We start from the raw sequence: 55,363 nt of genomic DNA, 5'->3' as shown, positions 1-55,363 counted from the left end.
CGGGTGCCGAGCATGGCGAGACTCGCGAGCAGCAGGCCGACCACGACGGAGGCGGCGGCGGGGACCGGGTCCCAGGCGAAGCGGCCCGCGACCTGGTAGGCGGCCATGCCGGTGTAGTGCATGGCCGCGATGCCGCCGCCGACGACCGCCCCGCCGAGCCAGCCGGCCCAGGCCTCCTCGGACGCCGCCGCGACCGCGAAGCCGCCCCCGACCAGCACCACCGCGAGCAGAAGGGAGAAGGCCGTCAGGCTGACGTCGTAGCCGCTCGGCAGGCCGGGAGAGAAGGCCAGCATGGCGATGAAGTGGGTCGCCCAGATGCCCGAGCCGCCGGCGAGCGCCGCGACGAGCAGCCAGGCCACCCGCAGCCGCGGCGCGGACCGGCGCGCGTGGCACAGCAGACCGGTCGCCGTGAACGCCGCGAGGGCGCAGATGACGATCGCCAGGGCGGCGAGCCGGACGTCGTGCGTGTCCACGAGGCAGCCAACGAACGTCATCATGATGAGAGACCACCCGACGGGAGCAGGGCCGGGGCTCCGGCGCGATCGTCAGGATCCCGAAGGTGACAGAAATTGCAATCTTCGGTTGTTATTGAGAGTTATCAATCTCCTACCGGGATGGCGGGGAACGGCGCGCCCCGCCACGGGGTCGACCGACGCCGATTCCGTGCCGCGCGTTGCGGCGGAGGGAGCCGGCCGGGCGGGGTTGCCGCGCTCGCCGCCGCGATCGCCGGCGATCGGGTTAAGCACCTAGCCGGACAGGGGTTTTCTCCGCGGCCGCGGCCGAGATCGGTTAATTTCTCGTGACTTGCTAGTCAGAGCAGAATTTATCATGTAGATCCCCCAGTAACAGGAGACCCAGATGAGCGAGAACGAACCACCTGACACTGCGTTGATCGATCTGACGGCCGACGTCATCAGCGCTTACGTCTCGAACAACACCATCAGACCGACCGATCTGCCGGATCTGATCGCGTCCGTGCACGCCTCGCTCGCCACCCTGGCCGAGCCGGCCGCCCCCGCGCCCGAGAAGCTGACGCCCCCGGTGCCGATCCGCAAGACGATCACGCCGGACCACATCATCAGCCTCGAGGACGGCAAGCCCTACAAGTCCCTCAAGCGCCACCTCTCGGGGCGCGGCCTCACGGCGGACGAGTACCGCCGGAAGTGGGGCCTGCCGCACGACTATCCCATGGTGGCCACCAACTACGCCGCGGCCCGCTCCGAGCTCGCCAAGAGCTTCGGGTTCGGCAAGGACCGCCGGAAGGCCGCGGAGTAGCATCCGGGCGCGGGCGCCCCGGGCGGCGTCCGCGGAGCACCGGGCCGCCGCCCGAGGCGACAACGGCCCCGCCGTGGCGGCAACCGGCGGGGCGCGAGGGACCATGAGCACGTTTCACGTCATCATCGAGACCGCGGCCGGGCCGCTGACGCTCGGGCGCGACACTGCCGCGGCCGCCGTGGCGACCGGCCGGACCCTCGAGCGGGAAGGCATCGGGACCGTCGCGGTCGCGCCCCCGGGGGGCGAGCCGGTGCCGCTCGCGGCCTTCGCCGCCTCGCTCGTCGCGGACCAGCCCGACTGGGATCCCGCCTGACGGGTCGTCGCTGCCGGACGCGGCGCCGGACAGGGGCGCGTCCCCGGCACGCCGACGGCGCGCCGGCCGAAGGCCGAACCCTCCGGGCGGGCGCTCCGCCGCGGGTCGGCCGCCCGGTAGTCGCGGTCGCGGGCCTCCGCTCCGAGGGAACATTGCAGCGCAGCATGCGTTTGTGCAGTGCGGCATGGCGATCTGATCGTCGTGCCGCAGCCCTCCTAGGGCGTTTCCTCCCTGACTCGGGCCGCTCGCAAGGGCGGCCCCTTTTTCGTTGCACCTGCCAGCCCCGCCCGCCCGGCGCCGCCGGCGGGCCGGGAGCCGGGCGACCGGAGCGGGGCGCCCGAGCGTCCCGGCCGTTGTATCACGGCCGAGCCTGGCTATCATCGGCCGTGCGTCGGCTCCTGGAACCCCATTCCCCCCGTGCCGGCGCGACTGCGGGCCGGATGCCGGCATCCGGGGATCCGCCGCCGGCCTCCGGCCCGCTCGCTTTGTCGCCGAGGCGACCGGAACCCGCCCGCGGGCGACGCCGGGGCCGCCCCCGATCCTGCGGCGTGTCCGGACCCGGCAGGGGCGCGCGGCGTCGGCTCGGGCGCGTGACGGGCCGCCCCCGATGCGGCACGGATCGTGCTCGCACGAGCCGTCCCACAGGAGCCGCCATGAACGTCACGCCGCTCTCCCCGCCCGCCTTCCGGGCGCCCGCCATCCTGCTGTCGGGTCCGGTGGACTACGACATGTACAAGGACTTCCGCCGCCAGCTCGATCACGCCTCGCAGCAGGACCTCGTGGTCGTCGAACTCTCCACGCTCGGGGGCGACCCCGAGGTCGCGCGCATGATGGGCGAGGACATCCGGTTCGTGAGCGAGATGGACGCGGAGCGCCGCTTCGTCTTCCTCGGCAAGGCGGCGATCTACTCGGCCGGCACGACGTTCATGAGCTTCTTCGCGCGCGCCAACCGCTACCTCACGCGAGGCGCGCGGCTGATGATCCACGAGCGCAAGCTCTCGAAGGAGCTGCGGATCGACGGGCCGCTGACGACCTGCATCGCGACCGTGAAGGCCACCCTGCACGAGATCGAGAGCTCGATCGCGATCCAGAACGAGGGTTTCGCCAACCTCATCAACGGCTCGCGCGTGACGATGGAGGAGGTCCTCGAGCGCGCGCCGGCGAACTGGTACATCGAGGCGGAGGAGGCAAAGGCGCTCGGCCTCATCGAAGCCGTGCTCTGACGGCCTGACCGCGCCGGGCCCCGCGCGGCGCGCCCGTGCCGACCCCGCGTCCACCCGGCCGATCCCGGCCGCGCGCCCCCGCCAACGCGGCCCGCTTGCCGCCGCCCGCGAGCCCGCGCGATCGCGGGCTCGCGGGCGGTCCGACCCTCCCGGCCGGTGCGGCCTGCCCGGCGATCGGCAGCCGGCATGGAACCCGTTCCAGGGACCGTCTGTTGCGTTTTGCGGTGCAGCAAGACCGCCGAGGAGCGATCATGATCGGACCGGCGGAAATCGAGGACATGAGGCTGGAATACGCGGCCGCCGAAGCCGCGGCCGGCAGGGCCGGGCCGCCCGGGGCCGGTCAGTGGCCGCCCGCGCGCTGGTCCTGGGGCGTCGGGCCGACACGGGACCCCACGCCCGGCCCCCTCCCCCGGCGCTCCGACGAGGCGGCCCGGCGGTTGCGGCATCGGGTTGCGCCCTCGTATCGGTAGAGAGCCCCTCGCGCCGCGTGGTCGGACAATTATGCCGCAATCCTGATGTATGATAGACTCGGACCGATATGTTTTCCCAAAACAATATTTTCGGCCTTGAAAGCAATCGGATCGTCACGACATAGATGAGACAACCTTCCCGGCTGGCCGCCCGAACCGGCGTGCCGATGGCGGCGCGCGGTCTTCATCGATCCGGCGCAGGAACGAAGGCCCTCACGGCTCTGCGGGCGACGTCCGCGCCGGCCTTGCGCCACACGCGGATACGAATCCGGCGCCACGGAGCGCCCCGCGCTTCGCGGGGCCGCCCTGTCCCTCCAAAACTGGTCGCACGGGCCCCTCGCGCCGCGCGGCGCGGAGCCCGTCATGTACAACCCCTTCTTCCCCCTCTTCAGCGCCATGATGCTCGCCCTCGAATCCCAGAAGGTGGTCGAGCTCCGGCTCGTCCGACTGGCCTGGGGCGGCCGGGACGGTCGGGACGAGGCGGCCGCGATGGTCGCCGAGAAGATCGATGCCGCCGTCGAGGCCACCGCGACGCTGATGGGCGGCGGCTCGCTCGAGACGGTCGTGTCCCGCTACCGGGAGCACGTCGCCGCGAACACGAAGCGCCTGACGGCCGCGTAGGGCGCGCAGCGTCCCCATCCATGCCCCCCGGCGACCCCGCGTCGGATCGCTCCGCGACCGGCGTGCCGCCCCAGCCACGACAGGATCCCACCATGACGCAGCCCGTCACCGCGCGCACCTGGCTCGCCCCGGCCCTCCTCGGATCGGCGGCCGCCCTGGGCGCGTCCGCGCTCCACGCGGTCGCCAGGACCCGGGAGGCGGAGCGGCGCGAGCCGCCCGTCGGCCGCTTCATGACCGTCGACGGCGTGCGCCTGCACTACCTCGAGCGCGGCCGGGGCGAGCCGCTGCTGCTCATCCACGGCAACGGCACCATGATCCAGGACTTCCTGGTCAGCGGCATCGTCGACGAGCTCGCCGAGCGCTACCGGGTCATCCTCATCGACCGGCCGGGCTACGGCTACAGCGAGCGCCCGCGCGGCGTGTGGACGCCGCGGGCCCACGCGACGCTGTTCCAGAAGGCGCTGCAGCAGCTCGGCGTCACGCAGGCGGTGGTGCTCGGCCATTCCTGGGGCAGCCTGGTCGCGGTCGCCCTCGCGCTGCAGGCGCCCGGGCTCGTGCGCAGCCTGGTGCTGGCCTCGGGCTACTACTACCCGACCCTGCGCGCCGACGTGCTGCTGTTCTCGCCGCCCGCGATCCCGGTGCTCGGCGACGTCCTGCGCTACACCGTGTCGCCGCTGGTCGGCAGGCTGATGCTGCCGGGCCTGATCCGGACGATGTTCGCACCGGCCCCCGTGCCCGAGCGCTTCGACCGGCAGTTCCCGAAGGACCTCATGCTGCGGCCCTCCCAGCTGCGGGCCTCGGCCGAGGACGCGGCCCTGATGACGCCCGTCACGGTGGAGCTCCAGGAGCATTACCGCGACCTGGCGCTGCCGGTCGTGATCATCGCGGGCGCGGACGACCAGGTCGCCGATGTCGGCCGTCAATCGGAGCGGCTGCACGGCGAGCTGCCGCAGAGCACACTCGTCGTCGTCCCGGGCATGGGGCACATGATCCACCATCTCGCCCCCGCGGCGGTGGTCGCGGCCGTCGACCAGGCCGCGCGGCGTCCGCACGCCCGCGCCGCCTGAGCGAACCCGGACGGGCCGACGGCCTCGCCCCCGCGCGTCCCCCGGGCGCGGCCGGGGCGGGCTCACGCCCGGTAGCGCAGCGCCTCGACCAGCAGGGCGAAGGCCGGGGCGGGCTGGCGCCGGCTCGTGTAGTAGAGGTGGTAGCCGGGAAACGGCGCGCACCACTCGGCGAGGACGCGCTTCAGGCGCCCCCCGTCGAGGTAGGGCTGCACGCGGTCCTCCGGCAGGTAGGCGAGGCCCAGCCCGTCGAGGGCCGCCTCCAGGATCAGGGCCGTGCTGTTGATCACCACCTGTCCCTCGACCCGCACGTTCAGCGCGCGGTCGCCCTTCTCGAACTCCCAGGCGTAGAGGCCCCCGCGCGTCGGCAGGCGCAGGTTGATGCAGCGGTGGTCCGTCAGTTCCTGGGGCGTGCGGGGCTTGCGGCGGCCCGCGAAGTAGCCGGGCGAGCCGACGACGGCCATGCGCATGTCCGGGCCGACGCGCACCGCCACCATGTCCTTCTCGACCTGCTCGCCGAGCCGCACGCCCGCGTCGTAGCGCTCGCTGACGATGTTCGTCAGGCCGTTGTCGATGACGACCTCCACGGCGACGTCCGGGTAGTCCGGCAGGAGCCGGCGCAGCCCCGGCATCAGGATGGTCTGGGCCGCGTGCTCGCCCGCCGTGATCCGGATGGTGCCGGCGGGCTTGTCCCGCATCGCCCTGAGCGCGGCGAGCTCCGCCTCGATCTCCTCCACCTTCGGCGCCACATTGCGCAGGAGCCGCTCGCCGGCATCCGTCGTCGCGACGCTGCGGGTGGTGCGGGTCAGGAGCCGCAGGCCCAGCCGCGCCTCGAGCCCCCGCATGCTGTGGCTCAGGGCCGATTGCGACACGCCGAGCTGCGCCGCCGCCCGGGTGAAGCTCCGCTCGCGGGCCACCGCCACGAAGGCGAGGAGGTCGTTCAGGTTCTCCCGCGCCACTCATGAGCCTCGTTCATAGCCCCATGCCGCTTTGACCACCTAAACGCGGAGGCGGGCAAGGGTTACCTTGCGGCCATGCACACGCGGCCCGTGCGGGCCGCATTGCCATCGGGAGATCAGGCCATGGAGATCAGGCGCAGCGGCTCGCAGCCCTCGGGCAAGGGCTCGGCCGAGTGGTTCACCGGCTCGGTCCGCGTCGACCCGCTGTTCAGCCCGCCCGAGCCGGCCCGGGTCGCGGGCGCGCACGTGACCTTCGAGCCGGGGGCCCGCACCGCGTGGCACACCCATCCCTTCGGACAGACGCTGATCGTCACGGCGGGCCTCGGATGGGCGCAGCGCGAGGGCGGCCCGGTGCAGGAGATCCGGCCCGGCGACGTGGTCTGGTTCGAGCCCGGCGAGAAGCACTGGCACGGGGCCACCGCCGCCACGGGCATGAGCCACATCGCCATCCAGGAGAAGCGCGACGGCAGCCCCGTCACCTGGATGGAGAAGGTCACCGACGCGCAGTACCGGGCCTGACCTCCCGGGCGCCCGGGCGCGCCTCGGCCGGCGGGCAGGCAGCGCCGCGACGCCACGCGCCCGCGGCGCGGGCGGCCTTCCGGCTCCCGGCCATCGGCTGCCGGGATGTCGACGCGCCCGCATCGCCGGCCGGGAAGCCGCGACCTCGCGCCGGGCGACCTCGCCGGGATCCGGCGCGGCGGCCGGGCACCGGGACGGGGTGCGGGCGCCGCCCCTAGGACCCGACGGCGACCATCGGTCGCTGAGGGGAGCGCGCGCCCGGCGCGATCCGCCTTCGCGGCCGGGTCCCGTGCCGGCCGATGGCCGGGTCGTCGCCCACGGCGATGCGCCCCGGGCCCGCCGTCGCGGGGCGCATCGCCGGCCCGATTCATGAGACGCGCTCATAGCCCTATGCGGGTTTGGACCCCTGATCGCCGGGAGCGCGCGCGGTACCTTGGACCTTATCCAAGGTGCCCGAGTTACCCCGGGAATCCCGCTTTCGACGGGCCGCCCCGCGCGGGCCCGTCCACGCAACCGCTCCGGAGACCGAGATGGGACGACCAGGAGAATTCGAAATGAGCCGCCGCGAGCTGGTCGCCGGCGCGTCGGCCGCCGCGGCCCTGACGACGCTCCCGACGCGGGCCGGCGCCGCGATCGCCGCCGCCGACACGCCCGTGATGGCGAAGGTCGCCCTCACGGTGAACGGGCAGCGGCGCGACCTCGACCTCGACACCCGCACCAGCCTGCTCGACGCGGCGCGCGAGCACCTGCACCTGACCGGCTCCAAGAAGGGCTGCGACCACGGCCAGTGCGGCGCCTGCACGATGATCGTCGACGGGCGACGCATCAACGCCTGCCTGACGCTGGCCGTCATGCACCAGGGCGCCGAGATCACCACCATCGAGGGGCTCGGGCAGCCCGACAACCTGCACCCGATGCAGGCCGCCTTCGTGAAACACGATGGCTACCAGTGCGGCTACTGCACCCCGGGCCAGATCTGCTCGGGCGTCGCGGTGCTCGCCGAGATCAAGGCCGGCATCCCGAGCCACGTCACGGCCGACCTCGCCGCCGCCCCGGCGGTGACGGAGGCCGAGATCCGCGAGCGCATGAGCGGCAACCTCTGCCGCTGCGGCGCCTATTCCAACATCGTCGAGGCGATGACCGAGGTCGCCGGGAGGCAGGCATGAGGTCCTTCACCTACGAGCGCCCGGCCACCCCGGCCGCGGCCGCGGCCGCCGTCGCGGGCAACCCCGGCGCGCGGTTCATCGCCGGCGGCACGAACCTCCTCGACCTGATGAAGCTGCAGATCGAGACGCCCGCCCACCTCGTCGACGTCAACGGGCTCGGCCTCGACCGGATCGAGCCGACCGCGGAGGGCGGGCTGCGCATCGGCGCGCTCGTGCGCAACACCGATCTCGCGGCCGACCCCCGGGTCCGGAAGGACTACGCGGTCCTGAGCCGGGCCCTGCTCGCCGGCGCCTCGGGGCAGCTGCGCAACAAGGCGACCACCGCCGGCAACCTGCTCCAGCGCACCCGCTGCCCGTACTTCTACGACACCGCGCAGCCCTGCAACAAGCGCCAGCCCGGGAGCGGCTGCGCCGCCCTCGACGGCGTCAGCCGGCAGCTCGCGGTCATCGGCGCCAGCGAGGCCTGCATCGCGACGCATCCGGGCGACATGGCGGTCGCCATGCGGGTCCTCGACGCCCGCGTCGAGACGGTCGACGCCAAGGGCAGCGAGCGGGCGATCCCGATCGCCGACTTCCACCGCCTGCCCGGCGACCGGCCGGAGCTCGACACGACGCTGCGACCCGGCGAGCTCATCACCGCGGTGACGCTGCCGCGGCCCCTCGGCGGGACGCACGTCTACCGCAAGGTCCGGGACCGGGCGTCCTACGCCTTCGCGCTCGTCTCGGTGGCGGCCGTGGTGCAGCGGGACGGCACCGGGCGCGCGGCCTTCGGGGGCCTCGCGCACAAGCCCTGGCGGGTCGAGGCCGCGGAGGCGGACCTCGCGAAGGGCGCGAAGCGGGCCGCCGCCGGCATCCTGGCGGGCGCCAAGCCCACCCCCGACAACGCGTTCAAGCTGAAGCTCGCCGAGCGGACCCTCGGCGCGGCGCTCAACCAGGCGAGGGCCTGAGCCATGAAGTTCGACACCCCCGCGGGCACCAACCCCATCGATCAACTCAAGGTCGTGGGCCGCGCCACCGACCGGATCGACGGCAAGTACAAGACCACCGGCACGGCGCCCTACGCCTACGAGCGCCACGACGTCGCGCCGAACCAGGCCTACGGCTACGTGCTCGGCGCCGGCATCGCCAAGGGCCGCGTGCGCGCCATCGACGCCGGCGCGGCGACGCGCGCCCCCGGCGTCCTCGCGGTCGTGACCACCCTCGACACGCCCAAGCTCGGCCTGGGCCGGATGAACTACGCCACCCTGTTCGGGGGCGCGGAGATCCAGCACTACCACCAGGCCATCGCGGTCGTGGTGGCGGAGACCTTCGAGCAGGCCCGGGCCGCGGCCTTCCTGGTCCGCGTCGACTACGCGCCCGAGGCCGGCCGGTTCGACCTCGCCGCCGAGGCGAAGTCGGCCAAGCCCGTCGGGGCGGGCAGCGGCGAGGGCAGCGGCAGCGGCGCCGAGGACCGGACCGGCGACTTCGAGGGCGCCTTCGCGCGGGCGCCCGTCACCCTCGACGAGACCTACACGACCCCCGACGAGAGCCACGCCATGATGGAGCCGCACGCGACCGTCGCGGCCTGGCAGGGCGACAAGCTCACGCTCTGGACCTCCAACCAGATGATCGCCTGGGGCAAGGAGAGCGTCGCCAAGATCTTCGGCATCCCCAAGGAGAACGTCCGGCTCGACTCGCCCTACGTCGGCGGCGGCTTCGGCGGCAAGCTGTTCGTGCGGGCCGACGCGGTGCTGGCGGCGCTCGGCGCCAGGGCGGCCGGGCGCCCCGTCAAGGTGGCGCTGACGCGCCCGCTCGTGGCCAACAACACCACGCACCGGCCCGCCACGCTCCAGCGCGTGCGCATCGGCGCGACGAAGGACGGCGTGATCACCGCGATCGCGCACGAGAGCACCTCCGGCAACCTGCCGGAGGGCAGGCCCGAGACCGCGGTCGACCAGACGAAGCTCCTCTACGCGGGCGCCAACCGGCTCACCGCCATGCGGCTCGCCCATCTCGACCTGCCCGAGGGCAACGCCATGCGGGCGCCCGGCGAGGCGCCCGGCCTGATGGCGCTCGAGATCGCCATGGACGAGATGGCCGAGAAGCTCGGGCTCGACCCGGTCGAGTTCCGGATCCGCAACGACACCCAGGTCGATCCGGGCAAGCCGGAGCGCCCCTTCTCGCACCGGGACCTCGTCGGCTGCCTCAGGCTCGGCGCCGACAGGTTCGGCTGGGCCCGGCGCAACCCGACGCCCGGCCAGGTGCGGGACGGGCACTGGCTCGTCGGCGTCGGCATGGCGGCGGGCTTCCGCAACAACCTGCTGACGAAGTCGGGCGCCCGCGTCCGGCTCGATCGCGCCGGCACGGTCACGGTCGAGACCGACATGACCGACATCGGCACCGGCAGCTACACCATCATCGCCCAGACCGCGGCCGAGATGATGGGCCTGCCCCTCGACAGGGTCGTGGTCCGGCTCGGCGATTCCGACCACCCGGCCTCGGCGGGCTCGGGCGGGCAGTGGGGCGCCAACAACGCGACCGCCGGCGTCTACGCGGCCTGCGTGAAGCTGCGCGAGGCGGTGGCGCAGCGCCTGGGCATCAACTCGGCCGACGCCGTGTTCGCGGACGGGGAGGTCCGCTCCGGGAACCGCGCCGTGCCGCTCGGCGAGGCGGCGGCCCAGGGCGGGCTGAGCGCGGAGGACACCATCGAGTACGGCGACCTCTCGAAGAAGCAGCAGCAATCGACCTTCGCGGGCCACTTCGTGGAGGTCGGGGTCGACGTCGACACGGCCGAGGTCCGGGTGCGGCGGATGCTGGCGGTCTGCGCGGCCGGGCGCATCCTGAACCCGAAATCGGCCCGCAGCCAGGTCATCGGCGGGATGACCATGGGCGTCGGGGCGGCCCTGATGGAGGAGCTCGCGGTCGACAAGCGCCGGGGCTTCTTCGTCAACCACGACCTCGCCGGCTACGAGGTGCCGGTCCACGCCGACATCCCGCACCAGGAGGTCGTCTTCCTCGACGAGGTCGACCCGATGTCCTCGCCGATGAAGGCCAAGGGCGTGGGCGAGCTCGGCCTGTGCGGGGTCGGCGCCGCGCTGGCGAACGCCGTCTACAACGCCACGGGCGTGCGGGTGCGGGACTACCCGCTCACCCTCGACAAGCTCCTCGACCGCATGCCGGACGCGGCCTGAGCGGGCCGGGAGGGCACAAGCATGCGCATCCCCGCCGGCGCCGCCTCGCTGGTCCTCGCCGCGGTCCTGGCCGGCGGGACGGGCCGCCCCTGCACCGCCGGCCCGGCGGACGAGGCGGTGACGGTCCAGCGCAGCGGCGCCGCGCCCTCCCGGGCCGGCCCGCCCGAGACCTTCACGGGAGCGGTGCGGGTCGACCCGCTGCTGAGGGAGACGCCCCCCCGTCCCGGCTCTCCGGCGGGCTCGTCACCTTCGAGCCCGGGGCCCGCACGGCCTGGCACGCCCACCCGCTCGGCCAGACCCTGATCGTCACGGCGGGCGCCGGCCGGGTCCAGCAATGGGGCGGCCCGGTCCAGGAGATCCGGCCCGGCGACGTGGTGCGCATCCCGCCCCGCGTGAAGCACTGGCACGGGGCCACGGCCACCGCGGGCATGAGCCACATCGCCATCGCGGAAGCCCTCGACGGCAAGGTGGTCGACTGGATGGAGCACGTCACCGACGCGCAGTATCGGGGCGACTAGCGCCGTCCCGGCGGTTCGCGGCCGGGGAGGAGGCGCGATGCCGTCCGCGGATCATCCGCCACAGGAGACGCGCGAGGGCAGCACGGGCTGGCTGCGCCGACGGGTCGAGGACGCCCCGCCGGCCTGGCGCCCGCTCAATACGTGGCGGATGCTCCGCTCGCCCTCGTCTTTACGGATTTCATTTCTCGGTTTATCATTTCATTGCTTGAGATCCGTGCGGGAGGGGACGATGTCGCCTGCTGTTGGACGATTTTTCAGAGCATTTTTACTGATTGCAATCGCGGTCGTCTCCACCATCGCGATCCTGTACGCGCTGAGGGCCTGGGATATCGAGGTCGCGACCGGCGGCACCGCCCGGAGCGGCACCCGGACGGCGACGGCCCGGCCGCAGCCGACGGAGGCGCTCTTCGTCGGCAGCGTCAAAGGTCCGCCCGGCGACGCGAGCGAGTGGTGGTCGGCCCGCTCGGACCATCGCCTGATTGCCTACGGCATCTGGACCTGCAAGCGGCTGGAGGGCGGCCTCGACACCCTGTCGCGCCAGGCGTTCAGCAGCCTCCTCCTGGACCTGATGCCGAACGGCAGCCACCTGTTCGCCGGCGACGTCGAGGATGCCGGCGCGGCGCCCGGCCGGCCGGTCCCCCCGCCCCTCGTGCTCGCGGCCTCCGACCAGGATCTCCTCTCCCTCAGCGACTCCATCGCCCGGGCCCGCCTCGACGCGGCCGAGGGGGCGAACAGCAACGTCCCCTGGGTGCAGCGGCTGGGGCTGGCGGCGCTCGTCGTGTCGGCGCTCGCGACGCTGTTCGTGACGCTGCAGGGCAAGATGAAGCCGGTCGAGCTCGGCGAGGACAGGCGGAACGCCCTCGAGGCGGGGCCGGTCGGACCGCGGATGGCCCACGTGCTGTGGGGCACCGGCTCGGGCTTCCGCTGGGTCGCCTTCTTCGCCATCGCGCTCTCGATCACCGGGACGTCCCTGACCGGCCTGAAGCAGGTCTACGACCCGACCCGCACGCTGACGCAGAACACGCGGGCCCTGCTGGACCTGCGCCAGCTCCACCAGGAGATCATCCTGGGGGTGCGGTGCGACGACAAGCAGAACGCCGTGCTGCCGGACAGGCGGGCCGCGGCCTGGGCGCGCTCGATCCGCCGCATCCGCGCGACGATCATCCCCGATTACGGCGCCTACGCGAGCCTCGACGTCGGGGGGTCCTCGCAGCGCCCCGACCCCACCGACGAGGGCGGCGCGAGCCGGGCGGAGCCGGAGATCCAGGCCGCCGCCGGGGCGGACCGGGCCGCGCCGCCGGCCGGCCGCCTCCCCCGCCCCGGGCCCTGAGGCCCGGCCCGCGGCCGTCGACGGGTCCGGCACCGAATCGCGGGACGCCGCCGCCCGGGCCGCGGCGGTTCAGCGTCCGAGGACGGCGGACAGGCGGGACACGGCCTCGTGGGCGAGGGCCGGGCTGATGGCGAAGCAGAGGCGCACGAACCCCTCGCCCTCGGGGCCGAAGGCGGTGCCCGGCGCGACGCCGACCTTCGCCTCGCGCAGGAGGCGGAACGCCAGGTCGAGGCTCCGCTCGCCGCCCGCGACGTGCGCCATGAGGTAGAACGCGCCGTCCGGCGACGCGACCGTGACGCCGGGCAGGCGCGACAGGCCCGTGACCAGGATCTCCCGGCTCTCGGCGCAGCGCTCGACCATCGTGCGGATGAAGCCGTCGCCCTCGTCGAGGGCCACGACCGCGGCGTGCTGGATGAAGGTCGGGATCGAGGTCGTGTTGTACTGGCCGAGCTTGGCGAAGGTGGGGCCGAGCCCGCGCGGATAGACGAGCCACCCGGCGCGCCAGCCCGTCATGGCCCAGTTCTTGGAGAACGTGTTGGAGACGATCAGGCGGTCGTCCTCCGTGCAGATCTGCAGGAAGGACGGCGCGATGTCCCGGCCGTAGGTGAAGTGGGCGTAGACCTCGTCCGAGAGGATCCAGAGCCCGCGGGCGCGCGCCAGGTCCCGCAGCGCCCTCATCTCCGGCAGCGGCATCATCCAGCCGGTCGGGTTCGAGGGCGAGTTCACCACCAGCACGCGGGTGCGCGGGGTCAGGGCCGCCTCGATGTCGGCGAGCGGCAGGGCGAAGCGTCCGTCCGGCAGGACGCGGTAGGCCACCGTGACCGGGACCCCGCCGGTGACGCGCACCGCCTCCGCCAGGTTCGGCCAGGCGGGGGACGGGATGATGATCTCGTCGCCCGGCTCGAGGAGCGCCTGCGCGGCCTGCATGATGGCGTTCATCCCGCCCGCCGTGACGGCGAAGCGGTCGGGCGGGACGTCGACGTCCCAGTGCCGGGCGTGGTAGGCGCTGAGCGCCTCGCGCAGGCGCGGCAGGCCGAGCGACGTGGCGTACCGCGTGTGCCCGGCCCGCATGGCCCGGTGCGCCGCCTCGACGACGAAGGGCGGCGTCGCGAGGTCGCCCTCTCCGATCCACAGCTTCACCACATCGGGGTCGTCGCGCCCGCGGTCGGCCACGAGGCCGATCTGGCTCGTGCCGACGCCGCGGATGCGCGGGGGCAGGCCGGCGGTCGGATCGGCGGCGGGCGCGAGGGTGGCGGCGTCGCTCATCGGGGTTCGTCCCTAACGCTCGGGGGGTTCGGCCGCACGGCCGGCGCCGCGGCGGGCCCGCGCGGAGACGCGGCCCGGGGCATGCCGGGGCGGGGCGTGGTTATCGTCGGGTGCGCGCCTCGGCAGGGCCGCCGGGGCGCGCCGGCGCTCACGCCGGCGAGAGCACGTGGATCACCCGCGCGGCGACGAGGTCCTTCGTGGCCGCCCCGTAGGCCGCCATGTGGGGCGCCGCCGCGTGCGCCCGCAGGGCATCGAGGCTCGCCCATTTCTCGACCACCGCGAAGGCGTCCGGCCCGAGGGGCGCCTGGAGGGGGCCGACGCCCTCGGCATCGATCGTCGCCGCGTACTCGATGCAGCCGTCCTCGGCCCGGACGGCCGGCACGTTCGCGCGGAAGGCCGTCAGGACCTCGTCCCGCCTGCCGGGCTTGGCCGTGATGATCGCGAGGACATGGATCACGATGCGTTCCTCTGGTTGGGCGCCGGCGCCGCGGTTGCGGCCGCACGCGCGGCGGAGCCGCGCCGCCGCCGGGCCGCGCGACGGCACGACCCGGGCCGGCCTCCGCGGGCTGCCGTCGGGGTTGAACCCCGGCCTCCGCACGGACGGCGTGCCGCGTGGTATCACGCCGCGCGCGGACCGCTCAAGCAAGCCGTCCCTCGCCTCCCCGTCCGGGAGGCGCGCTCCCGCATCGCGTCGGCCCCGGTCGAGGGGGATGGACGTCCTGCCCGCTCCCGTCCGCGAACACCGCGGGTGACGAACGCGGCGAGCCGGGGCCGGCACGGCGGCCGGGGCGGTTCATCGTCGCGGCGGAGGGCTTCACCGTCCATCCCGAAAAGACCCGGCCTGGACAGGACCGGCGTCGGCGGCGATGGCTCTTCGGCCACGCGGCACCAGGGAGGACAGCATGACGAAGCGGTTGGAAGGCCTCGCGGCCATCGTGACGGGCGGCGCCGGCGGGATCGGAACGGCCGTCGGCCTCCTGTTCTGCGAGGAGGGCGCGAGCGTGCTCCTGGTCGACCGCGACCGCGACGCGACCGAGGCCGCGGCGCACGCGATCCGCGAGCAGGTGCCCGGCGCGCGCGTGGCACATGCGGGCCTCGACCTCGCGACGGAGGCCGCCGCCGCCGAGGCGGTCGCGCTGAGCAAGGAGGCGTTCGGGCGCCTCGATTGCGTCGTGAACAATGCCGGGATCCGCGCCTACGAGCCCCTCGCGGAGGCGCGGGCGGAGACCTGGCACGCCATCATCGCGGTCAATCTCCTGAGCTACGCCTACCTCGCCCGGGAGGCCCTGCCGGACCTGCGCGCGTCGCCGGCGGCCAGCATCGTCAACGTCTCCTCGACCCACGCCTTCAACCCGCGCGCCGGCATGGGCCAGTACGACGTGACGAAGGCCGGCATCGTCTCGCTCACCCGGACCCTGGCCGCCGAGGAGGCGTCCCGGGGCGTGCGCGTGAACGCGGTCTGCCCGGGACCGACGCTGACGCCCTTCCATATCCGGCGCGGCGAAGCCGACGGCCGGAGCCGCGGGGACCTCGAGACCGAGCGGCGGCGGGACTGCCTCATGGAGCGGTGGGGGACGCCCCGCGAGGCGGCCTACCCCATCCTGTGGCTCGCCTCGCCGGAGGCCTCCTTCGTGACCGGCACGGCGATCATGGTCGACGGCGGCATGCCGGTGATCTGAGACCCGCGCGGCACGCGGCGACGGACCGGCCGGGCCCGAAGGACCGCCCCCAGCCATCCGTTGACGCCGTTTCCTCGCCCGTGCGAGCCTCGGGGCAATCAACGCGGGTCCGCTCCCCTCTTCAGGGCGGCGGCCTCGCGGCGAGCCAGCGCTCGCCAGAACCCCCGGGAGGAAGCCATGCGATCCGTCACGTCACGACGCGCGTTCAACAAGGGATTGTTCCTCGCCGGAGCCGCATTCGCCGCGCCGGCGGTCTACCCGCGCCCCCTCCGGGCCGCGGAATTCTCCTACAAGTACGCCAACAACTCGCCGGCCAGCTGGCCCATGAACACCCGCGCCGTGGAATACGCGGAGAAGATCAAGCAGGAGACCAATGGGCGGCTCGAGATCAAGGTGTTCCCGAACAACCAGCTCGGCGGCGACACCGACATGCTCTCGCAGCTCCGGTCGGGAGGAATCGAGTTCTTCACGCTCTCGGGCGTGATCCTGTCCACCCTCGTCCCGGTCGCGTCGATCTCGGGCGTGGGGTTCGCCTTCAAGGATTACGGCCAGGTCTGGGGCGCCATGGACGGCGAGCTCGGCGACCTCGTCCGCTCCCAGATCGCCAAGGTCGGCCTCGTGGCCATGGACAAGATGCTGGACAACGGATACCGCCACATCACGACGAGCACCGCGCCGGTCCGCACGCCCGCCGACGTCAAGGGACTGAAGATCCGCGTCCAGATCAGCCCCTTGTCGATGTCCGTCTTCAAGTCCTTCGGCGCCGCGCCGACCGGCATCAACTGGAGCGAAGTTTACTCGTCCTTGCAGACGAAGATCGTCGACGGGCAGGAGAACCCGCTCTCCATCATCGAGTCGTCCAAGATCTACGAGGTGCAGAAGTACTGCTCGCTCACGGGCCACGTCTGGGACGGGTTCCACTTCCTCGCCAACAAGCGCCACTGGGAGGCCCTGCCGCAGGACGTGCGGGAGATCGCCCGGACGAACCTGAACGCGATGGCGATGGCGCAGCGCGCCGACATGGTGGTCGCCAACGCGGCCGCCCGCGCCACGCTCGAGCGCAACGGTCTCGTGTTCAACACCGTCGATCAGGACGCGTTTCGCGCCGTGCTTCGCCAGTCGGGCTTCTACTCGGAGTGGCAGGACCGCTACGGGAAGCAGGCCTGGGCGACGCTCGAGCGGAACTCGGGCGGGCTCGGGTGAGCGGCGGCGGGCGGGACGGCGCGCGGGCTCACCGCGTCGCCGGATCCGGCAGCCGATAGAAGTCGACGGCGTTCCCGAAGAAGAACCGGTCCTGCTCGGCCGCGGAGTACGGCGTCAGCATGCGCTTGACCGCGCGCACCAGCGCCCCGTACTCGACGCGCAGGCCGGCCACCGGAAAGTTCGTCGCGAACATGCAGCGGGCGATCCCGAAGATCGCGACCGCATCGAGCACGATGCGCCGGTTGGACTCCTCGTCCCAGAGCCCGTCCCTGAGCCCGAACTCGGACACCTTGAGGTGCACGTTGGGCTCCCTCGCGATCGTCTCCATGGCGCGGCGCCAGCCCGCCAGCCCCTCCTCGGAGCGGTCCCAGGGAAAGCCCGTGTGGTTGAGGACGATCCGGGTCCGCGGAAAGGCGCGGGCGACCTCGGCGGCCTCGTGCAGGTGCCAGTAGGGCACGCGCAGGTCGTACGAGAAGCCGTGCCGCTCCAGGCCGGCGAAGCCCCGCAGCCAGGCCTCGTCCTGCATCGTTCCGGGTGCGCCCGCGACCGGGCTTCCGGGCCGCCGCGCGGTCACGGGCTTCGACCGGATGCCCCGGACCAGCGGGAACCCGGCCTGCGCCGCCAGCACCTCGGCGGAATCGGGCGTGGTGAACCAGGCATGGGCCACGATTGCGTTCGGGAACCCGTACTGCCGGTTCATGGCCGTCACCCAGCGGGTCTCCCCGACCTGGTCGGTCCGGTCCCACTCGGCCTCGCAATGCACGGTCATCAGGACGTTGTGGTCGCGGGCGTCGCGCCGGTAGTCGTCGGGCAGGTAGTCGCGCTTGAGCGCCTCGTAGTCGCCGAGGAAGAAGTGCTCCTCGGGCACGTCCCTCAGCCAGGGATAGTAGTTCCGGGTGAGGTCCCAGATGTGATGATGCGCATCAACCAGCGTGACGGCATCCTCGGCGTCTCTCCAGCGGCCATGGATCGTGCGCACCGGCGGCCTCCTCGACTAGGGTCGGACCGTGCTCGGGGACCGACATCCGCCGAGACCTACCACGCCGCCGCGGGCGCGGGCGACCCGGACCGCCTCCGGGATGCGGGCCGCCCGCGTCAGGGCGCGCGGCGCGCCTCCAGCGTGCCGGCCCAGGCTTGCGCGAGGGCCGACCCGGTCAGGTCGAGGGCGTCGAGCCGGATGATGGCGCCCTTCGGGACGTCGGCGCGCAGGCGCCGGTCGGCCGCGAGGTAGAACGGGGCGTACCCGGCCGTCTCCTCGTCCATCGCCAGGAGGCGCGCGCTCGTGCCCGCGATGACGTGGTGGTGGCCGCCCATGCTCAGGACCTCGCCGGCCCGGAAGTCGCGCTCGGCCCGCGCCACCATGACGGCGTGCGCGCGCTGGTGCGGCGACCCGGTCGGCAGCCCGAGCAGGACGGCGGAGAACAGGCTCATCGGGGTCTCGAGGCCCATCAGGTGGTAGGGCTGGTAGATGCTGGCGTGGCGTCCGTCGCGGCTGACCACGTGCCCCTTGCCGCGCAGGACCTCCCAGATGTGCGGATCGGTGCAGCGCACGATGACGAACACGCCGCCCCCGAAGCTCGCCTCGTCGTCCCGGCGCAGGCAGTTGAAGACGTCGACCACGCCCGTCCGGTCGAGGATGCCGCCGTCCTCGCGCGGGACGAAGGTGTCGGCGAGTTCGCCGATGCGGCAGAGCGGGTAGCTCAGGGCCGGGCAGGAGGGCGCGAGCCCGGTCGCGTTCGCCACCACGTTCATCTCGCAGTAATCCGGGGTCGCGCTCTGCGGCAGCGCCCGCAAGGCCTCGCTGCGCGCCCGCATCCGGCCCGGCACGTCGTCGCCGAGGTTCCACAAAGCCGCGAAGCCCGGCGCCGGCACGACCCGGTCGGTGTAGGTCACGCGGCCGCCAAGCGGGTCGAAGACGTAGTCGTACTCGCTCGACTTTCCGGCCGCGACGATCTCGAAGCCGAGGCAGCGCGCCCAGGTCACGAGGCCGATCAGGTTGCTCGGCTGGTCGCCGTCCGGCGTCGTGTAGACGACGCCCCGCTCGCGGGCGAGGCGGTTGAGGTACGGCCCGGCGACGGATTCCGTCTCCTTCGTCGCCATGGCGACGTGGACGCCCCGCCGGATCGCCTCCCGGGCGGCGACGACGCTCACCTCCGGACGGCCCGTCGCCTCCACGAGGACGTCGAGGGCGAGGGCGGCGAGGAGCGCGTGGTCCCGCACGAGCGCGATCCGGCCGGCGGCCTGCGCGGCGCGCGCCTCCTCGTGCGTGGTGCAGACGGCGAACGCCGCCCCGTCGTATCCCAGGCTGCGCAGGCTCGCCGCGAGGCCGTCGAGGTCGAGGTCGCACAGGCCGGCGAGCGCGATCGCCGGGATGGCGCGGCACTGCACGAGGAGGGAGCGGCCGAAATCGCCCCGCGCGCCGGTCACGGCGATCCGGATCCGGCGCGACGCGAGCCCGCTCAGGAGTGCTTCGAAGTTCATCGCCGTGTCCGATGCGTGTCAGGAGCGGGGGAACGGCGCGCGCGCCGCGGGCGTCCGGGCCCCGGAGCCGCGGTGTCCCCGCGCGGCCCGGCGCGCGATCATGCCGAGCGCGGGCGAGGGCCGCAACCGCGGCCGCGTCGCCCGGAGCGACCTCCGGCGAGCGGGAGACCGGTCCGCCGGGACCCGCCGGGACACGAGGCCCGGGGCCGTTTCGGCCGGGAGCGCCCTGGAGCAGCATCCGATCACGCTGCAATCGGCCGCTGCTCCAGGTTTCTGATTCTGCCGCATTGTCTGCGGCGAACCGGTGTCCACTTCGCGGGAAAATGCTCTAGCTGGCGGCCGCCCGCTCCAGGGCCGCGACGTCGAGCCTGACCATGCCCTGCATGGCGGCGAACACCCGGGCCGCCACGGCCGGATCCGGATCGGCGAGGAGGCGCGGCAGGACGTCCGGAACGATCTGCCAGGGTACGCCCCAGCGGTCGCGCAGCCAGCCGCACATGATCTCCGCCCCGCCGTCCCGGATCAGGGCGTCCCAGAGCCGGTCGACCTCGGCCTGGTCCGTGCACGCGACCGAGAGCGAGGCGGCGACGCCGTACTCGGCCGGCGCGCCGCCGTTCAGGGCCTGGTAGCCCTGCCCGCCGAGGGTGAACGTCACCAGGATCACGTCGCCGGGCTCGCCGCCGGGCCAGGGCCCGGGCGCGCGCAGGATCTCGCCGAGGCTGGAGCCGGGCACGAGCGAGACGTAGAGGCGGGCGGCCGCCTCCGCGTCCCGCGCGAACCAGAGGCAGGTGCTGACCTTCGACATGCGGCGTCTCCTTCGACCTGTGTCCGCGGCCGACCTCCCGCGAGGGACGGACGGCGGCGCGCGGGGCGGCGGCCGAGGCGGGCCCGGCGGCCGGAGTCAGTACTAAACCGCGCTTTACATCAACGAAATCTTAACCTTACTGGACCGTGAACGACAGGGAGAGCGGGATGCGCAGGACGTTGGTGCTCGCCGTGACGGCCGCAGGCGCTCTGGTCGTCCTCGCAGCCGCGCCGGCCGACGCCCGGGGGAGCTCCCGGCGCGGCGGCGTCCACGGCACCGTGGCGCACGGCGGCGAGCGCGGGGGTCACGGCGGCCCCGTCGCGGCCCGCCCGGCCTACGGCGCCCTGCGCGGCGCGGGCCCCGGGGGCTACGGCTACCCGCCCGCCTACGGCTACCCGCCCGGCTACGGCTACCGGGGCCACTACGGCACCCGCGGTGCCATCGTGGGCGGCGCGTTCGGGGCCGGCTACTACCGTGGCGGTGCCTACGGGCCTCAGGTCGGCGACGCGCCGGGCTACGCGCCCGCCGGCTACGGCGACCCCGCGGGCTGCCGCCGCTGCTGGTGAGGCTCCCCCGCGAGCCTGAGGACAGGCCCGGCAGCCCGCCACGCGGCGCTCCGGGCTCAAGGCTACGGGAGGCCGACCCGCGCTCACGCCCGGCTTTCCTCAGTTGAGCATGGTGATGATCTCCATGACGGTCCGCCCGTCGCGCACGAGCGCGACGCCCTTGCGGCCTGCCAGGGCCCGCCACTCGGCCATGGGGCTGCAGAACGCCCACAGCGCGTCGCCCGGCCGCATGGCCGCCCGCATGTCCCGCCACCGCTCGTTCCCGGCGGGGGCGCCGAGCTCCGCCTCGGCCTCCTCGATCGTCAGCCTGCGCCGCCGCGCCTCCCGATCCGGGTCGGGTCGCGGGGCCGGCGCGGTCGCCAGCGCACGGCGGAGCGCCCCGGCGTCCCGTGCCGGCGGCGCGGGAGCGGGGCCGTACCAGTCCAGCACCGGCTCGCGCCGCGGCTGCGGGGCGGCCGGAGCGGCGCCGGCCGCCCACCGAAGGCGGCGAAGCAGCCCGATCATGGCCGAGGCCGGGCTGCGGGACGAGCGTCCCGGGCGACGCGCCCGCGGCGCCCGGCGCGCGCGGTGGACAGGGTGTCGGCGACCATTGGCAAGCCCCCTTGAGGTCGAGGTGCCCGGGCGGGCGCCCGCCTCCCGCCCCGGCTCCCGGACATCAGGATCGAATCGTGGCCTTTGCGGGGCCCGCCCCGGCGATCCCCGGCCCCGTGCGGACCGGGACGCCGGCCGTCCGGCGCGCGCGCGACCGCGAGGGGGTGCCGCGGATGCCCGACCGGGCCGGCGACGGCGCAGGGACGCCCCGGTCGGGCGCTCAACCCGGGGAGCCGTCCGGCGGGATCGTGTCCAGCAGGGTTTGCAGCGCCTCGCTCGTCGTCGTCTGCACCTCGTCGACGAGGACGAACACTGCCTGGGCGTCGACCACGGACCCCGGCGGCGGGTTGCTGTGCGGCTGGCCCCGGGCGTCCGCGTACCCGATGGGCGTGCCGAAATTCGCCTCGAGCACGGCCCGCACGACGGCGCGCCAGGCCAGTCCCCTGACGGTGACGTCGAACCGGAGGCACTCGTCGCCCTCGCTGGAGAACAGGCGCTCGATCACCCACTCCGTTCCCGGCGCCACGATCGCCCGCACGATCATCTCCGGGTAGCCGCGCAAGGGGCGCACGATCGCCGAGGCGCCGGCCCGCTTCAGCCGCTCGCGGTTCAGGTCGTCCACGCACTCGGCGACGATGCGCGCGGTGATGCCGCGCTCGCGCAGGCGATGGATGATGTCGAAGGTGCGGCTGTCGGACAGCCGGTCCCCCTCGTGCTCGGCCAGGATCACCAGCACGCGCGCGTGATCCACCCCCGCGGCCTCCAGGGCCGCCGGGTCGTCGAAGCGGCCCTTGAGCTGCACGATGAGCGGATCGTCCTCGAGGTCGGGCGGAAGCCCGTCCGCGAACGCCTCGGTGAGGATGAGGGAGGGCACCACCGCGTAGTTCGCGTGCGAGCGGTGCAGCTGGTCGAGGAGGCGGCGGAGATAGTCGCCCGGCTCGTCCGCCGGCGCGTTCACGAAGACGATGTGGTCGCGCATGTTCCACCTCCACTCGCCGCGCCGCTTGCGCTCGCGGCGCAGGATCCTGAACTCGAAGAACGCGCTGCCGGCCTGCGTCAGCAGGAAGATGCCGCTCAGGTAGATCAGGATGATCGTGGAGGCGCGGCCCGCCCCCGTCTTGGCCGAGAAGTCGCCGTACCCGGTCGTGGTGATGGTCGTGAACGTGAGCCAGATCGCCTCGCCGAGGGCGAGATGCTCGAAGGCGATCATCGAGACGACGTGCAGCCCGATCAGGACCAGTAGGCCGACGAGGGCGAACCGGATCCGGTTGCGCAGGTCGCGCACCACGCTGCGCCTGAACTTCAGCGGTCGCCGGCGGACTTGCTTGAGGCGTCTCATGCGGGCTGCGGCCCCCTCTCGGCGCCGCGCGCTCGCGACGGCCGCCGGATCAACGCGCGGCCCGGCCCTCTGGCGGCGGCCGCCCGCATCCCGCCCCGCGCCGGCCCCCGCGGCCCGATCCCCGGGGACCCGCGACGAAGGGCGCGTCGGGCGGCTTGACCTCGGTGGCCTCCGCCAACCAAGCTCGCACAGCCTGAGCCCGTGCATAAGCCCCGGACGACCCGCCGGGGACGAGGACCAACTGGAGGCGAACACCCAGATGGCGACAGATCAGGTTCAAGGACCGCCGCCCTCCTCGACGGCGCTCGAGCGCGACGCCCGCCTGGCATCGACCGACCACAGGGTGGCGCCGAGCGAGATCGCCATCGGGGTCGTCATCGGCCGGGCCGCCGAGTACTTCGACTTCTTCGTCTTCGCGATCGCCTCCGTGGTGGTGTTCCCCAAGGTGTTCTTTCCCTTCGCGGAGCCCGTGACGGGGACGCTCTACGCCTTCGCGATGTTCTCGCTGGCCTTCGTCGCCCGGCCGGTCGGCTCGGTCATCTTCTCGGTCGTCGACCGCCGGCACGGCCGCGGCGTCAAGCTGACCATCGCGCTGTTCCTGCTCGGCTTCTCCACCATGGCGATCTCCTTCCTGCCGAGCTACGCGCAGATCGGCGCCTGGTCCCTGTACCTCCTCGGCACCCTGCGCTTCGGGCAGGGCCTCGCCCTCGGCGGGGCCTGGGACGGGCTCGCCTCGCTCCTCGCGCTCAACGCGCCGATCGAGCGGCGCGGCTTCTACGCCGCCATCCCGCAGCTCGGCGCGCCGCTCGGCTTCATGGTGGCCGGCGTCCTGTTCTCGTTCTTCCTGCTCAACCTCTCGGAGGCCGACTTCCTCGACTGGGGCTGGCGCTACCCGTTCTTCTGCGCCTTCGCGATCAACGTCGTGGCGCTGTTCTCGCGCCTGCGCCTCGTCGCGACCGACGAGTTCGCGCGCCTGCTCGAGCGCCGGCGCCTCGAACCCTCGCCCATCCTGCCGCTGATCCGGAGCCACGGCGGCGACCTCCTGGTCGGCGCGCTGGTTCCCCTGGCGAGCTTCGCGCTGTTCCACCTCGTGACCGTGTTCCCGATCAGCTGGATCACCCTGTTCACGCAGCGCTCGGCGGGCGAGTTCCTGATGGTGCAGTGCTCGGGGGCCTTCATCTGCGCCGGGGCGATCGTGGCCTCGGGCCTGATCGCCGACCAGATCGGCCGCCGGATGCTGCTCCTGCTCTCGGCCGGCCTGATCGCGGTCTTCGCCGTCGGCAGCACCATCGCGCCGCTGCTCGTCGAGGAGAACGCCATCGGCCAGACGATCTACGTCAACGCCGGCTTCCTGCTCCTCGGCCTGTCCTACGGGCAGTCCTCCGGCGCGGTGACGTCCCGGCTCGAGCAGCGCTACCGCTACACCGGCGCGGCCCTCACCAACGACCTCGCCTGGCTCCTCGGGGCGGGCTTCGCGCCGCTGATCGTCCTGTTCCTGTCGGCCCGCTACGGGCTCGCCTGCGTCGGCCTGTACCTGCTCTCGGGGGCCATCACCACGCTCCTGGCGCTCAGCTTCTCCCGCTCAGAGATCCGGCAGGTCTGAGCCGTGCGCACGCCCGCCCCTCCGCTGCCTGCGAACGCGTCCCTCCGCCCGCGCGCGGCGAGGAACCCTGGAGTGACCGCCCTGGCCATCCCCTCCGCCCCATCGCCCGCCCCCGGGCGCCCGGCGCGCCGCCTCCTGCGCGCCGCCGCGCTGCTCGCCGTCGCGGGGCTGCTCGCCGGCTGCAACCTGACCGTCCTGACCCCTTCGGGCGACGTGGCGGTGCAGCAGCGCAACCTCATCATCGCCTCCACCGCGCTGATGCTGCTCGTGATCCTGCCGGTGATCGCGCTCACCTTCCTGTTCGCGTGGCGCTACCGCGCCTCGAACGCGCAGGCGACCTACGATCCCGACTGGCACCACTCGACGCAGCTCGAGGTGGTCATCTGGACCGTCCCCCTGCTCATCATCATCGCGCTCGGCGCCATGACGTGGATCAGCACGCACACGCTGGACCCCTACAGGCCGCTCACGCGCCTCGCGCCCAACCAGCCCGTGCCGGCCGACGTGAAGCCCCTGCAGGTCGAGGTCGTGGCGCTCGACTGGAAGTGGCTGTTCCTCTACCCCGAGCTCGGTGTCGCGAGCGTGAACGAGATGGCGGCTCCCGCCAACGTGCCGATCGCCTTCAAGATCACGTCCTCCTCCGTCTGGAACACGTTCTCCGTTCCGGCCCTGGCCGGCATGATCTACGCCATGCCGGGCATGGAGACGAAGCTCCACGCGGTCATGAACAGGGAGGGGGATTTCCGGGGCCTGTCGGGGCATTACAGCGGCTCGGGCTTCTCCCGCATGAACTTCGGCTTCCGGAGCCTGACCCGGGAGGGCTTCGACGCGTGGGTGGCGAAGGCGCGGGCGGCCGGGGCGTCCCTCGACCGCGAGGCGTACCTCAAGCTCGAGAAGCCGAGCGAGGCGGATCCGGTCAGCTACTACGCCACGGTGGAGAACGGCCTCTACGCCGCCATCCTCGGCATGTGCGTGGCGCCCGACCGGATGTGCGTGGGCGAGATGCACCACATCGACAGGACGGGCGGCGCGGGCCGGGACAGCGCGGCCAACCGCGAGCGGCTCGACTACGACAACCGCCGCCTCGAGGGCGGGGTCGAGCCCTCCGGCGCCACCTTCCCGGCCTCCGGGCGGCCGCCCCAGGGCTCCGTCCAGCCCGAGGGCATGATGCCCCGCGACCAGAACCTGAGCCGCGGCGGCGTCAACGAGCGCAAGACCGCGCCCGATCAGGGGCAGGGCAACGCGCTGCCGGGTGCCGACAGGGGGCCGGCCCCGGCCCAGCTGAACAACCAGCCGACACGCCACCAGCACTGATCCGGACGGGCCGCCGCATGTTCTCGAACCTCGATCTTACGCAACTCGTCTTCGGGCGCCTGTCGCTGGAGGCGGTTCCCTACCACGAGCCCATCCTGCTCGTGACCTTCCTGGTGGTGGCGGCCGGCGGCGCGGCGCTGCTCGGCGCCGTCACCTGGTTCGGCAAGTGGGGCTACCTCTGGCGGGAGTGGTTCACGAGCGTCGACCACAAGAAGATCGGCATCATGTACGTGGTGCTCGCCATCGTGATGCTGCTGCGCGGTTTTGCCGACGCCATCATGATGATCACCCAGAAGGCGCTCTCGGTCGGCGCGTCGGAGGGCTACCTGCCCCCGCACCACTACGACCAGATCTTCACCGCCCACGGCACGATCATGATCTTCTTCATGGCGATGCCGTTCGTGACCGGCATCATGAACTACGTGATGCCGTTGCAGATCGGCGCGCGCGACGTGGCCTTCCCGTTCCTGAACAACCTCAGCTTCTGGATGACCGCGGGGGGCGCCGCCCTCACCATGCTGTCCCTGTTCGTGGGGGAGTTCGCGCGCACCGGCTGGCTCGCCTACCCGCCCCTGTCGGGGGCGGCCTACAGCCCGGGGGTCGGCGTCGACTACTACATCTGGGGCCTCCAGGTCGCCGGCGTCGGCACCACGCTCTCGGGCATCAACCTCATCACCACCATCGTCAAGATGCGGGCCCCGGGCATGAGCATGATGAAGATGCCCGTCTTCTGCTGGACCACGCTCTGCAGCAACGCCATCATCGTGACGATCTTTCCGGTTCTGACCGCAACCTTGGCGCTGCTGGCGCTCGACCGCTACGTGGGGACGCACTTCTTCACGAACGATTACGGCGGCAATTCCATGCTGTACATGAACCTGATCTGGATCTGGGGTCACCCCGAGGTCTACGTTCTGGTTCTGCCCGCCTTCGGCATCTACTCGGAAGTCGTCTCGACCTTCTGCGGCAAGCGGCTGTTCGGCTACACGTCGATGGTCTACGCGACGGTGGTGATCGCCTTCGTGTCCTGGCTGGTCTGGCTCCACCACTTCTTCACGATGGGCTCGGGCGCCAACGTCAACGCGTTCTTCGGCATCACCACCATGATTATCTCGATCCCGACCGGCGCGAAGGTGTTCAACTGGCTCTTCACCATGTACCGCGGGCGGATCCGCTTCGAGACGCCGATGATCTGGGTCATGGGGTTCATCCCGACCTTCGTGCTCGGCGGCCTGACCGGGGTGCTGCTCGCGGTGCCGCCCGCCGACTTCGTCCTGCACAACAGCCTGTTCCTGGTCGCCCACTTCCACAACGTGATCATCGGCGGCGTGGTGTTCGGGCTCCTGTCGGGCGTCAGCTACTGGTTCCCCAAGGCCTTCGGCTACAAGCTCGACCCGTTCTGGGGGCAGGTGTCGTTCTGGTGCTGGCTCGTGGGCTTCTGGGTCGTGTTCACGCCGATCTACGCGCTCGGCCTGATGGGGGTGACGCGCCGCACCCAGCACTTCGAGGACCCGGACGTGCAGCCCTACCTGACGGTCGCCGCGCTCGGCGCCTGCATCATCATGGCGGGGATCGCGGCGTTCGTGCTCCAGCTCCTCATCAGCTACGTCCGCCGCGAGCGGCTGCGCGACCTCACCGGCGATCCCTGGGGCGGACGGACGCTCGAATGGTCGACCACCTCCCCGCCCCCGCCCTACAACTTCGCCTTCACGCCGATCATCCACGATCTCGACGCCTGGTGGGACATGAAGCGGCGCGGCCACGAACGCCCGCAGCACGGCTACAGGCCGATCCACATGCCGAGGAACACAGGCGCCGGAATCGTCCTGGCCGGGCTCAGCAGCGTGCTCGGCTTCGCGCTGATCTGGTACATCTGGTGGCTGGCCGCCCTGTCCTTCGTCGCCCTGATCGCGACCGCCATCGTCCACACCTTCGACTACGACCGGGACTACTTCATCCCGGCCGAGGACGTCGCCCGGCTCGAGGGCCGCGGCACGACGCAGGTCGCCGAGGGGATCCGAGCCGATGCATGAAGTGACCGCACCCCCCGGCGCCGCGGCGCCGGTCTTCTACGAGCAGGAGGACCACGCCCACGGCGACGGCGGCACGCTGCTGGGCTTCTGGCTCTACCTGATGAGCGACTGCCTCATCTTCGCGGTCCTGTTCGCCACGTTCGGCGTGCTCGGCCGCAACTACGCGGCGGGCCCGTCGGGCGCCGACCTGTTCGACCTGCGGCTCGTCGCCGTGAACACGAGCCTCCTGCTCCTGTCCTCCATCACCTACGGCTTCGCCATGCTGGAGGTGGAGCGGGACCGGGTCGACGCGACCCTGCGCTGGCTGGCGGTCACGGGCCTGTTCGGGGCGGCCTTCCTGGGGCTCGAGCTCTACGAGTTCACGCACCTGATCCACGAGGGCGCCACCCCGCAGCGCAGCGCGTTCCTGTCGTCCTTCTTCACGCTGGTCGGGACGCACGGCCTGCACGTCACCTTCGGCATCGTCTGGCTCGTCACGCTGATGGTCCAGGTGCGCCGGCGGGGCTTGATCGCGCAGAACCAGCGCCGGCTGATGTGCCTGTCCATGTTCTGGCACTTCCTCGACGTGGTCTGGATCGGCGTGTTCACCTTCGTCTACCTGATGGGGTCCATGCGATGAGCGCGGCGGCCGAGGCCGGGATCGCCCGGAAGTCCCAGGACGGGGCGGGGCCCGGTGCCCCGCACGGGGGGCCTGGCGCCCCGCACGGCGGGCCCGGTCCCCGGGGGGCGCACGGCACGGTCCGGAGCTACGTGACCGGCTTCGTCCTGTCGGTCGTCCTCACCGCCATCCCGTTCTGGCTCGTGATGGGCGGGGTCCTGGACGACACGCTCCTCACCAGCATCGTCATCATGGCGCTGGCGGCGGTGCAGATCGTCGTCCACATGAACTACTTCCTGCACATGAACACGAGGTCGGAGGGCGGCTGGACCTTCCTGGCCCTGGTCTTCACGCTCACCCTCGTGGTCATCACGCTGGTCGGCTCGATATGGGTGATGTACCACCTGGACCAGAACATGATGCCGATGTCGCCGCACGAGGCCTTGCAGAGGCCGTGACGGGCCGGCGGGTCGCGGCGCTGGTCGCGTTCGACCTCGCGGCGATCCTGCTCGTGGCCGGCCTCGTCGCGCTCGCGGCCTGGCAGGTCCATCGCCGCGCCTGGAAGCTCGACCTGATCGCGCGGGTGGAGGCGCGGGTCCGGGCGAGCCCGGCGCCGGCGCCCGGGCCCGCGCGCTGGGCCGCCGTCTCGGTGGCCGCGGACGAGTACCGGCGCGTCGCCGCGGCCGGCACGTGGCTCGAGGATCGCTCGACGTTCGTCCAGGCCGTGACCGCCCTGGGGGGCGGCTCCTGGGTGATGACGCCCCTCGCCCGGGACGACGGCACGACGATCCTGGTCAACCGCGGCTTCGTGCCCGACCAGGCGCGCGACCCGGCCGCCTGGCGGGCCCGCGACGGGCAGCCCGTCGCCGTGACGGGCCTGCTGCGCCTGTCCGAGCCGGGCGGCGGCTTCCTGCGGGCGAACGACGCCGCGGCCGAGCGCTGGTTCTCGCGCGACGTGGCCGCGATCGCGGCGTCGCGCGGCCTGACCCGGGTGGCCCCCTACTTCATCGACCTCGAGCGCGGCCCCGGCGAGGGCAGCCTGCCCGTCCCCGGGCTGACGGTGGTCGCCTTCTCCAACAACCACCTCGTCTACGCGCTCACCTGGGGCGTCCTCGCGCTGATGGCCGCGGCGGGGGCGGTCGCCGTCACCCTGGACCAGATCCGGCCCGGCCGCGGGACGCGAGCGCTCGCCGGATGCGCGGCGGACGGGGGCTAGGGCCGTTGTCCGACGGCGTGGCGACCGGTGCGCCGGGCCTCGCGTCGCCCGGCGCGTCCTCGGGCCCCCGCCTGCCGCCGGACGGCCCGTGCGTCGCGGGCCTCGCCCTCGGCGGCGACCGCCTCCGCCCGGCTGGCCGTCGCGAGCGGCCGCGAGCGGCGGGCCCGCGTGCCGGCCGCGGCGCTGCGCTCACGGGCTCCCGGAATCGGCCCGCGGCCTTCCGGGGCCGTCGGGCGGCGCCGCGACGCGCGCGAGACGCGCCGCCAGGAAGTCGCCCAGCGCCTCGACCTTGGCCGGCCGCACGCGCGCCGTCGGCGTCACGAAGTAGAGGCCTCCCGCCGGCAGCTGCCAGTCCGGCAGCAAGGCTTCGAGGCGCCCGTCCGCCAGGAGGGCGTCCGCCACGAAGGAGGGCAGCTCGGCGATGCCCAGGCCCTCCAGCACCGTCGGCAGCAGTGCATCGACGTTCGTCACCCGGAGGGGCCCCGAGGGCGTGACCGAGACCTCGTCGCCGGCCCCGTTCCGGAACCGCCAGATGTCGGTCCGCGCCCGGTAGGCGTAGCCGAGGCAGTGATGGGCGTTCAGTTCGGTGGGGTAGTGCGGCCGGCCGTAGCGGGCGATGTAGGCCGGCGCGGCGACCACGAACCGGCTCACCGGCCGCAGGCGCCGCGCGACGAGCGCGGAATCCGGCAGCACCGCGATGCGCAGCGCCGCGTCGAAGCCCTCGCCGACCAGGTCGACCGTGGCGTCGCTGAGGTGCAGGTTGACCCGGATCTCGGGATAGAGCCGCAAGAACGCCGGCATCAGCGGGCCGACCTCGCGCAGCCCGAACGACATCGGCACCGCCAGGTTGACGGTGCCGCGCGGGCGGCTGGAGAGCTCGCGCGCCGCGTCCTCCGCCTCCTGCGCCTCGAGGAGGACCCGCGCGGCCCGCTCGGCGAGCGCGTGCCCGAACGCGGTCAGGGCCACCTTGCGCGAGGTGCGGTTGAGGAGGCGGCCGCCGAGGCGCTCCTCCAGGCGCGTGACCGCGCGGGACACGGTCGCCACCGAGACGCCCATCGCCCGCGCCGCGCCCGCGAACGAGCGCTCCTCCGCCACCTTGGCGAACAGGGCGAGCCCCTCAAGATCCGGCAGCCGCGACATCGACTTTTCCGCAACGATGACTTTCAGCCATTGCCATAGCGCAACGCTGCGCCCTCCGTCATCGTCGGATCACCATACAGACAGGGAAGATCCCCATGACCCAGAAGCTCACCGGCAAGGTCGCCGTCGTCACGGGCGCCACCAGCGGCATCGGCCTCGCCACCGCCAGGCGCTTCGCCCAGGAGGGCGCCCGCGTCTTCATCACCGGCCGGCGCAAAGCCGAACTCGACGCCGCCGTCACGGCGATCGGCCGCAGCGCCACCGGCATCCAGGCGGATGCCTCCCGCCTCGGCGAGCTCGACATCCTCTACGGGCGGGTGAAGGCGGAGGCCGGGCGCATCGACGTGCTGTTCGTCAACGCCGGCGGCGGCTCGATGCTGCCGCTCGGCCAGATCACCGAGGAGCAGTACGAGGACACCTTCGCCCGCAACGTGAAGGGCGTGCTGTTCACGGTCCAGAAGGCGCTGCCGCTCCTCGTGGACGGCGCCTCGGTGATCCTGACCGGCTCGACGGCCGCAACGGAGGGCACGCCGGCCTTCAGCGTCTACGCGGCCTCGAAGGCGGCCGTCCGCTCGTTCGCCCGCAACTGGATCCTCGACCTCAAGGACCGCCGCATCCGGGTGAACACGCTGAGCCCCGGCGCCACGCGGACCCCGGGCCTGCTCGGGCTGGCGGGTCCGGACGCGGAAGCCCAGCAGGGCCTGCTCGCCCACCTCGCCGCGAAGATCCCGCTCGGGCGCGTCGGCGAGCCGGAGGAGATCGCCGCCGCGGCGGTGTTCCTCGCCTCGGACGACGCCGGCTTCGTCAACGGCGTCGAGCTCTTCGTCGACGGGGGCCAGGCCCAGATCTGACCCGTCCCGCGGGGCCCCGTCCCGACCGGGCCCGGCCCTCGGCCCTCAGGCCGGCGGCGGGTCGAGGAGCACCCAGAGGCGCGAGATCCTGCCGTCCGCGAGCTCCGCCGCATCCGTCCCGGTGACGACGGTCGGACCGTCCGCCGGGCCGGCATGCCAGCGCAGGCAGCCGAGGCCGTGGTGCCCGACCCCGACGCCCTGGGGCACGAACCGGAAGGTCGGTCCGAACTGCTCGAGGAGCTTGCCCGCGACGTCCGCGATCGCGGCGCGCCCCTCCACGACGCCGCCGGGCTCGTACAGGACCGGCCGGGCGACGAAGAGGTCGTCGAGGGCGCGCAGGCGCTTCGCGGGATCGCGCTCGTTGAAGACGCGCTCGAGGTTGGCGCGCAGCAGCCGGTCGTAATCCGGCTCGGGAGTGTCCGGGGCCGTCCCGGTCTGGCTCGCCATGGCGTCGTCTTCCTTGGGGGGGCGGATGGAAGGAGGGGCGCGCCGCCGCGCCCCTCGCGCGCGTGTCACGACCTCACGAAGGCGAGCAGGTCGGCGTTGAGCACGTCCGCGTTCACCGTGAGCATGCCGTGCGGCAGGCCCGGATAGGTCTTCAGCGTGCCGGACGCCAGGAGCTTGATCGACTTCAACGCCGCGTCGGCGTACGGCACGATCTGGTCGTCCTCGCCGTGCAGGACGAGCGTCGGCACGCCGATCGCCTTCAGGTCCTCGGTCTGGTCGGTCTCGGAGAACGCCTTGATGCCCTCGTAATGGGCCTTGGCGCTGCCCATCATCCCCTGCCGCCACCAGTTCTGGATCACGCCCGGATGGACGGTCGCGCCGGCGCGGTTGAAGCCGTAGAACGGGCCCGTCGGGACGTCGAGGTAGAACTGCGCCCGGTTGTCCGCGAGCGCCTGGCGCAAGCCGTCGAAGACCGCGCGCGGCAGCCCCTCGGGATTGGCCTCGGTCCTCAGCATCAGCGGGGGCACGGCGCTCACCAGGATCGCCTTGGCGACGCGGCCCTGCGGCTCGCCGAACCGCGCGACGTAGCGCGCGGCCTCGCCGCCGCCGGTGGAGTGCCCGATATGCACGGCGCCGCTGAGGGCGAGATGCTCGGCCACGGCGGCGGCGTCCGCCGCGTAGTGGTCCATGTCGTGCCCGTCCGAGACCTGGGCGGAGCGGCCGTGGCCGCGCCGGTCGTGCGCGACGACACGGTAGCCGTTCCGGAGGAAGAACAGCATCTGCGTGTCCCAGTCGTCGGACGAGAGCGGCCACCCGTGATGGAACATGATCGGCGGCGCGTCCTGCGGGCCCCAGTCCTTGTAGAAGATCTCGACCCCGTCGCGGGTTGTGACATAGGGCATGCGCTACCTCCGTCCTCAGGCCGACCGAATGCGACAGCGCGAGGTTAGCTGGGCGATGGAGCGCCCCTGACAAGGTGGCGCGCCCGCCGCCGCGCGCCGCGCCGCTCGCGGGAGAGATTCGGGCCTTCGCTCAAGCGGCCTGCCGGGGATGCCGGGTCCGGCGCATGTCAGCGCCGCACCCGTCCGAGACGATCGACGGCCGCCCGCTCAGAGCCGTCCGCCGGCGCTCCCGGACGGTTCCGGCCGCGCTCAGGGGTCCAGCGCGATGTCGAGCGCGCCGCTCGCGCCGCGCGACAGCACGTCCATGATGCGGTCGCGCGCAAGGTGGGCGTGCGAGCGCCCGAGCGCGTCGGCGGTCCCTGCGTCCCGGTTCCGGATGGCCGCCACCATCGCGACGTGCTCGCGCAGGATCGCGTCCATGTGCGTGCGGTAGGCCCCCGGCGAGAGGAAGCACTCCGGATCGTAGGCCAGGTAGGCGATCCGCAGGGCGAGCGTGAGCAGGTGCCGGTAGGACCGCTCGACGAGGCGGTTGCCGCAGGCTTCGGCGATGAGCGCGTGGAAACGCCAGTTGCTCTCGTTCATCTCCTCCGTGTTGCGCCCGCGCGCGTGCCGCTCGAAGACCGCGCACTCCGCGTCGATGGCGGCCAGCTGCTCCGGCGTCCGGCGCAGCGCCGCCCACCGGGTGACGACGCGCTGCTCGAGGTCGAACGCCTCGAGGAACTCCCGGATCTGGTCCCACTCCATGCCGGCGACGCTCGCGCCCCGGTTCGGCAGGAGCACGACCAGCGACTCCGCGGCCAGGCGGACGAGAGCCTCGCGGACGGGCGTGCGCGACAGGCCGAGCCGGGTGGCGATGGCCGCCTCGTCGAGGGCGCTGCCCGGCCGCAGCGCCAGCGAGACGATCTCGCGGCGGATGGCCCGGTAGGCATGCTCGACGCCCATGCCCTTCAAGACGACAGGGGTTGCTTGGATTTTCATCTTGCCCGCGCTCTGACCTCTTGCATAATCCGTTTATACAAATCCATGGCCCGCCGCCGCCGGCTGCCGCCACCCCGCGCGGTCCGCGTGCCCCCGAGCAGGAGACAGCCGATGAGCGCGACCGCCCCGGAACTCATCGCGAGGCTGGACCGTTTGCCATCCTCGCGCTTCCACGTCACCGTCCTCGTCGTGGCGGCGCTCTCCCTGTTCTTCGATACGCTGGACACGGTGATCACCGGGTTCGCCTTCGCGGCTTTCCGCGACGAGTGGAAGCTCGGCGCGTCCGCGCTCGGCATCAACGCCGCCATCGGCCTCGCCGGCTACCTCGTGGGCTCGCTCCTGGTGGGCTTCGCGGCCGACCGCTGGGGCCGCAAGGCCGTGATGACCTGGAGCCTCGCGCTCTACTCCCTGTTTTCCGCCTCGCGCGCCCTGGCGCCCGGCATCGAGGTGTTCGCGCTCCTCAACTTCCTCACCTGGCTCTTCGTCGGCGTCGAGAGCTGCGTGGTGCCGCCCTACCTGGCGGAACTCTGGCCCTCGCGCCTGCGCGGGCGGTTCAACGGCTGGATGATGTCGTTCTTCGCACTCGGCATCGCGCTCTCGCCGGTCTGGGCCCTGATCTTCCTGCCCACGGTCGGCTGGCGCTGGACGCTGGCGCTCACGGCCCCCTTCGCGCTCCTCATCGGCATCATGCGCCGGGTGCTGCCCGAGAGCCCGCGCTGGCTGCTCAGCCAGGGTCGCGGCGCCGAGGCCGAGGCCGTCGTCGCCGACATCGAGCGGCGCGTGGCGCGGACCGTCGGCGGGCCGCTGCCGCCCGTCGCCCCCGTCGCCGCCCCGCTGCCCACCCACCGCGTGCAGCGCCGGGAGATCGTGGCGCCCGGCGTCCTGCCGCTCACGCTGATGCTGTGGCTGGTGTGGTTCACGGAGTACGGCGTGCTCTACACCTTCCAATCCGTGCTGCCGACGCTGCTCGCCCTCGACGGCTTCTCCATCGTGCGCTCGACGCAGTTCTCCGTCGTGATCTTCTCGGGCTTCATCCCGGGCTACGTGCTCGCCGGCTACCTCCTCGATCTCGTCGGCCGCAAGTACTGGCTGATGACCTGCTTTGCCGGGATCGCCGTGTCCGGCACGCTGTTCGGCTTCGCCGGCACCGGCACGGAGATCATGATCTGCGCCTGGTTCACGGCCTTCTTCCTCGGTAGCGGCTCGACCTCGATCTACACCTACACGCCCGAGCTCTACCCGACCGAGATCCGCACCACCGCGATGGGGATGGCCTCGGCCATGGGGCGCGCGGGCGGCATCCTGCTCCTGCTGACCTTCGGCGTCTTCTCCGTCCTGCAGGGCCGGCTGGCGCTGTTCGTCGTGAGCGACGGCCTGCTCCTGGCCAGCATCGTCGCGGTGGCGCTGCTCGGACCGAGCACGAAAGGCCGCACGCTCGAGGAGACCTCGGCCAAGGCGGAGCAGCCCGCCGCGGCCGGCGCGACGGTGGCGGCGGAATGAGCCGCCGCGCCGAGATCGCCGGGGCCGGCTTCGCCGGCCTCGCCGCCGCCGCGATGCTGGCGCGCCGCGGCTGGTCCGTGCGGGTGCACGAGGCGGCGGACGCGCCGCGCAGCGTCGGCGCCGGTATCTACGTCTACGCCTTCGCCCAGGAGGTGCTGCGGCAGATCGGGGCGTTTGCTGACTTCGACGCGCACGCCTTCGCGCCGACGTCGCGCACGATCTACGTGGACGGCGCGGCGCGCTCGACGACGCCGACCGACGGCCTGTACCGCACGACCACCCGGGCCGTCCTCCATCGCGCGGTGCTGGACGCGGCCCGGAGGGCCGGCGTCGAGGTCGCGACGCGCTCCCGGGCCGTGGGGGCAGAGGCCGGAGGGGTGCTGTCACTGGAGGACGGACGGTCCCTCGAGGCCGACCTGGTGGTCGCGGCCGACGGCGTGCGCGCGAGCGTCGCCCACCGCCTCGGGCTGACGATCGCGCGCACGCAGCACCAGAACGGCATCACGCGGGTCCTGCTCGACCGGACCGGGATGCGCGGCCCCGCCTGGGACGGCATCAGGGACTACTACGACTACCGCACGCGGCCATTGCGGGTGCTCTACACGCCCTGCGGGCCAGACGCGTTCTACTTCTGCCTGATGGCGCCCTCTCGCGACGGGCAGGCGACCCGCGTGCCGGTCGAGATCGCGCTCTGGGCCGAGGCGTTCCCCGCCCTCGCTCCCGCCCTGGGGCGGATCGGGCCCTCCGGTCGCCACGACCGCTACACCACGACGCGGCTGCCGCGCTGGTCGCGCGGGCGCGTCGCGGTGGTCGGCGACGCGGCGCACGCCATGCCGTCCAGCCTCGGCCAGGGTGCCGGCGTGAGCATGCTGAACGCCGTGCGGATGGCGGAAGCCGTCGATGCGGCCGAGGACGTCGAGGCGGGGCTGGCCGGCTGGGAGGCCTCACTCCGGCCGGTCGTGGAGCAGTGGCAGCGCGAGGCCGAGGGCGTGTCGCGGCGGCGCAGCCTCGGTGAGGCCGTTCACCCGGGCGGGGACCTGCCGGGCGAGCGGCCCGGCGACCTGCCGCCGATCCCCTCCCCGATCCCGCTGGAGACAGCCCCATGAGCGTGGCACCCGACGCACCCTGGTACTGGGCGATCCTCGCGGCCGTGGAGGCGCAGCAGGCCGGCGTCACGGACCGGCTCGGCCGCCCGTGGGCCCAGCACTTCGAGCGGGTGGCGCTGCGGCTGATCTTCCGCAACCCGAGCGCCACCCGGGCGCAGATCGAGGCGGCGCTGCTGCACGACGCGCTGATGGCGCGTGGCGGGGGCCAGGCCCTGCTCGACCGGCTCGGCGTCGGCTCGGACGCCCGCGAGCTGATTCGGCTGACGACGCCACCGCCCGATGCCGACTATTATCGCGCCTTCGAGGAGATCGGCTCGAGGGAGAACGCGATCTACCTCGACTATGTCCGGGGCCTCATCGCGTCCGGCAGCAAGGCCGCCGTCGAGATGAAGCTCGCCGACATCCAGGACACGATCGACGCCTGCCGGGCGGGGGCCACGGACGTGCTGGTCGGGCAGTTCCGCGACCGCTACGAACCGAGCCGCCTCCTGCTCGAGCAGGCGCTCAGTCCACGCATGACGCCGCCGCCCTGACCCCTGCGACCTCGGCGATCCTCCCGCCGTTCCCGACGCTCCCGCGCGCCGCCCGCGTCGGCCCGCCCCGCTCCGCGGGGCTTGCGCGGCGGGGGTGCCCCAGCGCGTGCCGGAAGGGGGCGGGCCGCGGGCGGCCGATGGACCGACGGCCCCGTAATGCCGCCGGCCCGGCGACGCGCTGGACCTCCGGCCCTGCCCGGGTTGCCCGCCGCCCGCGGCATCGACACCGGCTACTGGACCGCGAGCAGGGAGAAGCCGATCCAGCCCGGCAGCGGCGCCGTCCCCGCCTCCAGCATCGCCCGCTGCGTCGTCGCGAAGGCCTCGAGGGGCAGCATGCCGCCGAGCCGGCGCCGGTGGTAGCCGGTGAACAGGGCCGCGCTCGCCTCCGGCGCGGCCGGTGTGATGCTCGTCAGCACCGAGGCCGCGCCCGCCTCCAGCAGGCTGGCCGGCAACCCGACGAGGTCGTCCCCGAGCATGTCGACGTCGCCGATCCGGCTCGGGCGGACACCGGTGCTGCAGGCCGAGAGGGTGACCTCCGTGAAGGGAAGCGGGTGCAGCGCGATCTCGGCCGCGGTGAGCAGCCGGTCCGTCAGCACCAGCGCGGCGCCGGCCGGATCGTCGCGCAGGAAGACGCCGTGCGTCGCGATATGCAGCGCCGCGCCCGCCGCCTCCCGACACCCGAGCAGCGCCCGGAAGGCCGCCAGCGTCGCCTCCGGACCGACGCGCGGCGCGCCGACGAGACGCTCGCCGTAGAGCGCCGCCAGATCGGCGAGTTCCGTTTCCGTTTGCGGAAGCGCCAGCGCCGCCGATCGCGGAATCGGCGCCCCGAGCAGCGCCACGCGCCCACCGCCAGGCCTGCGGGCCGCCAGCGGCGCGATGCAGGCGAGGTTGGGCAGCGTCCCGACCGGAAGGAACTCGAACAGCCGGCGCTCGTCGCACGGCATCGCCGGCCAGGGCAGCAGGTTCAGGAGCCCGTGCGGGCAGACCAGCAGCGCCCGCGCCGCCAGGACCGCGCCGAGCACCGCCTCCGGCAGGAACGTCTCGACGGAGAGGTGGCGCTCCGCAGGATCGTAGTCGCGCGCGAATTGCTCGTGCGCGGGCAGCGTGACGTTGCGTTCGAACGCGGCCAGCGCCTCGGTCACCGGCGCCGGCAGGACGCGCGCGTGCGCGGTTGCCTCGCCGTCCTTCAGCAGCACGATGGTCAGAACGTTCCCGGCGAGGAACAGCTGGATCGCGGCCTGCCCGGCAGCCCGCAGCACGGCCAGCGTCGCCGGCATGTCCAGCGACGCCGACGGCGCGCCGCCACTGGCACCGGCCTTCATGCGCATCCGCTCGATCAGCGCCGCGCGCGCGGCGATATCGGTGGTCGCCTCCGGCGCAGCCTCGCCATAGGCCGACACGAGGCTGTCGATGCGCGCTCCGAGGCCGTCCAGCCGGTCGACATCCTCCGGCCTGGGCGCCGCGATCGCACCGGCCGCGAGCGACAGGGACAGGAAGCGCGACTTGATCGCATCGGCGTAGCGGGCCGCGCGCGCGCCGTCGCGATGCCCGACCGCCGTGGCGATCGCCTCGTCGAGCATCGGGCGGGCCGTGCGCAGCGCGAGGTTGTCGAGGCGAAACCCGAGGCTCGCGGTACGCAGTTGATCGAGAGCCGAGACGGCCGCATCGAAGGCGTCCAGCGCCTCACGCGCCCGCGAGCGCGCCTGCTGTGCCCGGGCCAGCTGCCAATGCGCCTTCCAGATCGTCTCCCACTGCCCGTAGGCGGTCTCGCCGGCGATCCCCGCCGCCGCGTCGTCGACCGCCTCCCGCCCGCGCCCCGTCTCGTTGAGCAGCCGCGCGCGCAGGACCCGCGCGGTACCGCGCTTCTGCGCGAGTTGTTCGTGTCCATCGAACGCCGGCAGCAATGCGTCGAGCAGCGTCAGCGCGCCCTGGTGATCGCCGCGCAGGCGCAGGATGTGGCATTGCTGCACGCGCATCGCCTCCCCGGCCCACGGCGCCAGTGCCGCGTAACGGGGATGAAGGCGGTCCAGGGCAGCCTGGGCCACGTCGAGCCAGTGGGCGCGTCCGGCGCCGCTCGCCTGCTCGGCACGGTCGAGCGCCAGATACATCTCCTGCGCGTCGAGATTGATGGCGCGGTTGTCTTGAAAGAACGTCCGCAACGGGTCCGCGCGCCCGTCCTGCGTGCCGTCGAGCCGAGCGCGCAGGTTGCGCAGGTGCGCCTCGCTGCGCGGGAAATCGCCGAGCCAGCGCAGCGTCTCCGCGATGGCGAGCTCGACCTTGTGCACCGGATCGATCGGCTCGGACGGCTGAGGCGCCACGCGCTGCAGCCGGTCGCGCTCGGCGAAGAGCACGGCGAGGACGGTCGCGTAACGCCCCGCCTGGCGGAAGTGCATCGCGCGATCCGTGGCCATCCGGGCGATCAGCGCCGGATCGCCGTACAGGTCCGCGATCGCGAGACCCCGCTCGAAGGCCTGGCGGGCCGCCTCGTGATCGCCGGCCGAGGCGTGCAGGTCGCTCAGCGTGCCGTACTCGTTGACCGCCATCTCGACCGTGCCGCGCAGGCCCGGTGCGCTGGAGCGGCACGCGTGGTCGAGCACCGCCTCGATCGCCCGGCACAGGCCGGCGCGGGCCGCGACCTGCTCCGCGAGCGGCGCCGTCATGGCGGCCACCACCCGGCGCAGCGCCGCGCCCTGCGCGAGCGTCAGGTGGGCTTGCCGAAGCACATCCTCGCCGGTCATCAGCCCGCCGTCCCGTCAGCGCCTCGCATGAGCTCCGCCGCGACCAACGTCTCGACCATCTCGCGGCTCGCCCCCTCCACCTTGATGGGGCCGTTCCGGCTCGGAATGGTCAGGGTGATGCCGGGATGGCGCTGGATCAGCGCGAGCAGCTTGTCGGCGATCTCCGCCGCGAGCTTGACGGCTTCCAGCGCCGGCTTGGCGGCGACCGCGAAGGCGAGCAGCTGGGGTCCCCACTCGACGGCGTAGCGCCAGACCTCGGCGAGCCCGCCCATGACCGGCGCCGGCCGGATCTCCGCGGAGAGCGCCTCGCGCAACTCGTCCTGCAATCCTTGCGTCCCGGCACCTGGTCCGGTGACGGCGATCGTGATCGAAGCCTGCTTCGGTGCGACGGCCATTGAACGCCCCCGATGGTTCAGGCGATCAAGCAGCGAGGCCATGCTCACGCCCGCCACGGAGTGGCGCGTTGAGACCATGACTTGCGCCGGGACAGCCAGCCTTACCAACCGCAAGATCTACGATCATACTCGTTGTCGGCGGCGATGCAACTGCCGGATGCTATTGCCTGCTTGAGGATGCGCTGTTGCCCCGATGCTTATCGCTGCCGCGAGCTTGCGGATCTCTGCTCCGCGCGCGAGCCCGCGGCGACACGGACGACGCGGAGCAGAGGCCGCTCCGGGGCCGAACGCCCGACCCGGTCGGCGCCGCATCCCGCCGGCCGCGGATGTCCCGGGACAGCTGCGGGGCGCCCCGGGGCTCCGCGGCGGCACCACGCTCCGCGGCGGCACCACGCTCCGCGGCGGCACCACGCCACGCGGCTGCGGGCTGCACCACGGGTCGCGCCCGAACCTGACCTGGCATCGTCGCGGGGCCGCTGTCGTCATGGGTCCGTGCCGGCACGGTGGCGAGGCGCCAGGCGCGGCTGCGGAGGAGCGCCCGGAGCCGCACGCACGAGCGGTCGTTCAGGTCAGATCTCGCAAGTCCGCTTCAGAACTCGCAAGTCCACTTCAGAACTCGCAAGTTCGCTTCAGATCTCGCAAGTCCGCTTGGCTAAGCCGTCCGCGTCATCTCCGGCCCGGGTTCGAGGTCACGCCCCTGGGCATCGTAGCGAGCCCGTGCGGCATCGAGCTGCGCGAGGTGCTGTATGGCCCAGGCGCCGAGTGCTTGAACCGGCTCGGCGAGCGAATGCCCCAGATCGGTGAGTTCGTAATCGACCCGTGGCGGGATCGAGGGCGTTACCGTCCGCGTCACCAGTCCATCCCGCTCGAGATTGCGCAGCGTCAGAGTCAGCATCCGCTGCGAGATGCCGTCAATGCCACGCTTCAGCTCACTGAAGCGATGCGAACGCTCACGCAGCATCATGATCACGAGCACACTCCATTTGTCGCCGATGCGCGAGAGAACCTGCGACACTTTCATGCATGCGGGAGAATGGTGCGGGATACGGGCAGTTACGTCCATGTGACCTCGGTATCATTCATGTGCCGTCTTGCGGCGCTCCATCAGGCCCATATCATGACCCGGTCACAACGAGGAACCAGGTTCCGATATGAAACTCCTGCACGTCGACACCAGCATCCTCGGCGCCGGCTCGGTGTCGCGCGAGCTGACCGCCCTGATCGTCGAGCGGCTCACCCGGGGCGTTCAGGCCGAGGTCACCTACCGCGATCTCGTCGCTGAGAGCGTGCTGCACCTGACAGCCGCCACCCTGCCGAGCGCGCATCCGGCGTCGGCGCTGGCCGGGCCGCTCGATGCGGCGGCGCAGGCTGAGCGCGCGGTGAGCGACCAGATACTGGAGGAGTTCATCGCCGCCGACACGGTGGTGGTCGGCGCCCCCATGTACAACTTCACCATCCCGTCGCAGCTGAAGGCATGGCTGGATCGCCTCGCGGTGCCGGGCAAGACCTTCCAGTACGGCGCGAACGGGCCGCAGGGCCTGGCCGGCGGCAAGCGCGTGGTCGTGGCGGTCGCGCGCGGCGGCTTCTACGGCCCGGAGAGTGGTGCCGTCTCGGCGGAACACGCCGAAAGCTACCTGCGGACCATCTTTGCCTTCATGGGCATCACCCGGCCGGAGTTCGTCCTGGCCGAAGGTCTCGCTGCCGGAGACCCCAACAAGACCCGGGCGCTCGCCTCCGCCCGCGAGGCTGTCCGGCAGCTCGCCGCCTGACCGCCGACGGGTCAGGCGAGGGGTGCCGTCGAACGGTCGTTCGCCCGGCTGCCGGTCCCGCTTGCCGCGGGTCACCGGCAGGGTGCCGACGGACCCGCCCGGGGGGCGAGGTCGTCACCCGGTACCGGCCAGCGGGCCGTTGCGGCCGCGCCTGTTTCGGCCGGCAGGCGGACGGTCGCGGTCGCGCACCGGGCCCTCGCCTCACTCAGGTTCGGCCGTGCCCATCGCGTCGCGGCACCCAAGGTCCCGTCCACATCGCCGCCACCCGGCCCGGCTGGCCTCTTGCCATCCTGGGCGCCGCGTGCGGTATCCTCGTGCGCGTCGCCACCGCCGAGGCAACCGGGAGAGGACGAGGGTGGCCGCAATCAACCCGCGCCAGGGTCGCGTGCCCGGTCGACGGCCGAGCGCCAGGAAGGCCCCAGGGCTTAACGATCGGCGTCAGCCCGGTCAGGGTGGCTGCCGGATCCGCTCGTGCGGCTCCTGCGCCCGGAGCAGGCAGTCCATGCCGCCGAAATGTTCCGTCCAATGCCCGGGGCGCTGACCACGCCCCGTGCCGCCCTGCTTCGGCTGGCCAGGCTGGTCGCGAGCGACCTCTCCCGAGGACGGGTGAGCCCGGGCCTGCAAACCGTCGGCTCGGCCCTGTCCGAGAGCCCCGATGCGGTCCTGCTCCTCCTCGACCTGCTCCTGGCCGAGACGCGCAAGAAGCGCCCCAGCGAGCGCCTGTGTGACGCACTCCTCCTCATGCTCGGGCAGGCACTCGCGGAGGCTCGCATGGCGCTTGAGGCCGACGCCCAAGGTCCAGCCGCTGCACTCGTCGCCGATGTCAGGCGCAACCTTGTCGCGGCGGCCGAGGCTGGGCGGACTTCGCCCGAACTGTTGATGGCGCTCGCCCGGCAATTCGCGCTCGCCAAGCTCGATTTCGGTGAAGACTTGCGCGCGCTCACCGCAACCGGGGCGGAGCAGGCGGCAGCACGCGGGGGACCGGTCCAGGCCGAGGACATCGCCGCGCACTACGCCGCCATGGCAGCCGCATCGGACCAGGATCCATTCCTCATCCACGAGCAGCTCTCCGAGCAGGTGGCCGCCTTCCCGGGCGAGCAGCGGGCCGTGATCGTCGGCTCGTTCATCACCTCGGACGTGCCTGCCATCCGTGCGGCTGCCCTCGGCTGGCTTCTCGACCCGGACCCGGCCGTGCGCCGGCAGGTCGCGCAGGACCTCGCCGCGTCCGCGGCGCGCGGGCTCGTTTCGGCAGCGTGCGCCGACCGCATGGTGCTGATGCGGCCATGGCTGCCGGAGGCGGTTCAGGCGAGCCTCGACGCCGCCGTGCGAACCTGCCGTCAGCGCGGCGAACCGGCCGTCGCCAAGCCCGCCGTGCAGATCAACGCGGTGATCGCCTCGGGCTGCGACGGCGCGGGCGCGCAGAGCTTCTTCGTTCTCCTCAAGCGGGGTCGCAAGCTCGCCCTCGCGGCGCTTCTCGTGAAGCACGGCTTCGGCGTGCGGGACGCCTGGGTCCGTGAGGACCTCGGCCGGCGAGAGGTCGATCAATTGCTCACCGAGGTCGGGCAGCAGCTGGACGCCTTCGACGGCTCGCCCGAGATCGTCGAGGTCGCCGTGGCGCACGGGCTGGCCGTCGGTCTCGACCGCAACGAGCCGCCACCCTTCGGCCTCGTGCAGGTCCTCGAAGCCGTCGGCCTGACGCAGGTCCGGCCCGAACGCCTGGATGCCGCGACGCTCATTGCGCAGCTTCTCGACGCGGTGCCCGACGAGCACCGGTCCGCGCCGGCGGCGGCGGCGGCGGCTCTGGCCGCATCGAAGCGTTGGCCGAAGGCCTACGCCTTCCTGCAATCCTGGTTTGAGCAGGACGAGGCGGCGCACGCCGCAATCGGCTCTGTGAGGGACAAGAGGCAGCAACGGGAGGCGGTGCTGCAGCAGGTTCTGCCGCTGCGCCGTGCGCGATGGGCGGAACTGCTGGCCTGGACGGCGAAGGCCGCCCAGGATCAGGTCGAGGATGAGGCGTGGATCGGGTTCGCCCTTGTCGCACGCGAACTGCTCGGCGAACGCCCCTTGGACGAGATCCCGGTCGCCGGGTGGATCGCCGGGAATACGGCTGCCGCGCTGCGTCGGCGCTGAGGGCGCGAGCGCCCTTGTCCCATTGGGGCCGTCGAGGGCGCTGGTTTCGCCGATGCGCTTTGCGGCTCGACCAGTGAGGGAGTGGCCGGTGCCCAGGAAAAAGCCCCAGCATCGTGCTGTTGAAACCAGGAACATATGGCAGCCTGATTGCCGGAAGTTCCCGGGTTCCAACTGGGAGATTGTGGCCTCTTAGCGACAATCTCCCAAAATCAACCGTCAGGTTGCGGAAGCGGAGATTTTGCATCGTGCGGTCGATTGCAGCGTCACAGCCATGTTCGTTAACTCACCTGGTCAGCATGGTTGCTTGAGACCTTAAGAAAAATCTGTGTGAGGGTGGACGATGTCGTCTCTGCGTCGCGGGTTGTTGATCAGCACCGTCCTGGTGCCGTGCGCTGCCATCGGTCTCGCCAGCCGCGCCCGGGCGCAGAACGGAACCATCGCCCTCGAGACCATCGACGTCGTGCCCGTCACCCCGCTCGGCGGCGCGGGCGGCATCGCCCGCTCCGAGACCGGCGCGCGGATCGAGGGCGGCGGCACGCTGCCGCTGTCGAAGGTCCCGTTCACCGTCGAGACCGTCACGGCCCGCCAGTTCGAGCAGGATCGCCCGACCCTCGACCCCACCTTCACCCTGGCCCGCACCACCCCGGGCGTGAGCCTCTCCGACGGCCAGGGCAACAGCTTCCGCCAGACCCTGACCTACCGCGGCTTCGACGCCTCGCCCCTCCAGGGCGCCCCGCAGGGCCTCGCCGTCTATCAGAACGGCACCCGCATCAACGAGGCCTTCGGCGATGTCGTGAACTGGGACCTGATCCCCTCGGTCGCCATCAACCGCATCGACATCGTCACCGGCAACCCGATCTTCGGCCTCAACGCGCTCGGAGGTGCCGTCAACATCGAGATGAAGAACGGCTTCACCTGGCAGGGCAAGGAGGTCTCCGTGATGGGCGGCTCGGATGGCCGCATCCTCGGTACCCTGCAGTACGGCGAGGTGATCGGGCCCTGGAGCTTCTACTTCGCGGGCGAGGGCCTGCGCGACGCCGGCTGGCGCTACCAGTCGCCCTCCGAGATCGGCCGCGTCTACGCCGACATCGGCCACCGCACCCTCGACTCCGAGTTCCACGTCATCGCCTCGGGCGCCAAGACCTTCTTCGGCGCCGCCGCGGCCACGCCCGTCGACTTCACCCACTTCGACGAGCGCGCGATCTTCACCTACCCGCAGACCACCAGCACCGAGGTCGGCCAGATCCAGGTCACCGGCAAGATCAACATCTCGCCGACCTGGGACCTGGCGGGCAACGCCTACGTGCGCCGCTTCAGCCAGTCCTACATCGACGGCAACGACGGCAACTTCGAGAATTGCAGCACCCGCTCCTCCTTCCGGGGCTCGCTCTGCTTCGAGGACGACGGCTTCACGCGGGCGCCGGGCCAGACCGACCTCGCCTTCCGCAACCAGTTCCTGATCCTCGGCCCGCAGAACCAGCGTGTCCCCTTCAGTGCCGGGGTGCCCTACGGCACGATCGACGTGGTCAGGACCGAGGCGACCGGCTACGGCGGCAGCCTCCAGGCCACCAACCGCGACCGCATCCTCGACCACTCGAACACCTTCATCGTCGGCGGCACCATCGACGTGGCCGACTACAGCTTCAAGTCGTCCAGCACGCTCGGCGTCATCAACCCCGACCTGAGCATCACCACGAACCCGCTCAACCCGACCTACGGCAACGTCCCGGGCCTGGGCGTCGGCCCGATCCGCACCGCAGCGGCGCTCGGCATCGCGCCGAGCCAGGTGATCGGCTCGAACCTCTACATGGGCCTGTACGCTCTCGACACCTTCGACGTCACCGACCGGCTCTCGCTCACGGCCGGCGCCCGGCTGAACTTCGCGCGCATCACCACGCAGGACCTCACCGGCTTCTCGCCCGACGTGACCGGCACGCACTACTTCACCCGCATCAACCCGGTCGCCGGCCTCACCTACCGGTTCACCCCCTGGCTGACCCTCTACGGCGGCTACTCGGAGTCGAACCGGGCACCGACGCCGCTCGAACTCGCCTGCGCCAATCCCAACCAGCCCTGCCTGCTTCCCAACTCGCTCGTCGCCGATCCGCCGCTCAAGCAGGTCGAGGCACGCACCTACGAGGTCGGCTTCCGCGGCTCCGTGCCGAACTTCTACGAGGGCGGGCTGCTCAACTACAAGATCGGCGCGTTCCGCACCGACCTGACCAATGACATTCTCCAGGTCGCGGTGCCCGGCAACGCGGCACGCGGCTACTACGTGAACGTGCCGGCGACGCAGCGCCAGGGCATCGAGGTGGCGGCCGAGTACGTCACCGAGCGGCTGAGCCTGTACGCCAACTACGCCCTGATCGATGCGACCTTCCAGTTTCGCGGGGAGCTCTCCTCACCCAACAACCCGCTCGCCGACGACGGACTGATCACGGTGCGGCCGGGCAACAAGGTGCCGCTGGTCCCCGACCATCAGTTCAAGGCTGGCTTCGAGTACGCGATCACGCCATTCTGGAAATTCGGCATGAACATGCAGGCTTTCTCGTCGTCCTACTTCCGGGGCGACGAGTCGAACCTCAACCGCAAGCTGCCGGCCTACTTCACCGCGAACCTGAACACGAGCTTCCAGGTGACGCAGAACGTGCAGGTGTTCGCGCTGGTGACCAACCTGTTCAACAATCGCTACGCCAATTTCGGCACGTTCCTCGAGCGTGACGACAATTTCGCGGGCCGCTACGCGCTCAACGACCCGCGTACCACCACGCTGGTGCAGCCGCTGTCGGTGTATGGTGGCCTCCGCATGACCTGGTAGCGGCGCCTGGCGCGAAGGCGGCCGCGGCGGCGCGGGCGCCGGATCAGCCGTCCGGCGCTGCGCGCCCGCCAGGGGGTCGCGGCCGGCGTCGACGTCGCCGACGGTCTCGAACAGGAAGATGCCCCGGTGGTTGTGCCCCCTGGCGCTGCCGGGCGTGGCGTTCCAGGGGCGGCCCGTCCAAACCGTGCCGTCCGGGGCGATGGTCCCGTGCTGCGCGATGTCCGAGAAGCCGTGCTTGGTGTGGCGCCGGTACATGCCGGTGATCGACGCCAGGCCGCGATACCGGGCGTGGTTCGGCCGCCAGGTGTGGTGCATGGATGTGGGTCTTCGCCGGCTTCCAGGCGAAGGACGCGACGGCGGCGCGGAACTGCGCCGGGGTGAACCGGACGAAGGGCGGGGGCATGTGATCCTCCCCGAGAAGCGCGTGACGACGGCGTGGGCGAGAAGCGACGGGGTCCGGCGCCGTGCGGGCCATGCCCCGCACGGCGCCGCCCTGCATCAGTGCCGCATGTCCCAGTCGGCGCGGTGGCCGCGCGTGTCGACGTGCACGAAGGTGTTGTAGATGCCGATGCCGCCGCTGAAGACGCCCTCGACGTCGCGCATCCTGATCAGCACGTCGCTCCAATGTCCCGGACCCCTGCCGTCCGCCGCCGTGAAGTCGATGGCGCGCATCTGCTTGTGCTGGCTCTCGGACGCCGTGCCGGAGAGGCAGCGGTTGTAGGCCTCGTTGCGGTAGATGCTGTTCAGGCGGATCGGTGCGTTGAGCCGGCTGCGCAACTCGTCGAGGGCCCGGGCGGTCGCGTCGAGGTTGCGCCACAGCGCCTTGGCCGGCAGCGCGTTCAGGCCGAAGCAGCGGCTGCCGGGAGTCGAGTGCGTTCCGCCGAGGAACAGGAACTCCCGGAACGTGAAGAACCTCAGGCCCAGGCCGTCGACGTGCGCCTTGAACGCGGCCTCGACCTCGGAGGCGTCGGCGGCCTCCTCGCTCCGCTCCAGTCCCGCCGGGCCGGCATCGAAGGCCCTCTGCTCGGCCTCGTCGGCCGCCGCTTCCGCCTCGACCTCGTTGTCGCCGCTCGCTTGGTCGGTCATCTCGCTCTCCCTGCTGCGCGGGCCGCTGGTGTGCTTGCGTTGCACCGGACGGTCCCGGTCCCTTGTTCGAGGGGCCCTCGTGTCCCTCGTCGTCCCGAAACGTCGGCATCCGCTGCACCGTGTCCTGGGCAGGATGGCTCGGCGCGACTCGTCTCGGAGATGCTTAGACGGCGGCCACGAACGCCGCCGCGTCGAGCACGCCGAACCCGAGCGACGGGCTGTGCTGCGTGCTGATGTTCTGGACGGTCCCGCGCAGGGCCGGTCCGATGTCCCGCCGAGGACGGCCCTCAGGCCGCAGCAAGCCCCGCCTCGAAGAGCGCGGCCTCGCGCTCGCGCCGCTTGCGCAGGCCTGCCACATTCGGCCATAGCCGCGCCATCGCACGGATGTCGCCCGGGACGAGATCGAACTCGGCCGCCTCCATGTGCTGGCGGATGGCCCGCATCTCCCGATAGCGATCGCCGTCCTTCCGGAACGTCGCGCCACGGTTGTAGGTCAGCGAGACGAGGGCCCCGAGGCAGTCGGGGCCGATCCGATCCGTGTGCGGGAGGGCCCGCGTGACGACCTGCGTCCAGCGCGGGACCACCTTGGTCCGGTGCACCGCGATGGCGGCGTCCCAGGGCACGTCCACCGTGGTGCCGAGCCGCGCCGCGAGGGCTCGCGCGTCATCCCCGGTCACCCCGAGGGCCTGCCTCAGGTCGGCGATCATCGGGTCCGGGATGACGCCGCTCCAATCCGGCTCCAGGCGGCCCTGGGCGTAGCCGACGTCGTAGCCGATCCCGATCGTCGCGCCCGACTCACCGCCCGGCCAGGTTGGTCGTCGATACCGATCCTCGTAGAGCGCGCGGCTCGTCACCTCGAAGGTGACGATCAGGTCGAAGGCCGCGGGCGAGATGTCCGCGGGGGGAAGGGCCTCCGCGGCGCCCTCCTCACCGGCCACCGCGTCGCCGTGTTCGCCGCGAAGCCACTCCAGAGCCTCTCTGGCTGCGCGGGCCGACTCCAGCTCGTCTTCCGTGAGAGTATCGGGATTCGCCTGATCGTCCGACATTCAGGAAGCCTCCCTGTGCGTGCGGTAAGGCCGCCGCTCTCCGTCCGCATCGCATGCATCGCAGAGGATCATCGCCCGGCCAGCCGCACCTGGCGCGGTGGCGCAGACCGACTTGGCGGCCAATTCGCAAGGACGCAATTACCGTCGAGTTTTCCAGTTAATGCAAACTCAACATATCACGGGCTTGCGACGATGCCAACAGGTTGTAATCCGGATTTGCAAGGCAGACCTCATTCGCGAACCGCTCGGCATATATTTTTGCGTCGAGCATCATGATGTAAAGTTGTTAGCCTGATTGGCTGCACATAGGATATCCGGCGAGTCTTTCGCGCCACATTCTCGCAGAAGACAGTTTTATGAGCACCTGCTGATAGAACATCATTATATACGAAATTCCATCTTACCCTCAGGGCAGTCGGTAGAAGGAAGAGGTGACAAGCGAGGGGAGTTCTGAAGCGGTCGTCTGCCTTGGCGGAAGTTGACGGAGCGGTCGATGGAAGCGGTGGGCGAGTCGGCTGCGGCGGTGTTCGAGGCGACGGTGTTCTCCGACCATTTCGCGGACCGGCTCGACCCCCCGGCAGCCGGGCAGGGTCGCCTTACGCGAAACCCTCATCCGACGGACACCCGCAGCCGCATCGAAACGCTGAAGCGTTTCCACCTGAGGCCGGCCCGGCCACCGGCGACCGCGCAAGCGGCGCGCGAAGCGGTTGCGGCCGCTGCGCTCGGCCTCGTACGGGGTGGCGTCCGCCGCGGCGCGGGCCGCCTGCCCACGGCGGACCCGCCCTGCGCCGGCCGCGGCTTGACCGCCGACCCGGGCCGCACCACCTCGGCGGCGTCCCATCCACGGGATACCCGGAGCGGCCGATGATCGACCTCTACTACTGGACGACCCCGAACGGGCACAAGGTGACGATGTTCCTCGAGGAGGCCGGCCTGCCCTACGCCCTGAAGCCGGTCAACATCGGCAAGGGCGAGCAGTTCGAGCCGGACTTCCTCCGGATCGCCCCGAACAACCGCATCCCCGCGATGGTCGACCACGCGCCCGCGGGCGGGGGCGCGCCCGTGTCCCTGTTCGAGTCGGGCGCGATCCTGCTCTACCTCGCCGAGAAGACCGGGCGCTTCATCCCGGCCGGCACCCACGGCCGGGCCGAGGTGCTGCAATGGCTGTTCTGGCAGATGGGCGGCCTCGGGCCCATGGCCGGCCAGAACCACCACTTCGTGCAGTACGCGCCGGAGCAGATCCCCTACGCCATCGACCGCTACGTCAAGGAGACGAACCGGCTCTACGGCGTGCTCGACCGGCGCCTCGCCGACCGCGCCTTCGTGGCGGGGCCCGACTACAGCATCGCCGACATGGCGATCTACCCGTGGATCGTGCCCCACGAGCGCCAGCGCCAGAACCTCGACGAGCACCCGAACCTGAAGCGCTGGTTCGGGGCGGTCGCCGAGCGCCCCGCCACCCGCGCCGCCTACGCCCGGGCGCAGGCGATCAACCAGCAGCCGACGATGTCGGAGGAGGCCAAGGCGATCATGTTCGGGCAGACGGCGGCGAACACCCGGCGCTGAGCCCCGGGCGGAGGCGCACCCGTGGCGCCGCCTTCCCGCGGCCGGGCGACGTGGCGCACGCCGGTGCGCCGCGTCCTCACCTACGGGCCGCCCCTCGTCGGGATCGTCCTGGTCGGGCAGGCCGTGGTCGCCTCCATCGGGGGCGACATCCGCCCGTGGGAATTCGCCCTCGGCGCGGCCTGCATGGCCCTGGCGTTCGCGGGCCGCCTGGTGCCGGGGCCGTGACCGGCCGCGGGGCCCGGGCGCCGGCGCGCCCGGGCGCTCGCACCCGGATCCCGGCCTCAGCCGTCCCCGGCGGCCGCGCCGGGCGCGGGCCGGTGCGCGTCCGCATTCCCGGCCCCGAGGCGCTTCTCGTAGCGCCAAGCGGTCATGCCGTCCTCGTAGTAATCCTCCACGGTCTCGAACCGCACGTAGCCGCTGCGCTCGTACAGGCGGATGCCGGCGCCGTTGTCCTCGCGCACCTCGAGGCGCAGGCACGCGCAGCCCTTCGCGCGCGCCTCCCGCTCGGCGGCCTCGAGCAGGACGCGGCCGAGGCCGGTGCCGGCCCGGCTCGGCGCCACCGCGATGGAGGAGAGGCGGGCGCAGGCGCTGCCGCGGCGGCGCTCGATGGTGGCGGCGCCGACCAGCACCGCCCCGTCGAGCGCCACGAGGAGCGAGATCGTCGGCGAGCGGACGGCGTGGCGCAGCGCCCGGCGCTCCGCCCGGTCGCTCGCGAAGGCCGCGACCTCGAGGGCCATCAGGGCGTCGAGGTCCTCGGGCCGGGCGTGCCGGATCGTGACGGCGGGGTGGTCCCGGTCGGCCGTCACGCGGCGGTCCACGGATAGGTCCAGGTCTCCGTGAGCGTGCGGCCGCCGGCCCTCAGGAAGGCGCGCAGGTCCGTCGACTGGCCCGCCCGGTCGAGCTTGACGTCGATGGCGGCGCGGAATCCCTTCACGTGCAGGTTCGCCACCAGCGAGGTCGCGGTGATGCGGCCCTGCGTGGTCGAGGGCACGATCTCGACGGCCTTCGGGTCGGCGAGCCAGTAGGCGAGGTCGCCGCCCGAGAAGTCGACGAGGAAGCGCCGGGTCGTGGCGTCGAGCGCCTCGCCCGAGCCGCCGCTCGCCGCCGTGCGGGCCACGTAGGTGTTCACCACCCGGCCGCCCGGATGCAGGTCCTCGGTCCCGGCGAGGGCCCTGACCTTGTAGGACAGCTCCACCGCCTCGCCGGCCCGGTAGGGCTGCCGGGGCTGCCAGTAGGCCACGACGTTGTCGTGGGTCTCGTTCTGGGTGGGCAGCTCGACCAGGCGGACCGCCCCCTCCCCCCACTCGCCCTGGGGCTCGACCCAGTAGCCCGGGCGGCGGTGGTAGAAAGCCTCGAGGTCCTGGTAATCCTCGAACACCCGGTCGCGCTGCATCAGCCCGAAGCCCTTCGGGTCCCGGTCGAGGAAGGACGAGATCCAGCGCTCGCGGGGGTTGCGCAGGGGGCGCCAGATCCACTCGCCGCCGCCCGACTGCATCAGCAGACCGTCGGAATCGTGCAGTTCGGGCCGGTAATCGTCCGGGTGGCGGCGCTCGTTCTCGCCGATGAAGAACATCGAGGTCAGGGGCGCGATGCCGACCTCGGCCATGTCCCGGCGCGGGTGCAGGGAGGCCCTGACGTCGACCACGGTCTCGTCGCCCGGGTAGACCAGGAACTGGAACGCGCCGGTGCAGGAGGGCCCGTCGAGGAGGCCGTAGATCACCGCCCGGTCGGCGGCCTTCGGCGGCATCTCGATCCAGAACTCGCGGAAGAACGGGAACTCCTCCGGCCCGCCCGCGCCCTCGACGTTGACGGCGAGGCCCCGGGCCGAGAGGCCGTAGAGCTGGTCGCGGCCGAGGAAGCGGTAGTAGCTCGCGCCCAGGAAGGCGATGAGCTCGTCGAGGAGCCCGGGCTTGTTCAGGGGGTAGTGGAGCCGGAAGCCCGCGAAGCCGAGGTTGACCGGCAGCGGCTTCTCGATGGCGGTGCGGCCGTAATCGAACAGCGCCGGCTGGTAGGGGATCGGGGTCGGCACGCCGTCGCGCACCACGTTCACGGTCACCGGCCGGGTGAACAGGAAGCCGAGGTGGAAGAGCTGGAGCCGGAACGGCCCGTCCTGGTCGCCGAGCAGCGCCTTGTCGGGCCGGAAGCGGATGTCCCGCCAGGCGTCGTAGTCGAGCCCGCCGAGGGGCGCCGGCAGGGCGGGCGCCGCCGCCTCGAAGGGCGCCCCCGAGAGGGCGCGGGCCCGGCGCACCACCTCCTCGAAGCGGAACCGGGGCGGCGCGGGGCCCCCCGCCGGGGGCGGGCTCCCGGCGGGGGGCGGCAGAGCGCTCGGCCCGGGCTGCGTCGGCCCGACCTGGGCGCCCGCCAGGCGCGGCAGCGCGGCGGTCGAGAGGAGGCCGGCCAGGAGGCCGCGGCGGGAGGGTGCGATCGTCATGGCGTCTTTCGGGTACGCCCCGCGTCCTGAACGCGAGGCCAATGGCGCGGCGGCGGCGCGACGCGGCCTCCGGCGCCGGGCGCGCCGCCGGAGGCCGCGGGCGGGCCGCCCGCCGCGAGCCGCTGAATGGCCCGTCCGGCGGCGCTTGAGAAGGGCCTGCGCGGCCCCGGCGTGGCGCGCGCGCCACCCCGTCGGATTCTTGCGGAAAATCGCGTCGGCGGGGTTGCGGGAGAGGGGGTCGATCCGTATGTATCGCCTTGCCCAATTTCGCACGTGCCTGTGGCCGCGTGCCGGTTGGTGGGCATCCGGACAAGAGGCCGGACAGCCGCCAGGGGTCTTAAAGGATCGATGGTCGACAGGGTGGAGCCCTTCGGCCGGCATCCAGGTGGCGACACCGGACCCCGACAACAACCGGCAGCCGGAGGCAAAACCGGCGAACCCCGCTCTCCACGGGGGACGCAGCTTAAAGCAACGACGAACGGGCTTTTTTGGTCTCGTCGGCCCTCCAAAGGTCGACACCGAAGAGGCTTGTTTCTCTTTGCCCCGTGTGCGGACCGGGCCATCCCGTTCCAATCCAAGGCAGCTTCCGGGTGCTCTGCGCCCGCGCCGCGCGTCGTGTCTCCACAGCACGTCCGCAGCGCGTCGCATCGCCCCCTGACGCCGGACGGCTCACCCGCCGTCTGATCTTCGACATCGGGTTCCCGCGGGAGCCCTCTCGAACCTTTGGTGGGACTGAGCATGACCGATCGCATCCGCGACTTCCTGCGCGCGCGCCGTGATCTCGGCCGGGACGAGGGCCCCGTGATGGTGCTCGACCTCGACATCGTGCGCGACAACTACACCGCCTTCTCCCGCGCCCTGCCGGACACCCGGGTGTTCTACGCCGTCAAGGCGAACCCGGCCCCCGAGGTGCTGCGCCTGCTCGCCGACATGGGCTCCTGCTTCGACACCGCCTCGGTGGTGGAGATCCAGATGGCCCTCGCGGCCGGCGCCACCGCCGACCGCATCTCCTTCGGCAACACGATCAAGAAGGAGCGCTGCATCGCCCGCGCCCTCCGGCTCGGCGTGCGCCTGTTCGCGGTCGATTGCGAGGCGGAGGTGGAGAAGATCGCCCGGGCCGCCGAGGCGGCGGAGGTCGCCGCCGAGGACGTGCAGGTGTTCTGCCGCATCCTCTGCGACGGCGCCGGCGCCGAGTGGCCCCTGTCGCGCAAGTTCGGCTGCGTGCCCGAGATGGCCGTGGACGTGCTGGAGCACGGCCACCGGCTCGGGCTCACCGCCTACGGCGTGTCGTTCCACGTCGGCTCGCAGCAGGGCAACACGGAAGCCTGGGACGGGGCGCTCGCCTCCGCCTCCATGATCTTCCGCGAGTGCGCCCTGCGCGGCATCAGCCTGTCGATGGTCAACCTCGGCGGCGGCTTCCCGACCAAGTACCTCAAGCAGGTGCCGGGCGTGGAATCCTACGGCGACGCCATCTTCCGGGCCCTGACCAAGCACTTCGGCAACCGCCTGCCGGAGACCATCATCGAGCCGGGCCGCGGCATGGTCGGCAACGCGGGCATCATCGAGGCCGAGGTCGTGCTCGTCTCGCGCAAGTCCGAGGCCGAGGACGAGGTGCGGTGGGTCTACCTCGACATCGGCAAGTTCGGCGGCCTCGCCGAGACGATGGACGAGTCGATCCGCTACGCCATCCGGACCGACCACGACGAGGACCGCATGGTCCCGTGCGTGCTCGCCGGCCCGACCTGCGACTCGGCCGACGTGCTCTACGAGAAGACCCCCTACCCGCTGCCGATCTCGCTCGCCATCGGGGACAAGGTGCTGATCGAGGGCGCCGGGGCCTACACCACGACCTACGCGGCGGTGGCCTTCAACGGCTTCCCCCCGCTGCAATCCTACGTGATCTGACCCGCCCGGCGCGGGCGGCGCCCCCACGCGCCGCCCGCGCCACTCCCGGCCGCGGCCCGGAACGAAGCGCCGGCCCCGGCGTTGCGCTCCTCAACCGATGCCGCCCGCGCGCCCGCGCGACACCCCGCAACCTCGAGAGTCCCGGACGGCCCGCCGCTCCACGCGGCGGGTGCGAGGGCTGTCCTTTCCCCTGATCGGCATCGGGAGGGTACGGCCGTGATCCACATCCGCGACGAGCGCAGCACCGACATCCCCGCCCGCGAGCACCTGCTCGATGCCTGCTCCGGCGCGGCCCGCTTCGCCAAGACCTGCGAGCGCCTGCGCGAGGGGCGCCTGCCGGCCGAGGGCCTGGCCCTCGTGGCCGTGGCCGAGGAGCGCCTCGCCGCCACCGTGCGGCTGTGGAACGTCAGCGCCGGCCCGGACCGCCCCGCCCTGATGCTCGGCCCGCTCGCCGTCGACCCGGCCCTGCACGGGCTCGGGATCGGCGCGCGGCTGATGCGGGAGGCCCTCGCCCGGGCCGGGGCGGCCGGCCATGCCGCGGTGCTGCTCGTCGGCGACGCGCCCTACTACGCCCGCTTCGGCTTCGGCGCCGGGGCGACCGGCGCGCTGCGGCTGCCCGGGCCCTACGCGCCGGAGCGCTTCCTGGCGCGCGACTTGGCGCCGGGCGCGCTGCGCGGCGCCGCCGGCCTCGTCCAGGCGA

The 55,363-nt window shown here is 72.4% G+C and carries 52 protein-coding genes and 1 pseudogene (1 of these 53 cut by a window edge); 32 read left to right on the top strand and 21 right to left on the bottom strand.

The genetic code is table 11. The features are described 5' to 3' along the window. Positions 1–497: the 5' portion of an EAL domain-containing protein gene (locus DT057_RS12550; RefSeq protein WP_128562442.1), read on the bottom strand. It extends 1,888 nt beyond the left edge of the window; 497 of the gene's 2,385 nt are visible here — the first part of the coding sequence; the start codon lies at positions 495–497; its stop codon lies off the left edge, out of view. A gap of 361 nt (positions 498–858) precedes the next feature. Between DT057_RS12550 and DT057_RS12545 the strand changes: the two genes are divergently transcribed. From DT057_RS12545 to DT057_RS12525, 5 genes are all read left to right on the top strand, one after another. After that, positions 859–1,275 carry a Ros/MucR family transcriptional regulator gene (locus DT057_RS12545; RefSeq protein ID WP_128562441.1) on the top strand — a complete coding sequence of 139 codons (417 nt, stop codon included), beginning with the start codon at positions 859–861 and terminating at the stop codon, positions 1,273–1,275. Positions 1,276–1,378: 103 nt separating this feature from the next. Next, a complete protein-coding gene (locus DT057_RS12540; protein WP_128562440.1) occupies positions 1,379–1,588 on the top strand; it encodes a hypothetical protein in 210 nt (69 codons plus the stop codon). A 653-nt stretch (positions 1,589–2,241) separates the two neighbouring features. Beyond that, positions 2,242–2,811, top strand: a complete 570-nt coding sequence (locus DT057_RS12535; RefSeq protein WP_128562439.1) for a ClpP family protease — start codon at positions 2,242–2,244, stop codon at positions 2,809–2,811. Between the two features lie 833 nt (positions 2,812–3,644). Further along, complete coding sequence (locus DT057_RS12530) at positions 3,645–3,902, top strand: hypothetical protein (protein ID WP_128562438.1); 258 nt, start codon at positions 3,645–3,647, stop codon at positions 3,900–3,902. A gap of 92 nt (positions 3,903–3,994) precedes the next feature. After that, positions 3,995–4,969: an alpha/beta fold hydrolase gene (locus DT057_RS12525; protein ID WP_128562437.1), complete on the top strand. Its 975-nt coding sequence runs from the start codon at positions 3,995–3,997 to the stop codon at positions 4,967–4,969. Positions 4,970–5,031: 62 nt separating this feature from the next. Here DT057_RS12525 and DT057_RS12520 read toward each other — a convergent pair whose 3' ends face one another. Next, positions 5,032–5,925 carry a LysR family transcriptional regulator gene (locus tag DT057_RS12520; RefSeq protein WP_128562436.1) on the bottom strand — a complete coding sequence of 298 codons (894 nt, stop codon included), beginning with the start codon at positions 5,923–5,925 and terminating at the stop codon, positions 5,032–5,034. A gap of 123 nt (positions 5,926–6,048) precedes the next feature. Between DT057_RS12520 and DT057_RS12515 the strand changes: the two genes are divergently transcribed. The 6 genes and pseudogenes from DT057_RS12515 to DT057_RS12490 all read left to right on the top strand — a co-directional run bounded on the left by DT057_RS12515 (position 6,049) and on the right by DT057_RS12490 (position 12,628). After that, a complete protein-coding gene (locus tag DT057_RS12515) occupies positions 6,049–6,444 on the top strand; it encodes a (R)-mandelonitrile lyase (protein WP_128562435.1) in 396 nt (131 codons plus the stop codon). A gap of 530 nt (positions 6,445–6,974) precedes the next feature. Beyond that, the gene (gene paoA / locus DT057_RS12510; protein WP_128562434.1) at positions 6,975–7,610 is read left to right on the top strand and encodes an aldehyde dehydrogenase iron-sulfur subunit PaoA; all 636 of its coding nucleotides are present in this window, start codon (positions 6,975–6,977) and stop codon (positions 7,608–7,610) included. Beyond that, positions 7,607–8,557 carry an FAD binding domain-containing protein gene (locus tag DT057_RS12505; RefSeq protein ID WP_128562433.1) on the top strand — a complete coding sequence of 317 codons (951 nt, stop codon included), beginning with the start codon at positions 7,607–7,609 and terminating at the stop codon, positions 8,555–8,557. The genes paoA and DT057_RS12505 overlap by 4 nt, the downstream gene beginning before the upstream one ends. Before the next feature lie 3 nt (positions 8,558–8,560). After that, on the top strand, positions 8,561–10,780 hold the full coding sequence (gene paoC, locus DT057_RS12500) for an aldehyde oxidoreductase molybdenum-binding subunit PaoC (RefSeq protein ID WP_128562432.1): 2,220 nt from the start codon (positions 8,561–8,563) through the stop codon (positions 10,778–10,780). Positions 10,781–10,801: 21 nt separating this feature from the next. Further along, positions 10,802–11,298 (top strand): annotated as a pseudogene (locus DT057_RS12495) ((R)-mandelonitrile lyase). 229 nt (positions 11,299–11,527) lie between these two features. Further along, complete coding sequence (locus tag DT057_RS12490; protein WP_128562431.1) at positions 11,528–12,628, top strand: hypothetical protein; 1,101 nt, start codon at positions 11,528–11,530, stop codon at positions 12,626–12,628. Between the two features lie 69 nt (positions 12,629–12,697). Here the strand turns inward: DT057_RS12490 and DT057_RS12485 are convergent, their stop codons facing one another. Then, positions 12,698–13,894 (bottom strand): pyridoxal phosphate-dependent aminotransferase, encoded by a 1,197-nt coding sequence (locus tag DT057_RS12485; protein ID WP_128562430.1) that lies wholly within the window; start codon positions 13,892–13,894, stop codon positions 12,698–12,700. A gap of 148 nt (positions 13,895–14,042) precedes the next feature. Continuing rightward, on the bottom strand, positions 14,043–14,351 hold the full coding sequence (locus tag DT057_RS12480) for a putative quinol monooxygenase (RefSeq protein WP_128562429.1): 309 nt from the start codon (positions 14,349–14,351) through the stop codon (positions 14,043–14,045). Positions 14,352–14,796: 445 nt separating this feature from the next. On the opposite strand from DT057_RS12480, the gene DT057_RS12475 reads away from it, so the two are divergent. Continuing rightward, entirely contained in the window at positions 14,797–15,573 is a 777-nt protein-coding gene (locus tag DT057_RS12475) for an SDR family NAD(P)-dependent oxidoreductase (RefSeq protein ID WP_128562428.1), read from the top strand. A gap of 177 nt (positions 15,574–15,750) precedes the next feature. Further along, the gene (locus tag DT057_RS12470) at positions 15,751–16,776 is read left to right on the top strand and encodes a TRAP transporter substrate-binding protein (RefSeq protein WP_128562427.1); all 1,026 of its coding nucleotides are present in this window, start codon (positions 15,751–15,753) and stop codon (positions 16,774–16,776) included. A gap of 28 nt (positions 16,777–16,804) precedes the next feature. On the opposite strand, the gene DT057_RS12465 is transcribed toward DT057_RS12470, so the two are convergent. The 3 genes from DT057_RS12465 to DT057_RS12455 all read right to left on the bottom strand — a co-directional run bounded on the left by DT057_RS12465 (position 16,805) and on the right by DT057_RS12455 (position 20,062). Next, a complete protein-coding gene (locus tag DT057_RS12465; protein WP_128562426.1) occupies positions 16,805–17,755 on the bottom strand; it encodes an amidohydrolase family protein in 951 nt (316 codons plus the stop codon). 116 nt (positions 17,756–17,871) lie between these two features. Then, positions 17,872–19,257: an NAD(P)H-dependent oxidoreductase gene (locus tag DT057_RS12460; RefSeq protein ID WP_128562425.1), complete on the bottom strand. Its 1,386-nt coding sequence runs from the start codon at positions 19,255–19,257 to the stop codon at positions 17,872–17,874. 328 nt (positions 19,258–19,585) lie between these two features. Continuing rightward, positions 19,586–20,062: a VOC family protein gene (locus DT057_RS12455; protein WP_128562424.1), complete on the bottom strand. Its 477-nt coding sequence runs from the start codon at positions 20,060–20,062 to the stop codon at positions 19,586–19,588. 167 nt (positions 20,063–20,229) lie between these two features. On the opposite strand from DT057_RS12455, the gene DT057_RS12450 reads away from it, so the two are divergent. Beyond that, positions 20,230–20,628, top strand: a complete 399-nt coding sequence (locus tag DT057_RS12450) for a hypothetical protein (RefSeq protein WP_128562423.1) — start codon at positions 20,230–20,232, stop codon at positions 20,626–20,628. Between the two features lie 99 nt (positions 20,629–20,727). Here the strand turns inward: DT057_RS12450 and DT057_RS12445 are convergent, their stop codons facing one another. Together DT057_RS12445 and DT057_RS12440 are read right to left on the bottom strand one after the other, a co-directional pair. Next, entirely contained in the window at positions 20,728–21,132 is a 405-nt protein-coding gene (locus tag DT057_RS12445; RefSeq protein ID WP_128562422.1) for a hypothetical protein, read from the bottom strand. 307 nt (positions 21,133–21,439) lie between these two features. Then, positions 21,440–22,558 (bottom strand): ion channel, encoded by a 1,119-nt coding sequence (locus DT057_RS12440; RefSeq protein WP_128562421.1) that lies wholly within the window; start codon positions 22,556–22,558, stop codon positions 21,440–21,442. Between the two features lie 259 nt (positions 22,559–22,817). On the opposite strand from DT057_RS12440, the gene DT057_RS12435 reads away from it, so the two are divergent. The 6 genes from DT057_RS12435 (at position 22,818) to DT057_RS12410 (ending at position 29,322) form a co-directional block, all read left to right on the top strand. Further along, a complete protein-coding gene (locus DT057_RS12435; RefSeq protein ID WP_128562420.1) occupies positions 22,818–24,161 on the top strand; it encodes an MFS transporter in 1,344 nt (447 codons plus the stop codon). Between the two features lie 72 nt (positions 24,162–24,233). Then, entirely contained in the window at positions 24,234–25,475 is a 1,242-nt protein-coding gene (gene cyoA, locus DT057_RS12430) for a ubiquinol oxidase subunit II (RefSeq protein WP_407068137.1), read from the top strand. A gap of 17 nt (positions 25,476–25,492) precedes the next feature. Beyond that, positions 25,493–27,508, top strand: coding sequence for a cytochrome o ubiquinol oxidase subunit I (gene cyoB, locus DT057_RS12425; RefSeq protein WP_128562419.1), 2,016 nt, complete (start codon positions 25,493–25,495; stop codon positions 27,506–27,508). Then, positions 27,501–28,127, top strand: coding sequence for a cytochrome o ubiquinol oxidase subunit III (cyoC, locus tag DT057_RS12420; protein WP_128562418.1), 627 nt, complete (start codon positions 27,501–27,503; stop codon positions 28,125–28,127). Before cyoB ends, cyoC begins: the two co-directional genes overlap by 8 nt. Beyond that, positions 28,124–28,564 (top strand): cytochrome o ubiquinol oxidase subunit IV, encoded by a 441-nt coding sequence (cyoD, locus tag DT057_RS12415; protein WP_128562417.1) that lies wholly within the window; start codon positions 28,124–28,126, stop codon positions 28,562–28,564. Before cyoC ends, cyoD begins: the two co-directional genes overlap by 4 nt. Then, positions 28,561–29,322, top strand: a complete 762-nt coding sequence (locus tag DT057_RS12410; protein WP_407068136.1) for an SURF1 family protein — start codon at positions 28,561–28,563, stop codon at positions 29,320–29,322. The genes cyoD and DT057_RS12410 overlap by 4 nt, the downstream gene beginning before the upstream one ends. A gap of 189 nt (positions 29,323–29,511) precedes the next feature. On the opposite strand, the gene DT057_RS12405 is transcribed toward DT057_RS12410, so the two are convergent. Continuing rightward, on the bottom strand, positions 29,512–30,462 hold the full coding sequence (locus tag DT057_RS12405) for a LysR family transcriptional regulator (RefSeq protein WP_128562416.1): 951 nt from the start codon (positions 30,460–30,462) through the stop codon (positions 29,512–29,514). Positions 30,463–30,557: 95 nt separating this feature from the next. On the opposite strand from DT057_RS12405, the gene DT057_RS12400 reads away from it, so the two are divergent. After that, positions 30,558–31,313 carry an SDR family NAD(P)-dependent oxidoreductase gene (locus DT057_RS12400; protein ID WP_128562415.1) on the top strand — a complete coding sequence of 252 codons (756 nt, stop codon included), beginning with the start codon at positions 30,558–30,560 and terminating at the stop codon, positions 31,311–31,313. A 45-nt stretch (positions 31,314–31,358) separates the two neighbouring features. Here DT057_RS12400 and DT057_RS12395 read toward each other — a convergent pair whose 3' ends face one another. The 3 genes from DT057_RS12395 to DT057_RS12385 all read right to left on the bottom strand — a co-directional run bounded on the left by DT057_RS12395 (position 31,359) and on the right by DT057_RS12385 (position 33,640). Beyond that, complete coding sequence (locus DT057_RS12395) at positions 31,359–31,760, bottom strand: nuclear transport factor 2 family protein (RefSeq protein WP_128562414.1); 402 nt, start codon at positions 31,758–31,760, stop codon at positions 31,359–31,361. A gap of 65 nt (positions 31,761–31,825) precedes the next feature. Next, positions 31,826–32,662 carry an alpha/beta fold hydrolase gene (locus DT057_RS12390; RefSeq protein WP_128562413.1) on the bottom strand — a complete coding sequence of 279 codons (837 nt, stop codon included), beginning with the start codon at positions 32,660–32,662 and terminating at the stop codon, positions 31,826–31,828. A 249-nt stretch (positions 32,663–32,911) separates the two neighbouring features. Next, entirely contained in the window at positions 32,912–33,640 is a 729-nt protein-coding gene (locus tag DT057_RS12385; RefSeq protein ID WP_128562412.1) for a GntR family transcriptional regulator, read from the bottom strand. 111 nt (positions 33,641–33,751) lie between these two features. On the opposite strand from DT057_RS12385, the gene DT057_RS12380 reads away from it, so the two are divergent. Genes DT057_RS12380 through DT057_RS12370 form a run of 3 tightly spaced genes read left to right on the top strand, consistent with a single transcriptional unit; the run spans position 33,752 to position 36,779 of the window. After that, complete coding sequence (locus DT057_RS12380) at positions 33,752–35,140, top strand: MFS transporter (RefSeq protein ID WP_128562411.1); 1,389 nt, start codon at positions 33,752–33,754, stop codon at positions 35,138–35,140. Further along, complete coding sequence (locus DT057_RS12375) at positions 35,137–36,246, top strand: FAD-dependent oxidoreductase (RefSeq protein WP_128562410.1); 1,110 nt, start codon at positions 35,137–35,139, stop codon at positions 36,244–36,246. Before DT057_RS12380 ends, DT057_RS12375 begins: the two co-directional genes overlap by 4 nt. Beyond that, a complete protein-coding gene (locus DT057_RS12370) occupies positions 36,243–36,779 on the top strand; it encodes a hypothetical protein (RefSeq protein WP_128562409.1) in 537 nt (178 codons plus the stop codon). The genes DT057_RS12375 and DT057_RS12370 overlap by 4 nt, the downstream gene beginning before the upstream one ends. Before the next feature lie 230 nt (positions 36,780–37,009). Here DT057_RS12370 and DT057_RS12365 read toward each other — a convergent pair whose 3' ends face one another. From DT057_RS12365 to DT057_RS12355, 3 genes are all read right to left on the bottom strand, one after another. Next, entirely contained in the window at positions 37,010–39,517 is a 2,508-nt protein-coding gene (locus tag DT057_RS12365; RefSeq protein ID WP_128562408.1) for a CHAT domain-containing protein, read from the bottom strand. Further along, positions 39,517–39,912, bottom strand: a complete 396-nt coding sequence (locus DT057_RS12360) for a hypothetical protein (RefSeq protein WP_128562407.1) — start codon at positions 39,910–39,912, stop codon at positions 39,517–39,519. The genes DT057_RS12365 and DT057_RS12360 overlap by 1 nt, the downstream gene beginning before the upstream one ends. A gap of 652 nt (positions 39,913–40,564) precedes the next feature. After that, complete coding sequence (locus DT057_RS12355; RefSeq protein WP_128562406.1) at positions 40,565–40,975, bottom strand: winged helix-turn-helix transcriptional regulator; 411 nt, start codon at positions 40,973–40,975, stop codon at positions 40,565–40,567. 88 nt (positions 40,976–41,063) lie between these two features. Here DT057_RS12355 and DT057_RS12350 point away from each other — a divergent pair, with 88 nt between their 5' ends. From DT057_RS12350 to DT057_RS12340, 3 genes are all read left to right on the top strand, one after another. Further along, positions 41,064–41,681, top strand: a complete 618-nt coding sequence (locus DT057_RS12350; protein WP_128562405.1) for an FMN-dependent NADH-azoreductase — start codon at positions 41,064–41,066, stop codon at positions 41,679–41,681. Between the two features lie 471 nt (positions 41,682–42,152). After that, the gene (locus DT057_RS12345; RefSeq protein ID WP_128562404.1) at positions 42,153–43,811 is read left to right on the top strand and encodes a hypothetical protein; all 1,659 of its coding nucleotides are present in this window, start codon (positions 42,153–42,155) and stop codon (positions 43,809–43,811) included. 340 nt (positions 43,812–44,151) lie between these two features. Beyond that, positions 44,152–46,629 carry a TonB-dependent receptor gene (locus tag DT057_RS12340; RefSeq protein WP_128562403.1) on the top strand — a complete coding sequence of 826 codons (2,478 nt, stop codon included), beginning with the start codon at positions 44,152–44,154 and terminating at the stop codon, positions 46,627–46,629. 498 nt (positions 46,630–47,127) lie between these two features. On the opposite strand, the gene DT057_RS12335 is transcribed toward DT057_RS12340, so the two are convergent. From DT057_RS12335 to DT057_RS12330, 3 genes are all read right to left on the bottom strand, one after another. Then, positions 47,128–47,715 carry a D-Ala-D-Ala carboxypeptidase family metallohydrolase gene (locus tag DT057_RS12335; RefSeq protein ID WP_128562402.1) on the bottom strand — a complete coding sequence of 196 codons (588 nt, stop codon included), beginning with the start codon at positions 47,713–47,715 and terminating at the stop codon, positions 47,128–47,130. A 163-nt stretch (positions 47,716–47,878) separates the two neighbouring features. Then, positions 47,879–48,016, bottom strand: coding sequence for a hypothetical protein (locus tag DT057_RS36125; protein ID WP_203236257.1), 138 nt, complete (start codon positions 48,014–48,016; stop codon positions 47,879–47,881). After that, positions 48,003–48,761 (bottom strand): lysozyme family protein, encoded by a 759-nt coding sequence (locus tag DT057_RS12330; protein WP_203236256.1) that lies wholly within the window; start codon positions 48,759–48,761, stop codon positions 48,003–48,005. The genes DT057_RS36125 and DT057_RS12330 overlap by 14 nt, the downstream gene beginning before the upstream one ends. Positions 48,762–49,254: 493 nt before the next feature. Here DT057_RS12330 and DT057_RS12325 point away from each other — a divergent pair, with 493 nt between their 5' ends. The 3 genes from DT057_RS12325 to DT057_RS12315 are packed head-to-tail and all read left to right on the top strand — an operon-like array spanning position 49,255 to position 50,552. Beyond that, positions 49,255–49,629, top strand: coding sequence for a hypothetical protein (locus DT057_RS12325; RefSeq protein WP_128562401.1), 375 nt, complete (start codon positions 49,255–49,257; stop codon positions 49,627–49,629). Further along, positions 49,626–50,327, top strand: a complete 702-nt coding sequence (locus tag DT057_RS12320) for a glutathione binding-like protein (RefSeq protein WP_128562400.1) — start codon at positions 49,626–49,628, stop codon at positions 50,325–50,327. Before DT057_RS12325 ends, DT057_RS12320 begins: the two co-directional genes overlap by 4 nt. 21 nt (positions 50,328–50,348) lie before the next feature. Further along, positions 50,349–50,552 (top strand): hypothetical protein, encoded by a 204-nt coding sequence (locus DT057_RS12315; protein ID WP_128562399.1) that lies wholly within the window; start codon positions 50,349–50,351, stop codon positions 50,550–50,552. A 56-nt stretch (positions 50,553–50,608) separates the two neighbouring features. Here DT057_RS12315 and DT057_RS12310 read toward each other — a convergent pair whose 3' ends face one another. Together DT057_RS12310 and DT057_RS12305 are read right to left on the bottom strand one after the other, a co-directional pair. Then, complete coding sequence (locus tag DT057_RS12310) at positions 50,609–51,145, bottom strand: GNAT family N-acetyltransferase (protein ID WP_238314057.1); 537 nt, start codon at positions 51,143–51,145, stop codon at positions 50,609–50,611. Beyond that, the gene (locus DT057_RS12305) at positions 51,130–52,758 is read right to left on the bottom strand and encodes an OpgD/OpgG family glucan biosynthesis protein (protein WP_128562398.1); all 1,629 of its coding nucleotides are present in this window, start codon (positions 52,756–52,758) and stop codon (positions 51,130–51,132) included. Before DT057_RS12305 ends, DT057_RS12310 begins: the two co-directional genes overlap by 16 nt. A gap of 738 nt (positions 52,759–53,496) precedes the next feature. On the opposite strand from DT057_RS12305, the gene DT057_RS12300 reads away from it, so the two are divergent. Continuing rightward, the gene (locus tag DT057_RS12300; protein ID WP_128562397.1) at positions 53,497–54,663 is read left to right on the top strand and encodes a type III PLP-dependent enzyme; all 1,167 of its coding nucleotides are present in this window, start codon (positions 53,497–53,499) and stop codon (positions 54,661–54,663) included. 216 nt (positions 54,664–54,879) lie between these two features. Then, positions 54,880–55,363 (top strand): GNAT family N-acetyltransferase (locus DT057_RS12295; RefSeq protein ID WP_162501386.1); only part of this gene is annotated, 484 nt, incomplete at its 3' end.

Source organism: Methylobacterium crusticola, from assembly GCF_003574465.1.
In the GTDB taxonomy this organism is placed as follows: Bacteria; Pseudomonadota; Alphaproteobacteria; order Rhizobiales; family Beijerinckiaceae; genus Methylobacterium; species Methylobacterium crusticola.
The sequence above is the reverse complement of the archived record's forward strand: the minus strand, read 5'-3'. Positions and strand labels throughout refer to the sequence as shown.

Excerpts from the sequence above, each read along its gene's own strand:
- DT057_RS12440 (WP_128562421.1), bottom strand. The coding sequence starts at position 22,558 with ATGAGACGCCTCAAGCAAGTCCGCCGGCGACCGCTGAAGTTCAGGCGC.
- DT057_RS12540 (WP_128562440.1), top strand. The coding sequence starts at position 1,379 with ATGAGCACGTTTCACGTCATCATCGAGACCGCGGCCGGGCCGCTGACG.
- DT057_RS12335 (WP_128562402.1), bottom strand. The coding sequence starts at position 47,715 with ATGACCGACCAAGCGAGCGGCGACAACGAGGTCGAGGCGGAAGCGGCG.
- DT057_RS12445 (WP_128562422.1), bottom strand. The coding sequence starts at position 21,132 with ATGATCGGGCTGCTTCGCCGCCTTCGGTGGGCGGCCGGCGCCGCTCCG.
- DT057_RS12355 (WP_128562406.1), bottom strand. The coding sequence starts at position 40,975 with ATGGACGTAACTGCCCGTATCCCGCACCATTCTCCCGCATGCATGAAA.
- DT057_RS12505 (WP_128562433.1), top strand. The coding sequence starts at position 7,607 with ATGAGGTCCTTCACCTACGAGCGCCCGGCCACCCCGGCCGCGGCCGCG.
- DT057_RS12360 (WP_128562407.1), bottom strand. The coding sequence starts at position 39,912 with ATGGCCGTCGCACCGAAGCAGGCTTCGATCACGATCGCCGTCACCGGA.
- cyoB (WP_128562419.1), top strand. The coding sequence starts at position 25,493 with ATGTTCTCGAACCTCGATCTTACGCAACTCGTCTTCGGGCGCCTGTCG.
- cyoD (WP_128562417.1), top strand. The coding sequence starts at position 28,124 with ATGAGCGCGGCGGCCGAGGCCGGGATCGCCCGGAAGTCCCAGGACGGG.
- DT057_RS12340 (WP_128562403.1), top strand. The coding sequence starts at position 44,152 with ATGTCGTCTCTGCGTCGCGGGTTGTTGATCAGCACCGTCCTGGTGCCG.
- DT057_RS12515 (WP_128562435.1), top strand. The coding sequence starts at position 6,049 with ATGGAGATCAGGCGCAGCGGCTCGCAGCCCTCGGGCAAGGGCTCGGCC.
- DT057_RS12525 (WP_128562437.1), top strand. The coding sequence starts at position 3,995 with ATGACGCAGCCCGTCACCGCGCGCACCTGGCTCGCCCCGGCCCTCCTC.
- DT057_RS12535 (WP_128562439.1), top strand. The coding sequence starts at position 2,242 with ATGAACGTCACGCCGCTCTCCCCGCCCGCCTTCCGGGCGCCCGCCATC.
- DT057_RS12320 (WP_128562400.1), top strand. The coding sequence starts at position 49,626 with ATGATCGACCTCTACTACTGGACGACCCCGAACGGGCACAAGGTGACG.
- DT057_RS12365 (WP_128562408.1), bottom strand. The coding sequence starts at position 39,517 with ATGACCGGCGAGGATGTGCTTCGGCAAGCCCACCTGACGCTCGCGCAG.
- DT057_RS12350 (WP_128562405.1), top strand. The coding sequence starts at position 41,064 with ATGAAACTCCTGCACGTCGACACCAGCATCCTCGGCGCCGGCTCGGTG.
- DT057_RS12405 (WP_128562416.1), bottom strand. The coding sequence starts at position 30,462 with ATGTCGCGGCTGCCGGATCTTGAGGGGCTCGCCCTGTTCGCCAAGGTG.
- DT057_RS12385 (WP_128562412.1), bottom strand. The coding sequence starts at position 33,640 with ATGAAAATCCAAGCAACCCCTGTCGTCTTGAAGGGCATGGGCGTCGAG.
- DT057_RS12435 (WP_128562420.1), top strand. The coding sequence starts at position 22,818 with ATGGCGACAGATCAGGTTCAAGGACCGCCGCCCTCCTCGACGGCGCTC.
- DT057_RS12400 (WP_128562415.1), top strand. The coding sequence starts at position 30,558 with ATGACCCAGAAGCTCACCGGCAAGGTCGCCGTCGTCACGGGCGCCACC.
- DT057_RS12475 (WP_128562428.1), top strand. The coding sequence starts at position 14,797 with ATGACGAAGCGGTTGGAAGGCCTCGCGGCCATCGTGACGGGCGGCGCC.
- paoA (WP_128562434.1), top strand. The coding sequence starts at position 6,975 with ATGGGACGACCAGGAGAATTCGAAATGAGCCGCCGCGAGCTGGTCGCC.
- DT057_RS12490 (WP_128562431.1), top strand. The coding sequence starts at position 11,528 with ATGTCGCCTGCTGTTGGACGATTTTTCAGAGCATTTTTACTGATTGCA.
- DT057_RS12305 (WP_128562398.1), bottom strand. The coding sequence starts at position 52,758 with ATGACGATCGCACCCTCCCGCCGCGGCCTCCTGGCCGGCCTCCTCTCG.
- DT057_RS12460 (WP_128562425.1), bottom strand. The coding sequence starts at position 19,257 with ATGAACTTCGAAGCACTCCTGAGCGGGCTCGCGTCGCGCCGGATCCGG.
- DT057_RS12330 (WP_203236256.1), bottom strand. The coding sequence starts at position 48,761 with ATGTCGGACGATCAGGCGAATCCCGATACTCTCACGGAAGACGAGCTG.
- DT057_RS12450 (WP_128562423.1), top strand. The coding sequence starts at position 20,230 with ATGCGCAGGACGTTGGTGCTCGCCGTGACGGCCGCAGGCGCTCTGGTC.
- DT057_RS12395 (WP_128562414.1), bottom strand. The coding sequence starts at position 31,760 with ATGGCGAGCCAGACCGGGACGGCCCCGGACACTCCCGAGCCGGATTAC.
- DT057_RS12390 (WP_128562413.1), bottom strand. The coding sequence starts at position 32,662 with ATGCCCTATGTCACAACCCGCGACGGGGTCGAGATCTTCTACAAGGAC.
- DT057_RS12375 (WP_128562410.1), top strand. The coding sequence starts at position 35,137 with ATGAGCCGCCGCGCCGAGATCGCCGGGGCCGGCTTCGCCGGCCTCGCC.
- DT057_RS12370 (WP_128562409.1), top strand. The coding sequence starts at position 36,243 with ATGAGCGTGGCACCCGACGCACCCTGGTACTGGGCGATCCTCGCGGCC.
- paoC (WP_128562432.1), top strand. The coding sequence starts at position 8,561 with ATGAAGTTCGACACCCCCGCGGGCACCAACCCCATCGATCAACTCAAG.
- DT057_RS12485 (WP_128562430.1), bottom strand. The coding sequence starts at position 13,894 with ATGAGCGACGCCGCCACCCTCGCGCCCGCCGCCGATCCGACCGCCGGC.
- DT057_RS12545 (WP_128562441.1), top strand. The coding sequence starts at position 859 with ATGAGCGAGAACGAACCACCTGACACTGCGTTGATCGATCTGACGGCC.
- DT057_RS12470 (WP_128562427.1), top strand. The coding sequence starts at position 15,751 with ATGCGATCCGTCACGTCACGACGCGCGTTCAACAAGGGATTGTTCCTC.
- DT057_RS12325 (WP_128562401.1), top strand. The coding sequence starts at position 49,255 with ATGGAAGCGGTGGGCGAGTCGGCTGCGGCGGTGTTCGAGGCGACGGTG.
- DT057_RS12380 (WP_128562411.1), top strand. The coding sequence starts at position 33,752 with ATGAGCGCGACCGCCCCGGAACTCATCGCGAGGCTGGACCGTTTGCCA.
- DT057_RS12530 (WP_128562438.1), top strand. The coding sequence starts at position 3,645 with ATGTACAACCCCTTCTTCCCCCTCTTCAGCGCCATGATGCTCGCCCTC.
- DT057_RS12300 (WP_128562397.1), top strand. The coding sequence starts at position 53,497 with ATGACCGATCGCATCCGCGACTTCCTGCGCGCGCGCCGTGATCTCGGC.
- cyoC (WP_128562418.1), top strand. The coding sequence starts at position 27,501 with ATGCATGAAGTGACCGCACCCCCCGGCGCCGCGGCGCCGGTCTTCTAC.
- DT057_RS12455 (WP_128562424.1), bottom strand. The coding sequence starts at position 20,062 with ATGTCGAAGGTCAGCACCTGCCTCTGGTTCGCGCGGGACGCGGAGGCG.